General features: G+C 73.4%; 50 protein-coding genes (1 of these 50 only partly in view). 19 read left to right on the forward strand and 31 right to left on the reverse strand.

The genetic code is table 11. The features are described 5' to 3' along the window. Positions 1–126 precede the first annotated feature (126 nt). Positions 127–804 carry a macro domain-containing protein gene (gene darG / locus VKA29_RS01830; protein ID WP_324783325.1) on the forward strand — a complete coding sequence of 226 codons (678 nt, stop codon included), beginning with the start codon at positions 127–129 and terminating at the stop codon, positions 802–804. A 371-nt stretch (positions 805–1,175) separates the two neighbouring features. On the opposite strand, the gene VKA29_RS01835 is transcribed toward darG, so the two are convergent. The 6 genes from VKA29_RS01835 to VKA29_RS01860 form a co-directional block, all read right to left on the reverse strand. Next, positions 1,176–2,669 carry an aldehyde dehydrogenase family protein gene (locus tag VKA29_RS01835; protein ID WP_324783326.1) on the reverse strand — a complete coding sequence of 498 codons (1,494 nt, stop codon included), beginning with the start codon at positions 2,667–2,669 and terminating at the stop codon, positions 1,176–1,178. Then, on the reverse strand, positions 2,666–4,426 hold the full coding sequence (locus tag VKA29_RS01840; RefSeq protein WP_324783570.1) for a D-aminoacylase: 1,761 nt from the start codon (positions 4,424–4,426) through the stop codon (positions 2,666–2,668). The genes VKA29_RS01835 and VKA29_RS01840 overlap by 4 nt, the downstream gene beginning before the upstream one ends. Then, positions 4,423–5,541, reverse strand: a complete 1,119-nt coding sequence (locus VKA29_RS01845) for an LLM class flavin-dependent oxidoreductase (RefSeq protein ID WP_324783327.1) — start codon at positions 5,539–5,541, stop codon at positions 4,423–4,425. The genes VKA29_RS01840 and VKA29_RS01845 overlap by 4 nt, the downstream gene beginning before the upstream one ends. Before the next feature lie 117 nt (positions 5,542–5,658). Continuing rightward, positions 5,659–6,429 (reverse strand): SDR family NAD(P)-dependent oxidoreductase, encoded by a 771-nt coding sequence (locus VKA29_RS01850; protein WP_324783328.1) that lies wholly within the window; start codon positions 6,427–6,429, stop codon positions 5,659–5,661. Positions 6,430–6,481: 52 nt separating this feature from the next. Continuing rightward, entirely contained in the window at positions 6,482–7,384 is a 903-nt protein-coding gene (locus tag VKA29_RS01855; RefSeq protein WP_324783329.1) for an LLM class F420-dependent oxidoreductase, read from the reverse strand. Between the two features lie 143 nt (positions 7,385–7,527). Further along, a complete protein-coding gene (locus tag VKA29_RS01860) occupies positions 7,528–8,769 on the reverse strand; it encodes an amidohydrolase family protein (RefSeq protein ID WP_324783330.1) in 1,242 nt (413 codons plus the stop codon). Between the two features lie 307 nt (positions 8,770–9,076). Between VKA29_RS01860 and VKA29_RS01865 the strand changes: the two genes are divergently transcribed. Together VKA29_RS01865 and VKA29_RS01870 are read left to right on the forward strand one after the other, a co-directional pair. Next, positions 9,077–12,010, forward strand: a complete 2,934-nt coding sequence (locus VKA29_RS01865) for an AfsR/SARP family transcriptional regulator (protein ID WP_324783331.1) — start codon at positions 9,077–9,079, stop codon at positions 12,008–12,010. A gap of 204 nt (positions 12,011–12,214) precedes the next feature. Then, complete coding sequence (locus VKA29_RS01870) at positions 12,215–12,400, forward strand: hypothetical protein (protein WP_324783332.1); 186 nt, start codon at positions 12,215–12,217, stop codon at positions 12,398–12,400. Between the two features lie 829 nt (positions 12,401–13,229). On the opposite strand, the gene VKA29_RS01875 is transcribed toward VKA29_RS01870, so the two are convergent. Continuing rightward, positions 13,230–14,834, reverse strand: coding sequence for a FadD3 family acyl-CoA ligase (locus tag VKA29_RS01875; RefSeq protein WP_324783571.1), 1,605 nt, complete (start codon positions 14,832–14,834; stop codon positions 13,230–13,232). Positions 14,835–14,938: 104 nt separating this feature from the next. On the opposite strand from VKA29_RS01875, the gene VKA29_RS01880 reads away from it, so the two are divergent. From VKA29_RS01880 to VKA29_RS01890, 3 genes are all read left to right on the forward strand, one after another. Next, positions 14,939–16,096, forward strand: coding sequence for a lipid-transfer protein (locus VKA29_RS01880; protein ID WP_324783333.1), 1,158 nt, complete (start codon positions 14,939–14,941; stop codon positions 16,094–16,096). Positions 16,097–16,103: 7 nt separating this feature from the next. Then, positions 16,104–16,523 (forward strand): OB-fold domain-containing protein, encoded by a 420-nt coding sequence (locus tag VKA29_RS01885; protein ID WP_324783334.1) that lies wholly within the window; start codon positions 16,104–16,106, stop codon positions 16,521–16,523. Between the two features lie 95 nt (positions 16,524–16,618). Further along, positions 16,619–17,383, forward strand: a complete 765-nt coding sequence (locus tag VKA29_RS01890) for an enoyl-CoA hydratase/isomerase family protein (protein WP_324783572.1) — start codon at positions 16,619–16,621, stop codon at positions 17,381–17,383. 519 nt (positions 17,384–17,902) lie between these two features. Here the strand turns inward: VKA29_RS01890 and VKA29_RS01895 are convergent. Both VKA29_RS01895 and VKA29_RS01900 read right to left on the reverse strand, forming a co-directional pair. Continuing rightward, the gene (locus VKA29_RS01895) at positions 17,903–20,236 is read right to left on the reverse strand and encodes a PQQ-binding-like beta-propeller repeat protein (RefSeq protein ID WP_324783335.1); all 2,334 of its coding nucleotides are present in this window, start codon (positions 20,234–20,236) and stop codon (positions 17,903–17,905) included. 179 nt (positions 20,237–20,415) lie between these two features. Then, positions 20,416–21,138: a VOC family protein gene (locus tag VKA29_RS01900; RefSeq protein WP_324783336.1), complete on the reverse strand. Its 723-nt coding sequence runs from the start codon at positions 21,136–21,138 to the stop codon at positions 20,416–20,418. Positions 21,139–21,272: 134 nt separating this feature from the next. Here VKA29_RS01900 and VKA29_RS01905 point away from each other — a divergent pair, with 134 nt between their 5' ends. Then, entirely contained in the window at positions 21,273–21,908 is a 636-nt protein-coding gene (locus VKA29_RS01905; protein WP_324783573.1) for a TetR family transcriptional regulator, read from the forward strand. A 229-nt stretch (positions 21,909–22,137) separates the two neighbouring features. Here the strand turns inward: VKA29_RS01905 and VKA29_RS01910 are convergent, their stop codons facing one another. Then, complete coding sequence (locus tag VKA29_RS01910) at positions 22,138–22,614, reverse strand: nitroreductase family deazaflavin-dependent oxidoreductase (protein ID WP_324783337.1); 477 nt, start codon at positions 22,612–22,614, stop codon at positions 22,138–22,140. Continuing rightward, complete coding sequence (locus VKA29_RS01915; protein WP_324783338.1) at positions 22,611–23,897, reverse strand: acyl-CoA dehydrogenase family protein; 1,287 nt, start codon at positions 23,895–23,897, stop codon at positions 22,611–22,613. The genes VKA29_RS01910 and VKA29_RS01915 overlap by 4 nt, the downstream gene beginning before the upstream one ends. An 87-nt stretch (positions 23,898–23,984) precedes the next feature. Between VKA29_RS01915 and VKA29_RS01920 the strand changes: the two genes are divergently transcribed. Next, positions 23,985–25,157: a thiolase C-terminal domain-containing protein gene (locus tag VKA29_RS01920; RefSeq protein ID WP_324783339.1), complete on the forward strand. Its 1,173-nt coding sequence runs from the start codon at positions 23,985–23,987 to the stop codon at positions 25,155–25,157. A gap of 140 nt (positions 25,158–25,297) precedes the next feature. On the opposite strand, the gene VKA29_RS01925 is transcribed toward VKA29_RS01920, so the two are convergent. From VKA29_RS01925 to VKA29_RS01935, 3 genes are all read right to left on the reverse strand, one after another. Beyond that, complete coding sequence (locus VKA29_RS01925; protein ID WP_324783340.1) at positions 25,298–27,487, reverse strand: pyridoxal phosphate-dependent decarboxylase family protein; 2,190 nt, start codon at positions 27,485–27,487, stop codon at positions 25,298–25,300. Between the two features lie 42 nt (positions 27,488–27,529). Then, positions 27,530–29,023 (reverse strand): M20/M25/M40 family metallo-hydrolase, encoded by a 1,494-nt coding sequence (locus VKA29_RS01930; protein WP_324783341.1) that lies wholly within the window; start codon positions 29,021–29,023, stop codon positions 27,530–27,532. A 185-nt stretch (positions 29,024–29,208) separates the two neighbouring features. Further along, positions 29,209–30,573: a hypothetical protein gene (locus VKA29_RS01935; RefSeq protein WP_324783342.1), complete on the reverse strand. Its 1,365-nt coding sequence runs from the start codon at positions 30,571–30,573 to the stop codon at positions 29,209–29,211. A gap of 28 nt (positions 30,574–30,601) precedes the next feature. On the opposite strand from VKA29_RS01935, the gene VKA29_RS01940 reads away from it, so the two are divergent. After that, complete coding sequence (locus tag VKA29_RS01940) at positions 30,602–31,267, forward strand: pyridoxal 5'-phosphate synthase (protein WP_324783343.1); 666 nt, start codon at positions 30,602–30,604, stop codon at positions 31,265–31,267. Positions 31,268–31,288: 21 nt separating this feature from the next. Here VKA29_RS01940 and VKA29_RS01945 read toward each other — a convergent pair whose 3' ends face one another. Genes VKA29_RS01945 through VKA29_RS01965 form a run of 5 tightly spaced genes read right to left on the reverse strand, consistent with a single transcriptional unit; the run spans position 31,289 to position 33,478 of the window. Continuing rightward, on the reverse strand, positions 31,289–31,693 hold the full coding sequence (locus VKA29_RS01945; protein ID WP_324783344.1) for a type II toxin-antitoxin system VapC family toxin: 405 nt from the start codon (positions 31,691–31,693) through the stop codon (positions 31,289–31,291). After that, entirely contained in the window at positions 31,686–31,961 is a 276-nt protein-coding gene (locus VKA29_RS01950) for a type II toxin-antitoxin system prevent-host-death family antitoxin (protein WP_324783345.1), read from the reverse strand. The genes VKA29_RS01945 and VKA29_RS01950 overlap by 8 nt, the downstream gene beginning before the upstream one ends. 34 nt (positions 31,962–31,995) lie before the next feature. Further along, positions 31,996–32,610 carry a GNAT family N-acetyltransferase gene (locus VKA29_RS01955; RefSeq protein WP_324783346.1) on the reverse strand — a complete coding sequence of 205 codons (615 nt, stop codon included), beginning with the start codon at positions 32,608–32,610 and terminating at the stop codon, positions 31,996–31,998. Next, positions 32,607–33,029 carry a Zn-ribbon domain-containing OB-fold protein gene (locus VKA29_RS01960; RefSeq protein ID WP_324783347.1) on the reverse strand — a complete coding sequence of 141 codons (423 nt, stop codon included), beginning with the start codon at positions 33,027–33,029 and terminating at the stop codon, positions 32,607–32,609. Before VKA29_RS01960 ends, VKA29_RS01955 begins: the two co-directional genes overlap by 4 nt. Beyond that, positions 33,026–33,478 carry a DoxX family protein gene (locus VKA29_RS01965; RefSeq protein ID WP_324783348.1) on the reverse strand — a complete coding sequence of 151 codons (453 nt, stop codon included), beginning with the start codon at positions 33,476–33,478 and terminating at the stop codon, positions 33,026–33,028. The genes VKA29_RS01960 and VKA29_RS01965 overlap by 4 nt, the downstream gene beginning before the upstream one ends. Positions 33,479–33,678: 200 nt before the next feature. On the opposite strand from VKA29_RS01965, the gene VKA29_RS01970 reads away from it, so the two are divergent. After that, a complete protein-coding gene (locus tag VKA29_RS01970) occupies positions 33,679–34,866 on the forward strand; it encodes an NAD(P)/FAD-dependent oxidoreductase (protein WP_324783349.1) in 1,188 nt (395 codons plus the stop codon). Here the strand turns inward: VKA29_RS01970 and VKA29_RS01975 are convergent. After that, positions 34,805–35,077: a type II toxin-antitoxin system RelE family toxin gene (locus tag VKA29_RS01975; protein ID WP_324783350.1), complete on the reverse strand. Its 273-nt coding sequence runs from the start codon at positions 35,075–35,077 to the stop codon at positions 34,805–34,807. The two genes, VKA29_RS01970 and VKA29_RS01975, sit on opposite strands and share 62 nt — an antisense overlap. Before the next feature lie 111 nt (positions 35,078–35,188). After that, positions 35,189–35,458, reverse strand: a complete 270-nt coding sequence (locus VKA29_RS01980; RefSeq protein ID WP_324783351.1) for a type II toxin-antitoxin system Phd/YefM family antitoxin — start codon at positions 35,456–35,458, stop codon at positions 35,189–35,191. 185 nt (positions 35,459–35,643) lie between these two features. Between VKA29_RS01980 and VKA29_RS01985 the strand changes: the two genes are divergently transcribed. The 6 genes from VKA29_RS01985 to VKA29_RS02010 all read left to right on the forward strand — a co-directional run bounded on the left by VKA29_RS01985 (position 35,644) and on the right by VKA29_RS02010 (position 42,898). After that, on the forward strand, positions 35,644–37,173 hold the full coding sequence (locus VKA29_RS01985; protein WP_324783352.1) for an NAD(P)/FAD-dependent oxidoreductase: 1,530 nt from the start codon (positions 35,644–35,646) through the stop codon (positions 37,171–37,173). 254 nt (positions 37,174–37,427) lie between these two features. Then, positions 37,428–39,653 carry an acetate--CoA ligase family protein gene (locus tag VKA29_RS01990; protein ID WP_324783353.1) on the forward strand — a complete coding sequence of 742 codons (2,226 nt, stop codon included), beginning with the start codon at positions 37,428–37,430 and terminating at the stop codon, positions 39,651–39,653. Continuing rightward, the gene (locus VKA29_RS01995; RefSeq protein WP_324783354.1) at positions 39,644–40,438 is read left to right on the forward strand and encodes an enoyl-CoA hydratase/isomerase family protein; all 795 of its coding nucleotides are present in this window, start codon (positions 39,644–39,646) and stop codon (positions 40,436–40,438) included. The genes VKA29_RS01990 and VKA29_RS01995 overlap by 10 nt, the downstream gene beginning before the upstream one ends. A 63-nt stretch (positions 40,439–40,501) precedes the next feature. Continuing rightward, on the forward strand, positions 40,502–41,152 hold the full coding sequence (locus tag VKA29_RS02000; protein WP_324783355.1) for a flavin reductase family protein: 651 nt from the start codon (positions 40,502–40,504) through the stop codon (positions 41,150–41,152). Positions 41,153–41,871: 719 nt separating this feature from the next. Continuing rightward, a complete protein-coding gene (locus VKA29_RS02005) occupies positions 41,872–42,255 on the forward strand; it encodes a roadblock/LC7 domain-containing protein (protein WP_324783356.1) in 384 nt (127 codons plus the stop codon). Positions 42,256–42,481: 226 nt separating this feature from the next. Next, complete coding sequence (locus VKA29_RS02010) at positions 42,482–42,898, forward strand: hypothetical protein (RefSeq protein ID WP_324783357.1); 417 nt, start codon at positions 42,482–42,484, stop codon at positions 42,896–42,898. 187 nt (positions 42,899–43,085) lie between these two features. Here VKA29_RS02010 and VKA29_RS02015 read toward each other — a convergent pair whose 3' ends face one another. Next, positions 43,086–44,390 (reverse strand): MFS transporter, encoded by a 1,305-nt coding sequence (locus VKA29_RS02015; RefSeq protein WP_324783358.1) that lies wholly within the window; start codon positions 44,388–44,390, stop codon positions 43,086–43,088. 71 nt (positions 44,391–44,461) lie between these two features. On the opposite strand from VKA29_RS02015, the gene VKA29_RS02020 reads away from it, so the two are divergent. Further along, positions 44,462–45,457, forward strand: coding sequence for a GlxA family transcriptional regulator (locus VKA29_RS02020; RefSeq protein ID WP_324783359.1), 996 nt, complete (start codon positions 44,462–44,464; stop codon positions 45,455–45,457). Between the two features lie 50 nt (positions 45,458–45,507). Here VKA29_RS02020 and VKA29_RS02025 read toward each other — a convergent pair whose 3' ends face one another. Genes VKA29_RS02025 through VKA29_RS02035 form a run of 3 tightly spaced genes read right to left on the reverse strand, consistent with a single transcriptional unit; the run spans position 45,508 to position 48,650 of the window. Next, positions 45,508–46,557, reverse strand: a complete 1,050-nt coding sequence (locus tag VKA29_RS02025) for a Zn-dependent alcohol dehydrogenase (protein ID WP_324783360.1) — start codon at positions 46,555–46,557, stop codon at positions 45,508–45,510. Further along, on the reverse strand, positions 46,557–47,708 hold the full coding sequence (locus tag VKA29_RS02030) for an acyl-CoA dehydrogenase family protein (protein ID WP_324783361.1): 1,152 nt from the start codon (positions 47,706–47,708) through the stop codon (positions 46,557–46,559). Before VKA29_RS02030 ends, VKA29_RS02025 begins: the two co-directional genes overlap by 1 nt. A 30-nt stretch (positions 47,709–47,738) precedes the next feature. Further along, entirely contained in the window at positions 47,739–48,650 is a 912-nt protein-coding gene (locus tag VKA29_RS02035; protein ID WP_324783362.1) for an SDR family NAD(P)-dependent oxidoreductase, read from the reverse strand. Between the two features lie 83 nt (positions 48,651–48,733). Between VKA29_RS02035 and VKA29_RS02040 the strand changes: the two genes are divergently transcribed. Further along, positions 48,734–49,660 carry a cyclase family protein gene (locus VKA29_RS02040; RefSeq protein ID WP_324783363.1) on the forward strand — a complete coding sequence of 309 codons (927 nt, stop codon included), beginning with the start codon at positions 48,734–48,736 and terminating at the stop codon, positions 49,658–49,660. A 498-nt stretch (positions 49,661–50,158) separates the two neighbouring features. Here VKA29_RS02040 and VKA29_RS02045 read toward each other — a convergent pair whose 3' ends face one another. From VKA29_RS02045 to VKA29_RS02060, 4 genes are all read right to left on the reverse strand, one after another. Beyond that, positions 50,159–50,635, reverse strand: coding sequence for an ATP-binding protein (locus VKA29_RS02045; RefSeq protein WP_324783364.1), 477 nt, complete (start codon positions 50,633–50,635; stop codon positions 50,159–50,161). Positions 50,636–51,107: 472 nt separating this feature from the next. Then, positions 51,108–51,980 (reverse strand): acyl-CoA dehydrogenase family protein, encoded by an 873-nt coding sequence (locus VKA29_RS02050; protein WP_324783365.1) that lies wholly within the window; start codon positions 51,978–51,980, stop codon positions 51,108–51,110. A 77-nt stretch (positions 51,981–52,057) separates the two neighbouring features. After that, entirely contained in the window at positions 52,058–53,191 is a 1,134-nt protein-coding gene (locus tag VKA29_RS02055; protein WP_324783366.1) for an acyl-CoA dehydrogenase family protein, read from the reverse strand. Beyond that, positions 53,191–54,393 (reverse strand): amidohydrolase family protein, encoded by a 1,203-nt coding sequence (locus VKA29_RS02060; protein ID WP_324783367.1) that lies wholly within the window; start codon positions 54,391–54,393, stop codon positions 53,191–53,193. Before VKA29_RS02060 ends, VKA29_RS02055 begins: the two co-directional genes overlap by 1 nt. A gap of 169 nt (positions 54,394–54,562) precedes the next feature. Here VKA29_RS02060 and VKA29_RS02065 point away from each other — a divergent pair, with 169 nt between their 5' ends. Then, positions 54,563–56,071: an AMP-binding protein gene (locus VKA29_RS02065; RefSeq protein WP_324783368.1), complete on the forward strand. Its 1,509-nt coding sequence runs from the start codon at positions 54,563–54,565 to the stop codon at positions 56,069–56,071. Here VKA29_RS02065 and VKA29_RS02070 read toward each other — a convergent pair. Beyond that, entirely contained in the window at positions 56,050–56,562 is a 513-nt protein-coding gene (locus tag VKA29_RS02070; protein ID WP_324783369.1) for an EF-hand domain-containing protein, read from the reverse strand. The genes VKA29_RS02065 and VKA29_RS02070 overlap by 22 nt on opposite strands. A gap of 172 nt (positions 56,563–56,734) precedes the next feature. After that, on the reverse strand, positions 56,735–57,171 hold the 3' end of the coding sequence (locus VKA29_RS02075; RefSeq protein ID WP_324783370.1) for a multicopper oxidase family protein. The gene runs 1,075 nt beyond the window's last position; only the last 437 of its 1,512 coding nucleotides appear in the window; its start codon lies beyond the right edge, outside the window — the gene reads right to left on this strand; it ends in the stop codon at positions 56,735–56,737.

Raw genomic sequence — 57,171 nt, forward strand, 5'->3', positions numbered from 1 at the left:
GCCGAGGGCCGGGGATCGTCGGCGGCTCACTGGAGATCACGGCTGGCAGGGGCGGAGCCTCCTGTGAGTGTCAGACCTGACTGCTACTACTGACCCGGCGGCAACGGACGATCCGGAAGGACAGCGATGATCACGCGCGGCACCGGCAACCTGCTTCTGGCAGATGTCGATGCCCTTGTTAACACGGTCAATACCGTGGGCGTCATGGGCAAGGGCATCGCCTTGCAGTTCAAGCGGGCCTATCCGGAGAACTTCAAGGACTACAAGACGTCCTGCGATCGTGGCGACGTCATGGTCGGCCGGATGCACGTACACGAGGTCGAGCAAGTGGGCGGCCCAAGGTTCATCGTCAACTTCCCGACCAAGCGCCACTGGCGCGCGCCGTCACGGATCGAAGACATCGCCTCCGGGCTGGTGGCACTGCGGGACGAAATCGTTGAGCGTGGGATCAAGTCCATCGCAGTGCCGCCCCTGGGTTGCGGCAATGGCGGACTTTCCTGGCGTGACGTCGAGCCAATGATCCGTCAAACTCTGGGGACTATTCCCGGGGTCGAAGTCCGCATTTACGAGCCATCCGGAGCGCCTAACGCTTCATCGATGCCGAACGCCACTCAGGCGCCCGTGATGACACGTGAACGTGCAGCTTTTCTCGCCGCGCTCGATCGGTACATCAGAATTCGAGAAGGGCATTTACGGCCCGTATTCGCAGCCTCTGGACAGGGCAGTCTCCGCGATGGAAGGTCACTTCGTCACGGGTTTCGGCGACGGCACCAGCGGAGCCCAGGCAGTTCTGGAGCTGAATAAAGACTCCGTCAACGAAGCTGAGCAGTTCTTGAAACAGCACCCAGAGTTCGAAGAAATCGCGACCAGGTTCGCAACTCTGACAGCGGGTTTCGAAGACGCTTTCGGCATGGAGCTCTTGAGTACCGTTCTCTTCGCTGCGGAAGAACTGGTGACGCCTCCGCCAAGCCCCGAATCGGTAACGGCATGCATCAGGGCGTGGAATCACCGAAAGGAGCGTCTTTTCACGGAGACCCACGTCCGGACCGCTTGGCAACGACTGTCCGAGGCCGGACTGGTGTAAGGGCTTGGGGGCATGACCACGCCCTTGCCCGGGAGGCGTACCGGATCGGTGTCCGGCGGGGCGGTGACTCGCACGCGGCTGCGGGGCCCGTTCAGCCCGGCCAGACGATCGTCTGTACCTCCCCGTAGGCGTGCAGGGCGTAGCGGCCGACGTCGCGGCCCACGCCGCTCTGCTTGAAGCCGCCGAAGGGGGCCTCCATGTTGCGGGCGACGGTGTTCACGCCGACGCCGCCCGCGCGCAGGCGTGCGGCCACCCGGAAGGCCCTCGCGACGTCGCCGGACCAGACGTAGTCGATCAGGCCGTAGTCGCTGTCGTCGGCGAGGGCGATGCCCTCCTCCTCGTCGTCGAAGGGGACGACCACGACGACCGGGCCGAAGATCTCCTCGCGGGCCACCCGCATGTCGTTGGTGCAGTCGGCCAGCAGGGTGGGGGCTACGTAGAAACCCCGGTCGAGAGGGGGGCGTCGGCCGCCGGTCAGGAGTGCCGCGCCCTCCCTGCGGCCGAGTTCGACGTAGGACTCCACCCGGTCCCGGTGGGCCGCGGAGATGACCGGGCCGACGACCGTGTCCGGCTGCCTCGGGTCGCCGACCTTCAAACGGCCTGCATAGGCGGCGAGTTGCTCGACCAGTCGGTCGTGGATGCCGCGCTGGGCCAGTACTCGCGTCGGGGCCGTGCAGATCTGGCCTGCGTAGAAGGAGAACGTGGTGCCGATGCCGGCGACGGCCGAGCGGAGGTCGGCGTCGTCGAAGACGAGCGCCGCGCCCTTGCCGCCCAGTTCCATCAACTGGCGTTTCATGCCACGGCCGCACACCTCGGCGATGCGCCGGCCGACGGCCGTGGAGCCGGTGAAGCTCACCATGTCGACGTCGGCCGAATCCACCGCCGCCTCACCGACCGAGACCGACCGGCCGGAGACCACGTTCACCACCCCGCGCGGCACACCCGCCGCCTGAAGCGCCTCCGCCATCCGGAACACCGACAGCGGGTCCTGCGGGGCCGGTTTCACCACCACCGTGTTGCCCATGGCGAGGGCCGGGGCGACCTTGCCGGCCGGGTTGGCCCAGGGGTTGTTGTACGAGGTGATGCAGGTGACGACGCCGACCGGCCGGCGTGCCGCGAGCGCGCCGGTGACGCCCGCCCTGCCCAGCGGGCCGGCCTCGTCGATCTGCGGTGGGATCGCCCACTCGTGGGGCTCCACGCGCGCGTACCGGCGGAAGCGGGCGGCGGCGACGCCGACCTGCATGGCCCGCGCCGTCGCGGTCGTCGCGCCGGTCTCCGCCTGCGCCAGCCGCGCGTACGGCTCCCGGTGGGCGCGGATGGCGTCCGCCGCCCGCGCGAGCACCGCCGCCCGTTCCCCGGGCGGGGTGCGCGACCACGGCCCGAAGGCCTCGCGGGCCGCGGCGCAGGCCGCGCGCACCTGGTCCCGCGAGGCCTCGGGGGCCCAGCCGACGGTCTCCTCGGTCGCCGGGTCGACGACGGCGTAGTGTCCGCCGTCCGGCTCCACCCACTCGCCGCCGACGAACAGCCGCTGCCCCTCGCTCGCCCGGCGCTCGCCGTCGTCCGCCCGGCGTTCACCGTCGCTCACCTGGTGCTCACCGTCCTGGTGTCCCGCCCGGACCGCAGCACCCGGCCGGGCACCGCGCCGCTGACCTCGTCGTCCCGGATCACCTCGACGCCGTTGACCCAGACCGCCCGCACGCCGATGGCGCGGGAGTCCAGCCGCGGACTGTCGCCCGGCAGGTCGTGCACCAGGGTGGCCGGGGCCGCGTCGATCCGGTCGGGGTCGAACAGCACCAGGTCGGCGTGGAAGCCCTCCTGGACGCGGCCCCGCTCGCGCAGCCCGAACAGCTGTGCCGGGTCGTCCGTCAGCATCTTCACCGCCTGCTCCAGGCCGGTCAGCTTCCGCCCGCGCAGGCAGTCCCCGAGGAAGCGGGTGGTGTACGGCGCCCCGCACATGCGGTCCAGGTGCGCGCCCGCGTCGGACCCGCCGAGCAGCACGTCCTCGTGGCGCCAGGTCTCGGCGCGCAGCGCCCAGGATGCGGGGTCGTTGTCGGTGGGCATCGGCCACAGGACCGTGCGGAGGTCGTCGGCCGCGCAGATCTCGACCAGGCAGTGGAAGGGGTCCTGGCCGCGTTCCGCCGCGATGTCCTTCACCACCCGGCCGGTCAGGCCCTCGTTCCGCGGGCTGTAGGTGTCCCCGACGACGTACCGGCCGAAGTTCGCGAGCCGTCTGAAGACGCCCGCCTCCCTGGACTCGGCGCGCCGCAGCAGCTCGGCGCGGACGCCGGGGTCGCGCAGCTTCTCGATCCGCTCGGGCACGGGCAGGCCCAGGACCGGGCCCCAGCCGGGGATCAGGTTGAGCGCGCAGAACGTGCCGAGCGACATGTTCATCGGGGTGAGGATCGGCATGGTGAGAGCCACGACCCGGCCGCCCGCCTCGCGGGCCCGCTCGCTCGCCAGCAACTGCCGGGGCACGCGCTCCGGGACGGCGGCGTCGACGGTCAGGACGTTCCAGTTCAGGGGGCGTCCCGCGGTCGCGCTCAGCTCGACGAAGAGGTCGATCTCCGCGTCGCTGAACCGGTCCAGACAGCCGGCGACGATCGCCTCGATCTGGGTGCCCTCGTGCTCGCCGACGGCGCCGGCCAGGGCCAGCAGCTCGGCGGGCTCCGCGTGCCGGGAGGCGACCGGCCGGCCGTCGCCGTCGGAGTGCGTGGACGACTGGGTGGTGGACAGGCCCCAGGCGCCCGCGTCCATGGCCTCGTGCAGCAGCCGGACCATGGCGCCCTGCTGCTCCGGGGTGGGCCGCCCGCCGACCGCGTCGGGGCCCATCACGTACCGGCGCAGTGCGCAGTGGCCCGCCATGAACCCCGCGTTGACGGCGATCCGCCCCTCCAGCGCGTCCAGGTACTCGCCGAAGGAGTGCCAGTTCCAGGGCGCCCCCTCCTCCAGGGCGACCAGCGACATGCCCTCGACCTTGGACATCATGCGGCGCGTGTAGTCGGCGTCGCCGGGGCGGGCGGGGTTCAGCGGGGCCAGCGTGAAGCCGCAGTTGCCGGCGGCGACGGTGGTCACCCCGTGGTTGAGGGACGGGGTGGCGTAGGGGTCCCAGAACAGCTGGGCGTCGTAGTGGGTGTGGGGGTCGACGAAGCCGGGGGCGAGGACCAGGCCGGTGGCGTCCTCGCGGGTGCGCGACTCGTCGGTGACCCGGCCGACGACGGCGATACGGCCGTCCCGGATGCCGAGGTCGGCGGTGCGGGCGGGCGCGCCGGTGCCGTCGACGACGGTCGCGCCCGTGATGACGTGATCGAGCATGGGGCTCCCCTCCCGGGTCCGGGTGCTCAGGCCCCCTGACGGAACCGCGTGGTCCGGTGCACGGGATCCGTGTCGATCTTCGGGATGACGTGCTCCCCGATCAGCCGGATCGTCTGCAGCGTCTCCTCCTTGGGCACCCCCACCGGCAGGCCGAAGGACAGCTGGTCCGCGCCCGCCTGCTCCCAGCGCTTGCACTGCCTGAGCACCTCGTCCGGGTCGCCGCAGATCAGCAGCTCCTCCTCGATGAGGACCTCGACGAACTCGGGGGTGTACGGCGGCAGCGTCTCGGGCCACACCGGGAAGCCCTCGGGCCGCGGGAAGGTGTCGTGGTAGCGGAATACCAGCGAGGGCAGGTAGTGCAGGCCGCCGCCCACCGCGATCTCGATCGCCTCCGCGTGGGTGGGCGCGCAGATCGCCGTGGTGGTCACCATCACGTTGTCGTTGACGAAGTCGCCGACCGGCTCGGCGTTCACGACCGCCGTCTTGTACTGCTCCAGCACCCACTCCATGTCGGACACCTTCTGGATGCTGAAGCCCAGCACCCCGAGCCCCTTGCGGGCGGCCATCGCGTACGACGGCGGCGACCCGGCGGCGTACCACATCGCGGGGTGGGACCTGCCGTACGGCTTGGGCAGGACCTTGCGCGGCGGGAGCTGCCAGTGCTTGCCCTGGAAGCCGGCGTACTCGTCCTGGAGCCACATCTTGGGGAACTCGGCGATCGTCTCCTCCCAGATCTCCTTGGTGTGGTTCATGTCGGTGATGCCGGGGAGGAAGCCGAGGATCTCGTGGCTGCCGGCGCCGCGCCCGCTGCCGAACTCGAAGCGGCCCTCGGAGAGGTGGTCGAGCATGGCGACCTTCTCGGCGACCTTCACGGGGTGGTTGACCTGGGCGAGCGGATTGAAGATGCCCGAGCCGAGGTGGATGCGCTCGGTGGCGTGGGCCAGGTAGCCGAGGAAGACGTCGTTGGCGGAGAGGTGCGAGTACTCCTCCAGGAAGTGGTGCTCGGACGCCCAGGCGTACTTGAAGCCCGACCGGTCCGCCTCGATGACGTACTCGGTCTCCTCCATCAGCGCCTTGTGCTCGGCCAGCGGGTCGGTCTCGGCGCGCTTGCCCACGTATCCCTGTACAAAGAGCCCGAATTCCAAGGCGGGTCACCGTCCCTCGTGTACCTGAAGATTTCCTGACGGTTCGTCAGATGATGGGCCGACTCTGACACCGGCGGGGTGCACCGTCAATAGCTGACGTGCCATCAGATCGCTTGGTCAGACAATGCTCACCCCGGCCAGCCAGCCCCCGTCGATCACGAACGGCTGCCCGGTGACGTACGAGGAGTCGTCGCAGGTGAGGAACAGGGCGAGGCGGGCCACCTCCTCCGGCCGCCCGATGCGGCCGAGCGGCACCAGTCCCCGGTACAGCTGGTCCAGGGCCTCGGCGGTCTCCCGCGGATCGGCGTCCGGGTCCAGCCGGGCCGGGTTGGACATCGCCGTGTCGACGGCGCCGGGGCAGACGGCGTTGACGCGGATGCCCCGGCCGGCCAGCTCCAGCGCCGCGACACGGGTCAGTCCGAGGATCGCGTGCTTGGTCGCGGCGTACGCGCCGACGGCCGCCATGCCGGCCAGCGCGGTGTAGGAGGCCGTGTTGACGATCGTGCCGCCGTTCTCCATCACCGGCGCGACCGTCCTGATCCCGAGGAAGCAGCCGACCTGGTTGACCCGGACGACCTGCATGAACTCGTCCAGGGGCGTGTCGACGAGGGAGTTGAAGCGCAGGATGCCGGCGTTGTTGACCAGCCCGTCGACGCGGCCGTACGCCTCCCGCGCGGTGGCCACGGCCGACCGCCACTGCTCCTCCTCACCCACGTCCAGGTGGACGTACCGGGCGCCGATCTCCTTCGCGAGGGCCTCACCCTGGTCGTCGAGGACGTCGGCGAGGACCACCTCGGCGCCCTCCGCCCGGAACAGCCGGGCCTCCTGCTCGCCCTGCCCGCGGGCCGCACCGGTGACGATCACGACGCGTCCGTCCAGCTTGCCCATGCCGTTTCTCCTCTGCAGATGGCCGAAGGTGGCTGAAGGTGGCTGAAGGTGGCTACAGATGGGGGGCGATGCCGGCGCCGAACGCCGCCATCTGGTCGGTGAGTTCGGCGCGGTCCCGGCTGCGGAACCGCACCTGGATCTGGTGCACGCCCATCGCGCGGTAGGCGCGCAGCGACTCGGCGAGCGCCTCCGCGGACCCGGTGAGGGTGCGCCGCCCGACGTCCCAGGCGGGCGTGCCGACGTACAGGGGCTCGGTGAGGGCGCCGACGGTGAACGGCCCCTCGACGCCCCCCTCGTCGCGCAGCCGCCGCAGCTCGGCGATCCGCGCGGGCAGCCGCTCGCGCGGGTCGCCCTGGGGCAGCCAGCCGTCGCCCCGGAGCGCGGCCCGGCGCACCGCGGCGGGCGAGGAGCCGCCGACCCAGAGCGGGATGCGGTCCTGGACCGGGCGGGGACGCTGGCCGAGGCCCTCGAAGTCGTAGCGCTTGCCGTGGTGTTCGGGGAACTCCTGCGGTCCGAGGGCGGCGCGCAGGGCGTCCACGCACTCGTCGAGGACGGCGCCGCGCCGCGCGAAGTCCACGCCGAGCGCCTCGAACTCCTCCCGCACGTGCCCGGCCCCGACCCCGAGGATCAGCCGGCCGCCGCTGAGCCGGTCGAGGGTGGCGTACTGCTTGGCGGTCAGCAGGGGGTGCCGCAGGCCGACGACGGCGACGTGGCTGAGCAGCCGCACGCGCTCGGTCACGCCCGCCAGGAAGGCGAGGGTGGCGACGGGGTCGTACCAGGTCGTGCCCATGGCGTCGGCCAGCCGGCGCGGGACGGCGACGTGGTCGCAGCAGGCGAGGTAGGCGAAGCCGGTCCGGTCGGCGACGCGGGCGATCTCGACGAGGTCCCCGGGACCGGCGTCCGCCTCCCACGGCTCGGCGTAGAGCGTGCTCAGCGACTGGACGGGCAGTTGCATGCCGTACGCCAGGGCGGGGGCCGGTGCGGGGCCGGGCGCGGGGGCGGGTGCCGGTGCGGGGCCGGGCGCGGGGGCGGGTGCCGGTGCGGGGCCGGGGACAGGGCCGGGGGCGGGCGCGGGGACAGAGCCGGGGGCGGGGGCGTTCACCGCCAGAGTCCCTCGGGGGTGAGGCCCAGCAGTTCGATCGCGTTGCGCCGGACGATCCGCTCGACGACGTCGGCGTCCAGGTGCCCCATCTGCGCCTCGCCCACCTCCCGCGACTTCGGCCAGGTGGAGTCGGAGTGCGGGTAGTCGGTCTCGTACAGGACGTTGCCGACGCCGATGGAGTCGAGGTTGCGCAGGCCGAAGGCGTCGTCGAAGAAGCAGCCGTACACGTGCCCGGCGAACAGCTCGGACGGCGGCCGGCGCACCTTGTCGGCGACGCCGCCCCAGCCGCGGTTCTCCTCCCACACCACGTCGGCGCGTTCGAGGATGTACGGGATCCAGCCGATCTGCCCCTCGGCGTACATGACCTTCAGGTCGGGGAACCGCTCGAACTTGCCGCTCATCAGCCAGTCGACCATCGAGAAGCAGCAGTTGGCGAAGGTGATGGTGGACCCGACGGCGGGCGGCGCGTCCTTCGAGGTGGACGGCATGCGGCTGCTGGAGCCGATGTGCATGGCGACGACGGTGCCGGTCTCGTCGCAGGCGGCGAGGAAGGGGTCCCAGTCGTCGGTGTGCACGGACGGCAGGCCCAGGTGCGGCGGTATCTCGGAGAACGCGACGGCGCGCACCCCGCGTCCGGCGTTGCGCCGGACCTCTTGGGCGGCGAGCTCGGCGTCCCACAGCGGGACGATGGTGAGCGGGATCAGCCGGCCGTGCGCCTCGGGCCCGCACCACTCCTCCACCATCCAGTCGTTGTAGGCGCGCACGCACAGCAGCGCGAGTTCCCGGTCCGCCGCCTCGGTGAAGGTCTGGCCGCAGAAGCGGGGGAAGGTGGGGAAGCAGAGGGCGGACTGGACGTGGTTGACGTCCATGTCCGCCAGGCGCCGCGGCACGTCGTAGGAGCCGGGCCGCATCTGCTCGTAGGTGATGACCTCGAGCCTGATCTCGTCCCGGTCGTAGCCGACCGCGGTGTCCAGCCGGGTCAGCGGGCGGTGCAGGTCCTCGTAGACCCACCAGTCGCCGAGCGGGCCGTCGTCGCCCGGCGCGCCCATCACCGGTTTGAACCGGCCGCCCAGGAAGGTCATGTCCTTCAGCGGCGCCCGCACGATCCGCGGCCCGGTGTCCCGGTACTTCGCCGGCAGGCGGTCCCGCCAGACGTCCGGCGGCTCCACGGTGTGGTCGTCGACGGAGATGATCAGGGGGAATTCGGCTTGGGTGTCCCTGGCGGTCTGGGTGTCCATGGCGGTCACCGTAGCGCTGATCTGACGGTCCGTCAGCTATACCGGCACCGGGTTCTCACGCTCGGACGCCCGGCCCCGTGCGGAAGCGCGCGTGGCGACTGTGAGAGGTTTGTGATGTCCGTGCGGTCGTCTGTGACGGGCCTCTCCTCGGCTGCCACATCCGGCGTCAACAAGGCAAACTGGCTGGGTTGTCAACATGTCGAGGGGGACGGCGATGGACGGTGTACCGGGGGCACCGGGGGTGCCGGAGCAGGGGCGTCCGGGCCCCACGGCGAAGCCCGCGGCACCCGCGGAGCCCGCGGCGCCCATGCAGCCCGTGCGGTCCGCGGCGCCCGCAGTGCCCGCGGAGCTGTGTTTCGGCGTGCTCGGCCCGGTGCGCGCCCGGCGGGGCGGGGAACCGGTCGGCACCGGCTCCCCGCAGCAACGCGCGCTGCTCGCCGCCCTGTTGCTGCGTGAGGGGCGGACGGCCACCGCGGCCGAGCTGATCGACGCGCTGTGGGGCGAGGAGCCGCCGTCGCAGGCGCTGGCGGCGGTGCGGACGTACGCCTCACGGCTGCGCAAGGCGTTCGGGCCCGGCGTGCTGGTCAGCGAGTCGGGCGGGTACGCGGTGCGCGGTCTCGGCGAGGGCGCGCTGGACCTGGCGGTGGCACAGGACCTGGCGGGCGAGGCGGAGAAGGCCCGCGCCGCCGGAGACCTGGGCCGGGCCCGCGAGGGGCTGAACCGGGCGCTCGCCCTGTGGGAGGGGGAGGCCCTGGCGGGCGTACCGGGGCCGTACGCGGAGGCGCAGCGGGTCCGCCTGGAGGAGTGGCGGCTGCAACTCCTCGAAACCCGGCTGGACATGGACCTGGAGCAGGGCTGCCACGCGGAGGCGGTCTCGGAGCTGACCGCGCTGACCGCGGCGCACCCGCTGCGCGAACGGCTGCGGGAGCTGCTGATGCTGGCCCTGTACCGCAGCGGACGCCAGGCGGAGGCGCTGGCGGTGTACGCGGACACCCGTCGGCTGCTGGCCGACGAACTCGGCGTCGATCCGCGCCCCGGCCTGCGCGCGCTCCAGCAGCGCATCCTGCGCGCCGACCCGGGCCTGGCGGAGTCTCCGGCCCCCGCCGCCGAGCCCGCCGCCGCGCCGGTCCGCCCGGCGCAACTGCCCGCCACGGTGCCCGATTTCACCGGCCGGGCCGCCTTCGTGAAGGAACTCGGCGAGGTACTGGCCTCGGACGGCGGCCGGGTGATGGCGGTGTCGGCGCTGGCCGGCATCGGCGGCGTGGGCAAGACGACGCTCGCGGTGCACGTGGCGCACCAGGCGCGGACCGCGTTCCCCGACGGCCAGCTCTACGTCGACCTCCAGGGCGCGGGCCAGCGGGCCGCCGACCCGGAGACGGTGCTGGGTTCCTTCCTCAAGGCGCTCGGCACGGCCGACTCGGCGATCCCGGACTCCCTCGACGAGCGGGCGGCCCTGTACCGCTCCGTGCTGGACGGCCGCCGGGTGCTGGTGCTGCTGGACAACGCGCGGGACGCGGCGCAGGTACGGCCCCTGCTGCCCGGCACCGAGGGCTGCGCGGCCCTGGTCACCTCGCGGGTGCGGATGGTCGACCTGGCCGGGGCGCACCTGGTGGACCTGGACGTGATGGCGCCGGACGAGGCGCTGCAGCTGTTCACCAGGATCGTCGGCGAGGAACGGGTGGCGTCCGAGCGCGAGGCGGCGCTGGACGTGGTGGCGGCGTGCGGCTTCCTGCCGCTGGCGATCCGGATCGCCGCGTCGCGGCTGGCGGCGCGCCGGACGTGGACGGTGTCCGTGCTGGCGGCCAAGCTGGCCGACGAGCGGCGCCGGCTGGACGAGCTCCAGGCGGGCGACCTGGCGGTCAAGGCGACCTTCGAACTCGGCTACGGCCAGCTGGAGCCGGCCCAGGCCCGCGCGTTCCGGCTGCTGGGCCTGGCGGACGGCCCGGACATCTCGCTGGCGGCCGCCGCGGCCGTCCTGGACCTGCCGCCGCGGGAGACGGAGGACCTGCTGGAGTCGCTGGTCGACACGTCCCTGCTGGAGTCGGCGGCGCCCGGCCGCTACCGCTACCACGACCTCGTACGCCTCTACGCGCGCGCGTGCGCGGAACGCGACGAACAGCCGTCGGCCGTAGGGGACGGGGCGCTGTCCCGGCTGCTGGACTTCTACCTGGCGACGGCGGCCGCGGTGTACCTGATCGAGCGGCCCGGTGACCGGCTGGTGGACCACCTGGAACGGGCCGGCCGGCCGGGGCTGTCCTTCGCGGACCGGCGCGCGGCGCAGGACTGGCTGTACGCGGAGGCGGTGTCGCTGCTGGCCTGCGTACGGCAGTCGGCGCGGCCGGAGACGGTCCGGCGCGCCGTGGACGTGCTGTGGGCGGCCTGCGACCTGGCGGAGTCGGGCACCAACTCCCGGGAGTACGAGGCGGTCGCCGCCAGGCTGCGGGACGTGGCGCAGGAGGCCGGGGACCGGCGCGCGGAGGGGCGGGCGTACATGGCACTGGCCTTCGTGCACCACATCTCCGGGACCCGGTTCGACGAGGCGGGCCGGGAGGCGGACCGGGCGACCGAGCTCGCCGAGGCGGCGGGCGATCCGCTCACCAGCTGCTGGTCGTCGAACGCCAGCGGCGCGATCGCGATGTACCAGAGCCGGTACGCGGACAGCGAGCGGCACTTCACCCGCGCGCTGGACAACTTCCGCGCCGTGGGCGACCGTCCGGGTGAGGCGAGCGCCCTGTGCAACCTCTCGCGCACCCACCTGGCCACCGGCCGCACCGACAGCGCGGTGGCGCTGGCCCGGCAGGGCACGGCGATGTACGACGACATGGGGCACGCGCTGAAAGGGGCGAACGGCCGGTACGCCCTGGGTCTGGCGCTCACCAGCAGCGGGCGGCTGGCGGAGGCGACCGAGTGCCTCGAACAGGCCCTGCGGGTGTTCCGGGACAGCCGGCAGCGCCTGTGGGAGGGCATGACCGTCTTCCGCCTCGCGGAGCTGGACCTCACGGCCCGCCGTCCGGCGCGGGCGGCGGTGCACGCCGAGACGGCGCTGACGCTGCTGCGCTGCGTCGGCGGGGAATGGCGGCGCGGCAACGTCCTGACGGTGCTGGGCCGCGCCCTCAGCGGCATCAGCCAGCGCGACCGGGCCCAGGTGTGCTGGCAGGAGGCCCTGGAGATCTTCGACGCCCTCCAGGCGCCGGAGGCGGACGAGGTCCGGGGTCTGCTGCGGCCGACTCCGGTCGTGTGAACGGGCGTTCATCGTTCGTTTATCGCGATCAGGCAGTCTCGCCTGTGTCGGGCCGTCGCGTCGGGGGGCAGGCGGAACGGCAACCGGCCGGTCCCTCTAGGGTGAGCCGGCCGACGGGGTCCGTCCGGCAGTCCGTGGGGGAGCTGCCTGACGGATCCCGTCCCTTCACCGAACCGAACCGCTCTGCCAGGAAAGAGGGTTGCCATGAGCGACCAGAACAGCACGGACAACATCCACGTCACCGACGAGCCGCTGACCACCAGCACCAAGGACACGGGCACGGCCGGCACGGACAACATCCACGTCACCGACGAGCCGCTGACCACGGCCACGAAGGACACGGGCACGGCCACCACCGACAACATCCACGTCACCGACGAACCGGCCTGACCCGTTCCCCCCGCACGGCAACCACCCGCGGCAGCACGGAGGGGAGCCGCGAGCGGCCCGCCGGGCGGGGGGCACGGACCGGCATCGCCGGTACGACGGCAGGGCGGACACGGGTCGGCACGGGGGCACGGGTCGGCACGGGGGTCACGGGGGGTATGGGGGTCACGGGGGGGTATGGGCGGGGTACCGCCGGTACTGGCCGCGGCCACTCCAGGCCGGCCGGGGCGGCCGGTAGCACCGGTGGGGGCCGGTGCGAGCCCCTGTGCGGGCAGCCGCGACCGGCACGGCCGGTGCCACCCGCACAGGCCGGCCGACAAGCCGGGGGCCGTGTGGCCGGGCTGGGTTGGCAGGCCACCCGTGCCGCCCGCGCCACGGGTGGCCTGCCAACCCGACCGGGGGGACGAACCGGCACCGCCGCTGCGGCGGTACGGGCAGAGCGCCGCTGCCGCCGACACGGCCGGAGCCGCCAGCGCGAACGGCGCGGGGGACGCCCGCGCCCGACACGGCCGGAGGCACCTGCGCGGGCGGACCGGCGCGACCGGCGGGGTTCGACGGGCCAGTACGCGCCGACAGGCCAAGTACAGGCCGACCCGGCCGAGACGGGCCAACAGGCCGGGGGCGACAGTCGGAGGCGGGCCGACCCGGCCGAGGCAGGCCGACAGGCCGAGACGGGCCGACAGGCCGAGACGGGCCGACAGGCCGAGACGGGCCGACAAGCCGAGACGGGCCGACAAGCCCAGGCAGGCCGACAGGCCGAGACGGGCCGACGCGTCGGTCGGCCGGTCGGAGCGGTGGGGGCGGTGGGGGCGGACGGGGGGCCGGGGCGGGGTCAGGCGTCCCGGTCGCGCAGCTCTCTCTTGAGCACCTTGCCGCTCGCGTTGCGGGGGAGGCGGGGGACGAAGCGGATCTGGCGGGGGACCTTGTAGTTGGCCATTTCGCGGCGGGCCCAGGCGATCAGGTCGTCGGCGGTCAGCGGGGAGCCGGGGCTGCGGACCACGTAGGCCCGGCCGACCTCGCCGAGGCGGGCGTCGGGGACGCCGATCACCGCGGCGTCGGCCACCTCCGGGTGCAGGCACAGCCGTTGCTCGATCTCCGCCGGGTAGGCGTTGAAGCCGCCGACGACGAACATGTCCTTGACGCGGTCGGTGATGCGCAGGTTGCCGTCCTCGTCCAGCACTCCCACGTCGCCGGTGCGCAGCCAGCCGTCCGGCGTGAACGCCTCGGCGGTCGCCGCCTCGTCCTCGAAGTAGCCGCGCATCACGTTGAACCCGCGGACCAGGACCTCGCCGGGCCGGCCGGCCGGCAGGGGCGCGCCGTCCGCGTCCGCCACCCGCACCGAGGTGCCGGGGATCGCCCGTCCCGACGTCGACGCGATCACCGGCGGCGGATCGCCGCGGCGGCACATGGTGACGATGCCGCTCGCCTCCGACAGGCCGTAGGCGGTGAGGACCGTGCCGACGCCCAGTTCGTCCCGCAGCCGCTCCACCAGCCGCAGCGGCACCACCGCAGCCCCGGTGACCACCAGCCGCAGGCTGGACAGGTCGTGGGCGTCCCGCGCCGGGTGGTCCAGGAGCGACTGGTGCAGGGTCGGCGGGCCCGGCAGCACCGACACCCGCTCCGCGGCGATGTTCGCCAGCACCGTGCCGGCGTCGAACACCGGCTGCGGGATCATCGTCGCGCCCCGCATCAGGCACGCGATCACGCCCGCCTTGTAGCCGAAGGTGTGGAAGAAGGGGTTCACGATCAGGTAGCGGTCGCCGCGGCGCAGGCCCGCCAGGTCCGCCCACACCTCGTAGGCCCGCAGCGTCTGCGCGTGGGTGATCACCGCGCCCTTGGGGCGGCCGGTGGTGCCCGAGGTGAAGACGATGTCCGACGGCAGGTCGCCGCCGACCCGCGCGGCACGGGCCCGCACCTCGCCCTCCCCCACCCCCTCCCCGCAGGCCAGGAAGTCCTTCCAGGTCATGAAGGAGGCCGGCGCGTCGTCCGCGAAGACCACCACCCGCTCCAGCGACGGCAGTCCGGGCAGCGGACCGGTCCCGTCGCCCTCCCCCGCCGCCCGCCGCAGCGACGCCACGTACGAGGTCCCCAGGAAGGTGCCGGTCACCAGCAGCAGCCGCGCCCGCGACCGCGCCAGCACGCAGGCCGCCTCCGCGCCCTTGAAGCGGGTGTTCAGCGGCACCAGCACCGCGCCCGCCGACACCGCGCCCAGCGCGGCCACCATCCACTCCAGCGAGTTCGGCGCCCAGACGGCCACCCGGTCGCCGGGCGAGACCCCGGCCGCCATGCAGGCCGCCGCGGCACGCTCCACGCGGGCGCCGAGGTCGGCGTACGACACCCGGGTGCGGCCGTCGACGACCGCCTCGGTGTCCGCGTACCGCTCGGCCGCCGAGCGGACCAGACCCGGGACGGAGCCCCACTCCACGTCACCGCGCACGACCGGCCTCCAGCTCACTCCCACCCGATAGCTGACTGTCCGTCAGATTAGCGCTAACCTGACGGACTGTCAGCCGACCTCGGCACGGGGAGGTACGTCCACGCATGGCCGGACTCCGGGAGTTCAAGGACGCCACCGCGATCGTCGGCATCGGGCAGACGGCGTTCGCGAAACGCCTCGCCGAGGACGAGCGCACGCTCGCCTGCCGGGCCGTCCTCGCCGCCCTCGACGACGCCGGCATCGAGCCAGGCGAGGTCGACGCGCTCGCCTCCTACACGATGGAGGAGACCGACGAGGTGGAGCTGGCGAAGTCCGTCGGCTTCGGCGACCTCACCTTCTTCAGCAAGGTCGGCTACGGCGGCGGCGGATCCTGCGCCACCGTGGCGCACCTCGCGGCCGCGATCGCCGCCGGGCAGGCCACCGTCGGGGTCGCCTGGCGCTCGCGCAAGCGCGGCAGCGGCCCGCGGCCGTGGACCGACACCGTCCGCCAGCTGCCCACGCCCGCCCAGTGGACCCGCCCCTTCGGGCTGCTGCGTCCGGTGGACGAGATCGCCGTGCTGGCGCGCCGCTACATGCACGAGTACGGCGCCACCCGCGACCACCTCTTCAACGTCGCCCTCGCCTGCCGCAACCGGGCCAACCAGAACCCGGCCGCGGTCATGTACGACCGGCCCCTGACCCGCGAGATGTACATGACGTCGAGGTGGATCAGCGAGCCGCTGTGCCTGTTCGACAACTGCCTGGAGACGGACGGGGCGCTGGCCTGCGTCGTCACCTCCGCCGAGCGCGCCCGCGACTGCCGCCGGCGGCCGGTGTACGTGCACGCCGCCGCCCAGGGCCTGCCCGCCCAGCACCACGGCATGGTCAACTACTGGACCGACGACCCCCTCACCGGCCCCGCCTGGACCGCCGCCCGGCACCTGTTCACCCACGCCGACCTCACCCCGCAGGACGTGGACGTCGCCCAGATCTACGACGCGTTCACGGTGCTGATCCCGCTCTCCCTGGAGGGCTACGGCTTCTGCGGCCGCGGCGAGGGCGGCGCGTTCACCGAGCAGGGCGCGCTGGAGATCGGCGGGCGGCTGCCGCTGAACACGTCGGGCGGCGGGCTGTCCGAGGCGTACGTCCACGGGTTCAACCTCATCACCGAGGGCGTCAAGCAGCTGCGCGGGACGAGCACCGCGCAGGTGCCGGGCGCCGCGACCTGTCTGGTCACCGCCGGTGAAGGGGTCCCCACCTCCGCCCTGCTGCTGAGGAGTTGAGCGCCGGATGACGCTGACCCCGGTCCCCGACGCCGACGGCGCCCCCTTCTGGGAGTACGCCCGCCGCGGCGAACTGCGCGTGCAGACCTGCGCCGACTGCGGCGAGCCGCGCTTCCCGCCCCGCCCCTGCTGCCCGCACTGCCGGTCGTTCGCCGCCGAGTGGCGCCCGACGGACGGCCGCGGGCGCGTCTGGTCCTACGTGGTCCCCCACCCGCCCCTGCTGCCCGCCTACGCCGAGCAGGCCCCGTACACCGTGGTCGTCGTCGAACTCGACGACGCCCCCCGCGTCCGGCTGGTCGGCAACCTGGTCGCCGCGGCCGGGGCACGGCTCGACTCGGTGCCGCGCGAGCGGATCCGGATCGGGGCGCGGGTGCGGGCCGTCTTCACGGAGGCCGGTCTGCCGCAGTGGGTCCTGGAGCGCCCGTGACGACACCGACCACACCGACCACACCCACCGCACCGACCACACCCACCGCACCCACCGCACCCACCGCACCCACCGCACCCACCGCACCCACCACGGTGACCGTGTCGGTCGACGCGGACACCGGTGTCGCGGTCGTCACGCTCGACCGGCCCGGCCGGCTCAACGCCATCGACCTGCGGATGCGGGACGAACTGCGCTCGGTCTGGCACCGGCTGCGCTTCGACGACGCCGTGCGTGCCGTCGTCCTCACCGGCGCCGGCGAGCGCGCCTTCTGCACCGGGCTGGACCGGGACGCCGTGGTGCCGCAGCCGGACTCGCCCTACATGACGGACGATCCGCTGCTGCGCGTCGGGCCCAAGTCCAACGACCTGTGGAAGCCGGTCGTCGCCGCCGTGCGGGGCATGGCGTGCGGCGGCGCCTTCTACCTCCTGGGCGAGGCGGACTTCGTCGTCGCCGATCCGACGGCCACGTTCTTCGACCCGCACACGACGTACGGGATGGTCAGCGCCTACGAGTCGGTGCTGCTGGCGCAGCGGATGCCGTACGGGGAGGTCGCGCGGATGATGCTCATGGGGACGGCGGAGCGGATCGGCGCCCGCCGCGCCCACGAGATCGGCCTGGTCTCCGAGGTCACCGAGCCCGGCGGTGCGTCGGCGGCGGCCATCGCGTGCGCGACGGTGATCGCCGGGTATCCCGCCGCGGCCGTGCAGGGCACCGTACGGGCCCTGTGGGCAGCCCGCGAGGCCGCACTCGCCGCCGGATTCGCCCAGGCCCCCCATCTGATCGCCCTGGGCAACCTCCCGCCCGGGCAGCAGGCGGAACTGTTCGCCGCGCGCCACCGCGACCACCGCGTGCGCTGACCCGCCCCGGGGCCCTCCCGGCGACCGGGCCCCGTCACCGGGCGAACCGGGCACCCGGTCAGGGGGGCCGGCGGGGCGGCTCCCGTGGCGTCAGTCGGCTGCCGCGGCCGGCGGGGCTTACGGGGCCTGCGCGGCCCTGCGGGGTGCGAGGGTCTCCGGTGGCGGGGGGTGTGCACCGGGCGTAGCGTCCGGGTCGTGAGCGGTGACGACGCCATCGCGGGTCCGCTCCCGGCAGCGACGGCCGCCGTCCGGAATTCCTTCCGTGCGCCCGGCACGACGGCCGTCCCCGGGCACCGCGGTCACCACCCGGCACCGCGTCACGGGGTCCGCGCCGGTCCCTTCCCCGGGCGCCGCCCGGCACCGCCTCACGCGGGCCGCACGCCCGTCGCCGCCACTCCCCGCCCGGCCCCGCACCGCGTCACACGGTCCGCGCCGGTCCCTTCCCCGGGCGCCGCCCGGCACCGCCTCACGCGGTCCGCACGCCCGTCGCCGCCACTCCCCGCCCGGCCCCGCACCGCGTCACGTGGTCCGCGCCGTGCCCGTGCCCTTCTCCGCGTCCAGGGCGTACACGCACCGGTCCTTGCTGCACGCGTACACCACCCCGTCCTTGACGACCGGGGAGCCGGTGATCTCGCCGCCGGTGGCCAGCTTCCAGCGCAGCCGCCCGTCGTCGGCCTTCAGGGTGTACAGCAGGTGGTCCGTCGAACCGAAGTGGATGCGTCCCTCGGCCACCGCCGGGGCGCCGACGATGTCGCCGCCCGCCTGGAAGCGCCACTTGGGCGTGCCGGTGACGGCGTCCAGCGTGTAGAGCCCCTTGCCGCTGCCGACGTGCACGTGTCCGGCGGCCACCAGGACCGGCTCGGTCGACGTGCGGGACTCGGTGGCGATGCGCCAGCGGTCGCGCCCGTCGGTGGCGTCCAGGGCGTACACGGTGCCGAGGTAGTCGGCGAGGTAGATGCCGCCGCCGGTCACCGCGGGGCCCGGCGCGAAGGCGGGCGGGCACAGGAAGACCGCCGGCGCCTCGAAGTGCCAGCGGACGTGCCCGCCCGCCACGTCCAGGGCCAGCACGCGGGTGCCGGCCGACACGTACACGTAGCCGTCCGGCGCGTGCGTCAGCCGCAGCGGGACGCCGCCGCAGGAGGCCGCGTCGCCGATCGGGTACGACCAGCGCTCGTCGCCGGTGCGCGCGTCGAGGGCGCGCAGCCGGGCGTCCTGCCAGACGTACACCGTGCCCTCGTGCACCGCGGGGCCGGCCTCCGGGGTCTCGAAGTCGGTCTGCGCCCCGGTGAGCTCCCACAGCTTCTGCCCGGTGGAGGCCTCCCACGCCTGGACGCCGCCGCCCCGGGTGCCGGTGACGACGGTGCCGCGGTCGGCGTGCAGGGAGTACACCCAGGCGTCCGTGTTCAGCCGCCACAGATCGGCGCCCTCCCGGCACTCCAGGGCGAACAGGGTCGGCCCGTCGGAGGCGTGGATACGGCCGTCCGCGACCGCCATCGACCAGGCGACGTCCCGCGTCTTGAAGCGGCGGCGGCCGGTGGCCACGTCGAGGGCGTGCACCTCGAAGGAGGTGACGTAGACGAGGTCGCCGAAGACGGACGGGGTGCCCCACACGTCGTTCGACATGCGGAAACGCCAGGGGCGCCAGCCGGCCGAGGTCTCCGGCGGCGCGGGCGGCGGCGCCGGCACGGCGGGGTCGGCGCCGCCCACGCCGGGGCGGGCCTTGGTCCAGGTGGCGGCCAGGGCGGCCTCCGGGGGCGGCGCCTGCACGGCGGCGGCCCGCACGTCGGACACCCGCGGTCCGGGCCCGATCGGCACCGGGGCGCCGGCCAGCCGTACGGGGCCGGTGTCCGGGGCGCCCACCGGCGCGGGCACCACCGGGTCGTGCGGGGGCGGGGGCGGTACCGGGGCGACCCGTGCGCCGCCGCGTCCGGCGGGCGGTCCGGGCTTCGCCGCCGGGCGGCCGTTGCGGCGGGCCTCGATCAGGCCGACCGCCCGCTCGGGCAGCCACGCGGACGCGGTGCCGCTGTCGTCGGACCCGGAGCCGAAGAGGTGGGGCGCGAGCTGGGCCTGGAGGTCGGCCGGGTTGGGCCGGGCGGTGGCGTCCATCTGCATGCAGGACTCGATGAGCGGGCGCAGCTCGTCCGGGAGGCCCTCCAGGTCCGGGCCCTCACGCAGCAGCATGAACACCGTCTCGACCGGGTTGGCGCCGTGGTAGGGCGGGTGCCCGGTGGCGGCGAACACCAGCATCGAGCCGAGCGAGAACACGTCGCTCGCGCCGGTCACGCTGCGGGAGTCCTTGGCCTGCTCCGGGGACATGTAGGCGGGCGTGCCGACGGCGACGTTCGTCATCGTCAAACGGGTGTTCGAGACACCGGAGGCGATGCCGAAGTCGATCACCCGCGGGCCGTCCTCGACGACCAGGACGTTCGAGGGCTTCAGGTCGCGGTGGACGAGGCCGGCGCCGTGGATCGACTGGAGCGCCTCGGCGACGCCCGCGGCCAGCCAGCGCACCGCCTGGGCCGGGAGCGGCCCGCACTCGTTGACTATCTCCTCCAGGGAGGGCGCGGGGACGTACGCGGTGGCCAGCCACGGCACGGCCGCCCGGGGGTCGGCGTCGACGACGGCCGCCGTGTAGAAGCCGGAGACCGCCCGCGCGGCCTCCACCTCGCGCGTGAAGCGCACCCTGAACAGCTGGTCCTCGGCGAGTTCCGTGCGCACCGTCTTGATCGCCACGCGCCGGCCGGACGCCGAGCGCGCGAGATAGACCAGCCCCATGCCGCCGGCGCCCAGCCGCCCCAGCACCTCGAAAGGCCCGATCCTCCGCGGATCGTGCTGCGTCAGCTGATCCACCACTTGCCTGCCACCTCCCCGTACGAGCCGCGCCACCCACATGTTCACGCGACCGAAGTGCAGCGTCTCACCACCGCACCGCCGTGGCGGCACGCACCCCGATTCTTCCTGCCCGGGGCACTGGTTGCGAACCCGGGGTCGAAGCGGGGTGTCTCGGTCGATACCGGACGGCAATCCGCCGGTCAGCGCTGCAGCAGCGCGAACGACGCCCCCTGATTGTCGGTGACGACGGCGACCAGCCCGTACGAGGTGGAGAACGGCGGCGCCTGCACCCGTCCGCCGAGCCGGTGCACCGCCTCCAGCGCGTCCGCGCAGTCCTCGACCGCGAAGTGGACGAGGAAGTGGGGCGGCATCTCGGCGGGGAAGACGTCGGAGACGGCGGCGCGGCCGAAGTCGGGCCGGGCGCCGGGGCCGAACAGGGCGTCGTGGAAGAGGCCGCCGTAGAAGGCGTTGGCGCGCTCGGGGTCGCGGGCGTACAGCTCCGCCCAGGCGAAGGTGCCCGGCTCGTGCCGCCTGCCGAAACCGGCGTGGCGGGCCGCCTGCCACAGGCCGAACACGGCCCCCTCGGCGTCGGTGACCAGCGCGGTCGTGCCCAGGTCGCCGACCGGTACGGGCACGATGACGACCTGCCCGCCGGCGTCCCGGACGCGGCGGGCGAGGGCTTCCGCGTCGGGGGTGGCGAAGTGCACCGTCCAGACGGTGGGCATGCGCCCGTCCGTCTTGGGCGCGAGCGCGGCGACGGGGGCACCGTCCTTCAGCGCCCAGGTGGACGCCCCGTAGGACTCCTCGAAGGTCCACCCGAAGAGTTCCCCGTAGAACCGCTTGCCCGCCTCGACGTCGGGAAGCTGGGCGTCCACCCAGCACGGGACGCCCTCTGCGTATCCGGATGCCCTGTTTTCGGCCATGCGGCAAACGTAGCGGCGACGCACGCACCGCGCAGACCAGGCGCACCCGTCTCTTATCACCCGGGCACCCCATTTGCAGTCGGCCGAATCGCGCTCCCATCACCCCTCGGTAAGCTGACGACATGACAGGACAAGTGCGTACCGTCGACGGCCGCGTGGCCGGCCGGCGTGGGCAGGCGACCCGGCAGAAGCTGCTCGACTGCCTCAGCGAGATGCTCAGCTCCTCCCCCTACCGGGACGTCAAGGTCATCGATGTCGCCCGGAAGGCCGGTACGTCGCCCGCGACCTTTTACCAGTACTTCCCGGACGTCGAGGGCGCCGTCCTGGAGATCGCCGAGCAAATGGCCGCCGAGGGAGCCGGGTTGACCGAGCTGCTGGAGGGCCGTTCATGGACCGGCAAGGCGGGCTGGCAGACGGCCCAGGAGCTCGTCGACGGTTTTCTTGAGTTCTGGCGCAAGCACGACGCGATCCTGCGCGTCGTCGACCTCGGGGCGGCCGAGGGCGACAAGCGGTTCTACAAGATCCGCATGAAGATCCTGAACTCGGTGAACAACTCCCTCGCGGACGCCGTCACCGCGCTGCAGGCCAAGGGCCGCGTCGACAAGGACGTGAACCCGGCCGCCGTGGCGGGTTCGCTGGTGGCGATGCTGGCGGCCGTCGCCTCGCACCAGAAGGGGTTCACTTCCTGGGGCGTCAAGCAGGCCGAACTCAAGCCGAACCTGGCGCTGTTGGTGCACCTGGGCGTGACGGGCCGGAAGCCCACGCGGTAGACCGCGGCATTCTCGCGGCTTCCACAATTTCCCGCGGTTCCCGCATTTCTCGTATTTCCCGCATCCCTACAGTCCCCACAGTCCCACAGTCCCCATATTCACCATATTCGCCATATTCGGCACAGTTCCCATAGCGACCATCATTCCCATAGCCCCTATAAGTCCTGTCCGGCAGGCGGCGGTTCACCGTGAGTGAGCCGCCGCCTGCCTCGCTGTGCGGGCGGCCGCGCTACGCGTCGCGCCTGGCCAGCCGGAACAGCCGGATCTCCCGCTCCACCCGCTCCTGGTAGGCCGCGTACGGCGGCCACAGGGCCAGCGCCGCCCGCCAGGCCGCCGCCCGCTCCTCCCCCTCCAGCAGCCGTGCCGTCACCGGGATGTCCCGGCCCCGGAAGCTGATCTCGGCGTCCGGGTGGGCGAGGAGGTTGTGCGTCCATGCCGGGTGGCCGGGGCGGCCGAAGTTGGAGCCGACGAGGAGCCAGCCGCGTCCGCCGCCCTCCGGCACGCAGGCGAGCGGAATACGGCGGGGCAGACCGCTGCGCGCGCCCCTCGCGGTCAGCACGACGCCCGGCAGCATCAGCGCGCTGAGCAGCACCCGGCCGCGGGTGAGCCGGTGGACGGCCCGGTCCAGCCGCGGGACGACGTGCGGGGCCACCCGGGCGAAGCCCCGGGTGGCGGACACCCTCTGCACGATCCGCTCGACGCTCACGCCGTCACCCGCCCCTGCCCCTGCTCGTGCCCGTGTCCCTGCTCGTGCCCGTGCTCGAAGAGGTGCGCCGTGTCGGCGGCGGGCGCCCGCAGCCGGTGCACCGGCCCGAACAGCAGTTCGTCGCCCCAGGCCCGCTTGAAGTAGAGGTGCGCGTCGTCCTCCCAGGTGAAGCCGATCCCGCCGTGCAGCTGGATCCCCTCGGCGGCCGCGGCGCGCAGGGCCTCCAGCCCCTGCGCGAGGGCGAGAGCGCCGGCCCGCTCGCCGTGCGCGGCGGCCCAGGCCGCGTAGTACGCCGCCGAGCGCGCCGCCTGCACCCGGACGTACACGTCGGCCAGCCGGTGCTTGACCGCCTGGAAGGAGCCGATGGCCCGGCCGAACGGCTCGCGCCGCTTCACGTACTCCACGGTCCGCTCCAGCGCCCGGTCGGCGGCCCCGACGGCCTCGCAGGCCAGGACGGCCGCGGCGGTGTCGCCGACGGCGGCCAGGGCGGCGAGGACCGCGTCGCCCGCGTCCGCCGCGCCCTCGCTGCCCTCGCTGCCCTCGCTGCCCTCGCCGTCCTCGCTGCCCTCGCCGTCCTCGCCCAGCAGCTCCGCCGCCACGTCCCGCAGTTCCAGGCGGGCCTGCGGCCGGGTCGCGTCCAGGGCGGTCTGCCGTACCCGGACGAGTCCGGCGGCGTCCCCGCGCACCAGGAACAGCAGGATCCGCGACCGGGCGAAGCCGCCGGTGTGCGCGGCGGCCAGCAGCAGGCCCGCGCTGTGCCCGTCGAGCACCTGCTCGGCCTGCCCGTACAGCCGCCAGCCCTCCCCCGTCCGCCTGGCCTGCACGCCCCCGGCCCGTCCGCCGCCGGCCCAGTCGCCGCCGTTGCCGCCGGTCAGCGCGAGCGCGGTGGCGAGGCGCGGGCCGGGCACCGCGAGGGCGGCGGTGAGCTCGCCGGAGGCGATGCGGGGCAGCAGCCGGGCGCGCTGAGCGGCGGTGCCGAGGGCGAGCAGGAGCGGCGCGGCGAGGACGGCGGTGGCCGTCAGCGGCGAGGGCGCGAGCGCCCGGCCGGTCTCCTCGCAGGCCAGGGCGAGGTCGGTGACCGCGCGGCCGGCCCCGCCGTAGGCCTCGGGGAGCGCGAGGCCGGGCAGGCCGAGCCGGCCGGCGAGGGCGGTCCACAGCAGCGGATCGTGGCCCGCGGGGGTGTCCAGGGCCGCGCGCAGATCCTCCGGCCGGCACCGCTTGCGGAGCAGTTCGCGCAGGGTGCGGCGGATGTCGTCCTGTTCCGCGGTGAAGCGTGCGTCCACGGCTCTCCCCTCCCTCTTCCCCTCGCATCTGACGGTCCGTCATATTAGGAGGGCCGGACCGAGATGCCCAGGGGGAGGAGACCGCTGATGGCCCGCGGCAGCCGGAACGTCGCCGTGGTGGGCGTGGCCCTCGCCGACTGCGGGCGGCTCGACGCCACCACCCCCTACGCCCTGCACGCGCAGGCGGCCCGCCGCGCGCTGGCGGACGCCGGGCTGGAGCGCCGCCATGTCGACGGGTTCGCCTCGGCGGGCCTGGGCACGCTCGCCCCCGTCGAGGTCGCCGAGTACCTGGGCCTGCGCCCGAACTGGGTCGACTCCACCTCCGTCGGCGGTTCCACCTGGGAGGTCATGGCCGCCCACGCGGCGGACGCGATCGCCGCGGGCCACGCCAACGCCGTCCTGCTGGCCTACGGCTCGACCGCCCGCGCCGACGTCCGGGCGGGCCGCCGGACCGGCGACCTGTCCTTCGGCTCACGCGGCCCGCTGCAGTTCGAGGTCCCCTACGGCCACACGCTCATCGCCAAGTACGCCATGGCGGCCCGCCGCCACATGATCGAATACGGCACGACCGTCGAGCAGCTGGCGTCGGTCGCGGTACAGGCGAGGGCCAACGCGGCCCTGAACCCGGAGGCGATGTTCCGGGACCCGATCACGCCGGACGACGTGCTGTCCGGCCCGGTGATCGCCGACCCGTTCACCAAGCTGCACTGCTGCCTCCGCTCCGACGGGGGCGCGGCGGTGCTGCTCGCGGCCGAGGAGTACGTACGGGACTGCCGCGGCGCCCCGGTGTGGGTGCTGGGCACCGGGGAGCACGTCTCGCACGCCGCGATGTCCGAGTGGCCCGACTTCACGGTCTCCCCGGCGGCGGTGAGCGGCCGGCTGGCGTTCGGGCGGGCGGGGGTGCGGCCGCGGGAGATGGACTTCGCGGAGATCTACGACGCGTTCACGTACATGACGCTGGTGACCCTGGAGGACCTCGGCTTCTGCGCGAAGGGCGAGGGCGGGGCGTTCGTCGGGAAGGGGCGGCTCCGGGTGGAGGGCGGGGAGCTGCCGGTGAACACGGACGGGGGCGGTCTGTCGGCCCAGCACCCCGGCATGCGCGGCCTGTTCCTCCTGGTCGAGGCGGTACGGCAGCTCAGGGGCGAGGCCGGCGCCCGGCAGGTGCGCGCCCGCGACGGCGGCACGCCCCGCCTGGGGGTGGCCTCCGGCACCGGGGGCTGGTTCTGCTCGTCGGGGACGGTGGTGCTGGGCCGGGACTGAGCGGGTCACGTCGCGCTCGTGCCGCCCGCTCTCCCGTACCCGGCCGGACGGGCGTGGCCGGAGCGCTGAGGGGCCGGAGCCGCCGGAAACGGCCGGAGCCGCCGGGGGTGGCCGGCGGCTCCTGTTCGACGGGACGGGGGTCAGAGAACCCGCTGCATGTCGTCGACGCACCGCACGACCGTCTTGCGCAGTGCGTCGACGAGGTGGGGGATGAAGTCGCCGGTGGCGGTGTCCGTCATCCAGGGGTCCATGGTGGTGGAGATCAGGTACTTGACCGGCAGGTCCCGGTCGGCGGCCTCGGTCCCGGTGGGGACGCCGAGCCTGGTGCGGAGGCAGTCGACGAAGGGCCTGCCGTAGACGGCGGGGTCGAACTCGGAGCCGGTGAGGATGAGGGGCGGCATCTCGTCCGGCAGCGGGATCCGGGGTTCGACGGTGCTCGGCAGGATGCTGAGCCGCTGGTTGATGCGGTGGTTGAGTTCGTTGGCCACCGTCAGGTCGGTGTTGGGCCGGCCGTCGACGACGGGGTTGAAGGCGTAACCGATGATGATCTGGTCCGAGCCGAGTTCGCTCAGCAGCTCCATGGCCTGCGGGTCCTGGAGCAGTTCCTCGTTGCTCCTGGGCACGATGTGGTCGCGGATGTAGGCGATCTGCCGGTCGATGTCCTGCGGGGAGGCCCCGGCGCGTTCGGCGGGCAGGCGCTGGACGGCGGTGACGGTGAAGGGGTCGTCGGGGCGGGCCATGGTGCGGATGGCGGCGTAGAGGCGCTTGCTGTTGAACAGCGCCTGGCCGAGGATGCGCCCGTAGCCTGCGGCGTCGTTGCTGATGACCCGGTGGCTGAGGTAGACGCCGGTCGCCGCGGCGCCCGGTTTGGAGCCCTCGATGCCGAAGAAGCCCACGCTGGCGTCGAACCCGCCCTGGTCGAGGTAGGCGGCGCCGAGTGCGACCTGGTCCCGTTGCCGCTTGTCGCGGTAGCACAGGCCACCGGCCGGATACGGGATGTAGCCGGCCTTGTGGGGGTCGATGCTGATGGAGTCGGCCCGGTGCAGCGCGTCGTACTGCTCGTTGACGTAGTCGCTCATGGCCAGGTCCGGGGTGATCCGTGCCCTGGTCCAGCCGGCGGGCGCGAGCTGGGGCGGCCGCTTGACGGCGGCGAAGTAGCCGCCCCAGGCCGCGTCGGCGTGGACCGGATAGCACAGGCCCTTCCTGCCGTACTCCTCGCGCAGTTCGAGGATGGCGGCCAGCGGGTCGACGGCGCTGAGCTCGGTGCTGCCCATCACGGCGACGTCCAGCAGCACCGGCCGATGGTTGCGCAGGCAGTCGTCCAGCAGTTCGCGGCGCGCCTGCGTGGTGGCCCGCGCGTCGAGGTCCACGTCGACGGTCCGCACGTTGCCGCGGCCGATACCGAGCACGGCGGCCGCCTTGGGCCAGGAGTAGTGCATGGTGGCCGGTGCCAGGATCACCCCGGGCGCGACGTCGTCCTTGAGATAGGCGCGGAAGGTGTCGTAGCCGAGCTGCTGGATCGTGTGCTTGTTGACGAGGGCCAGCTGGGCGTCGGTGAGCTGGTAGGCGACGCGCATCTTGGCCGGCAGGTCCAGCACCGTCTGCGGCGGCAGGTTGACCAGCTGCCAGGGGGTGAGGTCGAGGAGCCGGTGCTCGCTGCCGTCGGGCAGGAGCACGGTCAGGTTCCGGGCGACGGCGAGGTCGGGCTCCCGGCGGATCGCCTCGGCGACGGCCACCGGGTGGTAGGTGAGGTTGCGGGCCGACCACGCGGCTTCGAGGTTGGCCACGGTGCCGTCGCAGGTGATGTGTCCCCAGGAGCTGTCGACCGGGTAGCCCAGCAGCCGGCACAGGTCCTGGCCGACCGCCTTCTCCAGCAGCGTGGTGACCGGTGACGCCTCGGCGGCCACGTTGTTGGGATTGCTCAGCATGGCGGCGAAGTAGCCGACGATGCCGGGGATGGTCAGGTCCCAGTTCATGTGCCCCTGGAAGCGGTAGCTGTAGGCGGGGACCGAGCCGCGCAGGGACTTCAGCAGGGTGTCGAACTCGGCGCGCAGGTGCTTGACGTCCTGCTCGTAGGCGTCCGTCGCCTTCATCTCGTCGGTGACGTAGGCGGGGTCGTCCGGGTAGAGCTCGCGGCGGTCGGCGGCGTGCGAGCGCACCGCCTCCAGCAGCAGGTCCTCCAGCAGCCACTGGTTCTCGGCCTTGGGACCGAGGAACCATGCGGCCAGGGTCGCGGTGCCGGAGGCGTCGGAGAGGTCGAAGTCGGACCGGTAGCGCTCCAGGGCTTCGGCGTAGCGCAGGCGGGGGGTCGTGGTGCTCTGGTCGGTCATGGTGCGGCTCCTGGCGGGGTGGGTGGGCGGAGCTGGCGGCGGTCAGGAGTAGGACGAGGTGGCCACCGGCACGCGGGTGTCGTCGGTGCCGCTTCCGACCGGTGTCCCCAGCGTGCCGAGCAGGTCCAGCAGGTAGCTCTGGGCGAGCGTCATGCGCTCCAGCTCGTCCAGGCTGACGCTTTCGTGCAGGGCGTGGATGAGGCACTGCGGCTCCTCGCAGCCGAGCACCAGCACCGCCGCCTCGGGGTTGTTCGCCTGCAGGAGGCTGACCAGCGGGATGGAGGCGCCCTGCCCGGCGTACTGCGTCGCCTTGCCGGGGTACGCCTTGTCCAGGGCCTCCTTGGCGACCTGGTAGTTCGGCACGTCCTCGTCGGCGGTGAAACCCCGGCCGAGGTCGGCGTCGTACGAGACGTCCACCCGTGCCCGCCAGGGGTTCACGTCGACGCGCTCCAGGAACTCCCGCAGCCGCTGCGCGGCGATCTTCGGGTCCTCCCTGGGCGCGATCCGCATGCCGATCCGGGCCGTGACCGTGTCGATCAGCTGGTTGACCGGCTTGTCGTGCGGCGGGAGCTCGGAGGTCAGACCGACCACGTTGATCGACGGCTTGGTGTAGAGCCGGCTGCCGAGCGTGCCGGTGCCGATCAGCTTGGTCTCCTTCAGCACCCCGGCGTCGGCGCGGAATTCCTCCTCGGACGGCTGCAGTCCGCCCCACACGTCGGTCACCAGACCGGGGACGGCGACGTTGCCGTCGTTGTCGTGCAAACGGGCCAGCATGCGCACCAGCGCCATGAAGGCGTCCGGCGCCGGGCCGCCGAACATGCCGCTGTGCTTGGTGCCGTGCTCCAGCGTGGTGACCGTCACGTTCATCGCCACGAAGCCCCGCAGCGAGGTGGTGAGGGTGGGCTCGCCCAGCCGGTGGTTCCCGCCGTCCGCGATGACGATCACATCCGCCTTGAACCTCTCGGGGTGGGCCTGGATGTACGCCTCCAGCGACCCCCGCCCGGACTCCTCCTCGCCCTCCAGCACCACCGTCAGGTTCACCGGAGGCTTGCCGTCGAAGGCCCGCAACGTGCCGACGTGCATCATCACGCCCGACTTGTCGTCGGCCGCGCCGCGCCCCTTCAGCCGGTTGGTGTCCGGGTCCTTCTCCGGCTTGAACGCCTCCGGCCACTGGGTCTCGTCGGTGGGTACCACGTCGTAGTGCGCGTACAGCAGCACCGTGGGCGCCTTGGCCGCCGCTTCCGGGCGCCGGTAGCTGCCGTACACCAGCGGCGCGTCCTTGGCCGCCTGCCCGTCCGAGGCCGCCGCGTCGGCCGTCGTGCCGCTGATGTCCAGCAGCTCGACCTTGGTCAGGCCCGCGCCCGCCAGCAGCTTCGCCGCGCGGTCGGCGGCTTCCCGCACGTCCGTCATGCGGTCCGGTTCGTAGACCGACCGGACGCTCACCAGGTCCATCAAGTCGGCGGTGAGCCCGCCCATCAAGCCCTTGACCTTCTCGGGCAGCCCCTGCCCGTCGCCGCTTGCCACGGTCGAGTCCATGACCCGCTCCTCTGACTCCGCCGGAAACGACGCACCGGTATGCGTCGCGCGAGCCATGGATAGATCACGGATCACGGTCCGCGGCCCCGCGACATGCATGCGGTCTGACGAATCACTCGACCGCGGCACGGCTTGACCCGTCTCCCCCGTTCACGGTTCCCGGGCGCCAGGTCGGCCCAGCCGGGTCACCCGGTGACGGTGACCGTGGCCCGGTCGTCGGACGGGTCGGGGTCGTGGCGGCCGGTCCGCGGACTGGCGTCCGTCAGGCGCACGCTGCCGGTGCCCGGCTCGCCGAGGCGCACGGTGAACTCGAAGGTGCGGGACGAGCCGGGTTCCAGGGCGCCCACGTCGCAGACGTAGTCGTAGTCGCCGTGGCGGCAGTGCGGCGCGTACACGTCCTCGTCGATCGGCTCCATGGGCTCCTTCAGCACGGTCGTGCCCGGCGGCGGGGTGAACACCAGCCGGGCGGCGTGGCCCGGGTCGCCGGGTCCGTCGTTGCGGACGGTGAGGCGCAGTGTGCGCCGGTCGCCGGGGGCGCCGTGCAGGCGGGCGCCGGTGACCGCGTAGTCGGCTCGGGTGTCGAGGGAGACGGAGACCCAGTCCTGGTCCACGGCGAAGGCGCCCTTCACCGCGTCGGTCCGCGCGGCGCGCAGGGCCGGGCCGTCGCCGTGGTCGCCGCCCGCGGAGAAGTTCTGGTACTGCCCCGGGCCCGCGTCCGTCGGCCACACCTGCCGGCGGAACGACCCGTACATCCGCGTCGTCGACGCCCGCAGCCGCAGCCCCGGCCGGACGGCGACCGTCTCGCCGGGCGGGACGACCAGGTCCGGGAACCGGCACACCGCCTGGCGGCCGTGCCGCAGGCCGGGATACCGGCAGTTGGCGTAGCGCCGCGCGAACTCCAGGTCCCCGGAGTCGACGACGAGGGTGAGCCCCCGCGCCGGGACGTCACCGGTGTTGCGGACGACGACGGGCGAGGTGATCCCGGCGCCCGGACGGACCCGCTCGACCGGCGCGGCCGTGAGCAGTCTCAGCTCCGGTTCCCCGACGACCACCCGGGTGCGGGCGGTGAGCTTCCTGCCGTCCTCCGTCGCGTACGAGAAGCGGAGGTAGCCGGTGTCGCCGGGCCTGCCGCCCTTCGCGGCGAGCGGCACGAACCCCCGGGTGCCCGCCGCGCCGAGGTCGGTGCCCGCGACGTCGCAGGTGACGTGGGTGGCGTCGCCCGCGCAGTCCGGGCCGCTCCCGTCCAGCCGGACGACGTCCTCGGACCCCGGTGCGACGTCCACGGTCAGCCGCCGGGTGCCGGGACGGGCGTACGGGCTGCCGCCGCCGTCGACCGAGAGCGGGAAGACCTTCTGGCCGCCGTGCGCGCGGAGGTAGAAGACCTCGGGCGCGGAGAGCGCGGTCGGCCCGTCGCCGGAGCATGCGGTGAGGGTCCCCAGCAGAAGGACCCCGGCGAGCAGATGCCCCCACGCCGCCCGGCCGGTCCGGTGTCGCAGCTCCCCCGCCCCCTCTCGGCGCCCCGGAGACCAACGTACCGCCGACGGGAGCACCGGGGGTGCGCCGGGCGATACTCGGCGTATGGCATCGGATCTTCACGGGCTGCTGAGGTCGTTGCGGGTGTGGGACCCGCGGGTGACCGAGTTGCGGCCGTTCGACCCGGCGGCCGCGCCCGCGGAGCCGCTGACGCTGTTCACGGAGTGGTTCGCGGAAGCGGTGGCGGCCGGGCAGGCGGAGCCGCACACGATGTCGCTGGCGACGTCGGACGCGGAGGGCCGCCCGGACGTGCGGATCGTGATGCTGCACCGCGCGGACGCGGACGGCTGGTCGTTCGCGACGCACGCGACCAGCCACAAGGGCGGACAGCTCGCGGCCCGGCCGTACGCGGCGCTCGCCTTCTACTGGCCGGTGCTGGGCCGCCAGGTGCGGGTGCGCGGCCCGGTCACCGCCGCGCCGGCCGAGGAGTCCCAGGGCGACCTGCACGCCCGCTCGACGGGCGCCCTGGCCGCCGCCCTCACCGGCCGCCAGAGCGAAGTCCTGGGGTCGGTGGAGGAGTTGGAGCGGGCGTCGGAGGCGGCGTGGGACCGGGCCCGGCGGGAGCCGGACGCCCCGGTGCCGACCTGGACCCTGTACCACCTGCGCCCGGACACCGTGGAGTTCTTCCAGGGCGACGAACACCGCCGCCACGTCCGCCTGAACTACCGTCGAAAACAGGCAGGTTGGGGGCAGGAGCTGCTGTGGCCATGAGCCCGGATCGAGGTTTCCCGGTCAGACGGGCACGACGAGGACCGCGCTGTCCAAGCCCTTGAAGTCTGCTGCGTTGCGCGTGAAGAGCGGCATGCCCCTCACCGAGGCGATCGCAGCGATCATCAAGTCCATGCGGTGCGGACGAGGGTCTCTGTCGGCCGCGAGGGTCAGTGCGACGAGGGTGCCGTACCGGGAGGCAGCGTCACCGTCGAACGGCAGAGGCTCGAAGTCGGCGACCGCGGCACCGAGCTTCTCCATGCGCGCCGCCCGAGCGGCCGGGTCCCTCGCCATGGCCACCCCTTGCTGCAGTTCCGCGAACGTGACGGCGGTCAGTTCGGGCATGAGGGGAAGGCTCTGCGGGCTCAGCAGGTCCAGATCGATGTAGGCGCACGTGTCGAGAACGCCCGCAGGGTGCCGGTCAGCCACGCGGGCGCTCCCACGGATCGTCGTCCACGCGATCCTCGCCGCCGAAGAACTCGTCCGCCTCAGCACGCATCTGCGCGTGGTCCACCCGTGGCAGCCTCTTGTGCTTGGCCACAAGTTCGTCGGCGCTGAGCCGACGTCGGCGAGCCAGCGGACGCAGTTCGGCGACCTCTATGCCATTGCGGGTGATGTGGTAGGTCTCTCCCGCCTCCACCGAATCCATGACCGCGGCGGAGTGATTCCGAAACTCGCGCTGCGTGATCGTCTTCATGGACTCAGTGTAGCCGGGTGTAGTCCGCTGTGTCTCAAGGAGCTACGACCACGGGATCCGTCGCCAGACGCCCGTGCAGGTGCACGTCCCGGAACGCGTCGCGGCGGTTCGCCTCGAACATCGCGCCGCGCAGGGTGCCCTCGTACGGGAAGCCGCAGCGTTCGGCGACGCGGCAGGAGGCGTCGTGGCCGACCGCGTGGCCGAGTTCGAGGCGGTGCAGGCCGAGGCCGGTCAGGGCCCAGCGGGCGGCCACGGTGAGGGCACCGGTGGCGACGCCCCGCCCGCGGGCCTCGGGCAGCACCCAGTAGCCGACGCGGGCGATGGGCATCGCGGGGTGGACGACTTCGACGCTGATGTGGCCCAGCGGCGTACCGGTCTCCGCGTCGGTGACGCAGTACGACGCCGCACTGCCCTCCGCCGCGGCCCGCGTCTTGGCGCGCAGCGACTCACGGGCGCTGTCGAGGTCCGTCACCGTTCTGAGCGGGGTGTTCCAGCGCACGAACTCCGGGTCGGTGAGCCCGCGCAGCCAGGCGGCGACGTCGGTGTCGGAGTCCGGGTCCCACGGGCGCAGCCGGAGACCGTGGCCGTGCAGGACGGGGAACGGCCCGGCGAAGGACCGGTCGGCGTGGGGCTGGTCGGCGTGGGTCATCCGTCCATTGAATCCGCCGCGGCCGCCCCGCGCGGCCGGAATCTCGGTACGCCGTCCCGGAACACGGCCTCCAGGGCCAGGCCGGCCCGCAGTCCGTCCGCGGCGCACTCGACGACCTCGGTCATCATCCGCGGCCCCTCGGCGAGGTCCACGACGGCGGCGACGTAGGGCGTGCGGGCACCGAAGGGGGGCAGGTCGTTGCGGTGGACGACGGACCAGGTGTAGAGCGTCGCGCGGCCGCTCGCGGGTTCCCAGGTCACGTCCTCGCTCCAGCAGTGCGGGCAGAACTCGCGCGGGTAGTGGTGGGCCCGCCCGCACGCGCCGCAACGGCGGATCAGCAGCCGCCCCTCGGCCGCCGCGTCCCAGTACGTCCGCGTGAACGGGTCGGCCTCCGGGACGTCGAAGCGGGCGGCCGTCACCGGAACAGTCCCAGCGCGCTGTCCACCGACCAGGTCTGCCACGCCATGCCGAACAACGCGACGGCCGAGATCAGCGCCATCATGGCGTTCTGCCCCTGCTCGGCCCAGTCGTGGATCATGAGCGTGAAGTAGAGCGCGTTGAGGACCAGGCCGCCGGCCAGCGCGACCGGGGTGAGGAACCCGGCGACCAGCCCGAGCCCCAGGGCCAGTTCCGCGTACACGACGACGTACGCCATGGTCCGCGGCCGTGGGGCGACCACGGCCCGGAAGCCGGACCGTACGGCGTTCCAGCGGTGCCGCCCGGCGATGTCCGCGGCCCAGGCGATGCCGGTGCCGCGCTCGAACCAGCCCTTCCTGTCCTTGTGCCGCCAGCTCTCCAGCCACCACAGGCCGAGTCCGACGCGCAGCACGGCCAGCCACTCGGCGCCGTCGAGCCAGATCGTGTCCATGTATCTGACGGTACGTCAGATCGGGCGATCCGAGAACCCGGCGGCACCGCCTTCGGCGCGCCCCGGATCCCCGGAACGGCCACAATCACGTGAAGCACGCCACACGTCCCACCCACTCCTCCCCCACACGTGATCAATCCGCAACCAATTCCGGTCTTGACCGAGACCCAACAAACTGGTGCGTGGTTACGCTCGCGCTCATGGCCGACTCCACACCGATCGCAAGCCCCGCGGGTCACCCCGTCTACGTCGTCGGGGGCGGGCCCGGCGGGCTCTCCGTCGCGTACGCGCTGCGTGCGCGGGGCATCCGCGCCGTCGTGCTGGAGAAGTCCGACCGGATCGGGGCGTCCTGGCGGCGCCACTACGACCGTCTGCACCTGCACACCACCCGGCGCCTGTCCGCGCTGCCGGGGCTGCCGATGCCGCGCCGGTTCGGGCGCTGGGTGTCCCGCGACGACGTGGTGCGGTACCTGGAGAAGTACGCCGAGCACCACGAGCTGGAGATCGTCACCGGCGTCGAGGTGTCCCGGATCGAGCGCACCCCCGACGGCGCCGGCTGGCTGCTGCACGCCACCGGCGGCCGCGAGCTGACCGGCACGGCGGTGGTCGTCGCCACCGGCTTCAACCACACCCCGCGCATCCCCGACTGGCCCGGCCGCGACATGTACGGCGGTGAGCTGCTGCACGCGTCGCGGTACCGCAACGCCGAGCCGTACGCCGGCCGTGACGTCCTCGTCGTCGGCTCCGGCAACACCGGTGCCGAGATCGCCGTCGACCTGGTGGAGGGCGGTGCCTCGCGGGTGCGGCTGTCCGTGCGGACGGCCCCGCACATCGTGCGCCGCTCGACGGCCGGCTGGCCCGCCCAGTACACCAGCGTGCTGGTACGGCGGCTGCCGACCGGGCTCGTCGACCGGCTGGCGCGGCCGGTGGCGAAGCTGAGCGTGCCGGACCTGACGGCGCACGGGCTGCCGCGCCCGGACACCGGGCTGTACAGCAGGGTCAAGCAGGGGGCCATCCCGGTCCTGGACGTCGGTCTCGTCGACGCCGTGCGCAAGGGCCGTATCGAGGTCGTGGCCGCCGTCGACTCCTTCGAGCGGGACGAGGTCGTCCTCGCCGACGGCAGCCGCGTCTCACCGGACGCCGTGATCGCCGCCACCGGCTACGTCCGCGCCCTGGAGGGCATCGTCGGCCACCTCGGCGTGCTCGACGCGCGCGGCAGGCCGGTGACGCACGGCGGCCGCTGCCCCGAGACCGCGCCCGGCCTGTACTTCACCGGCTTCACCAACCCCATCAGCGGCATGTTCCGCGAGATGGCCCTCGACGCCGTCAAGATCGCCAAGGCCGTCGCCGGGGACACCGCCCGGCAGCCCTCCCGGCTCCCGGTCTGACACCGGCGGCTCGGGCCCCCGCGGCTCCCCGCGGGGCCAACGGGACCTTACGGTAGAGGTCGCGGCGGTTGCCGACGGCCAGGACCCACACGATCAACTGGCCGTCCTCGACGGTGTGGACGACGCGGTGGTCGCCGACCCTGATCCGCCACCGGGCGCTGCGCCCCTGGAGCGCTTCGACGTCCAACGCGGTGGTGTCTCCCGCGTCCATCGCCCTCTGGAGTCCAGTGAGGCGGTACAGGATGCGGAGAGCGCCCTGGCGCGGAATTTGAGCATGTCCCGCTGTGCGTGCGGCGTGAAGCGCGTGACGTGGGTCAGGAGGTCAGTCCTGCTGGGCACGCAGCAAGGCAGCCATCTCCTCGAGGGAGATCGCACCCTCCACACCCTCGGACTCGGCTTCATCCGCCAGCCGGTTGAGCCACGCCTCTTCGGCGTTGTCCGCGACCTCACGCAGGCGCCGGTACTCCTGGATGTCGATCACGACGGCTTCCTGCTTGCCGCGGCGGGTGGTGATCGTCGGGGTTTCCTCCCGGCGAGCGCGATCGATGACGTCAGCGAGGTGCCTGCGGACCACGGCCATGGATTCGACCACCGGCCGCCGCCGTTCCCGTGACCGGCCGGCCGGCCGTCAACTGTCCCGCCCGGGGCTTTACTTACTCCTCAGTCAGATACCGTCCGGGAGCTGTACCACGCCATCGGGCCGGGACAGAATGTGAGAGCTGTTCACCTTTTCGGGTTCCGGCTCCACCCACCTCTCGCTCGTGACGGAGGACGCACGTGGCACGTGAAAGACAGCTTCCCCGACTCTCCCGGCTCTCCCGGCGCTCCCTGCTCGGCGGTGCCGCCGCGGCGGGCGCCGTCACCCTGACCGGCACCGCGGCCGGCACGGCGTCCGCGGCCGTCGGTACGGCGTCCGCGGTCGGCCGGGACGTGGACGTGGACGTGTGCGTCGTCGGCGGCGGGCTCGCCGGGCTGACCGCGGCCCGCGACCTGGTGGCCGGCGGCAGCACCGTCGCCGTGCTGGAGGCCCGCGACCGGGTCGGCGGCCGGATCGTGGGCCTGCCGCTGCCGGGCGGCGGGGTCACGGAGGGCGGCGCGGAGTTCATCGGTCCCACCCAGGACCGGATCAGGGCGCTCGCCGACTCGCTGGGCGTGGCGACCTTCCCCACCTACGACACCGGCAAGAACCTGCTGTACAAGGACGGCACGAAGACGCCCTACGCCACCGACGGGCTGCTCGGCGCGGTCCCGCCCGTGGACGCGGCCGGGCTCGCGAACGCGGCGATCGTGCAGGCCGCACTCGACGACATGGCGAAGAAGGTGCCCGTCGACGCGCCCTGGACCGCGCCCAAGGCCGCCGAGTGGGACCGGCAGACCTTCGAGAGCTGGCTGAACGCCAACGCCGTCGTCCCGTCGGCCAAGTTCCTCCTCGACGTGGCGACCACGTCGATCTTCTCGGCGCAGCCCCGCGAGCTGTCCCTGCTCTACGTCCTGTACTACATCGCCGCCGCCGGCAACGAGTCCACCGCCGGCACCCTGGAGCGCCTCACCGACACCGCGAAGGGCGCCCAGGAGTCCCGTTTCGTCGGCGGCTCCCAGCAGGTGCCGGTGAAGCTGGCCGCCGCGCTCGGCGACCGGGTGGTGCTGAGCGCGCCGGTGCGCTCGATCGCCCGGTCGGGCGCCGGATACGCGGTGACCGCGGACGGGATCACGGTGACCGCGAAGCGGGTCGTCGTCGCGCTGCCGCCGCCGCTGGCCGCCCGCATCGCCTACGACCCGCTGCTGCCGGCCGCCCGGGACCAGCTCACCCAGCGGATGCCGATGGGCTCGATCGGCAAGGCCATCGCCGTCTACGACACCCCCTTCTGGCGCGCGGCCGGTCTCAACGGCCAGGTCGTCAGCGACTCGGGCGTGGTCCGCTCGACGTTCGACAACTCGCCCCCCGACGCCTCCTACGGCGCCCTGATGGGCTTCATCGAGGCCGACGAGATGCGGGCGTACGACGCGGCGAGCGTGGACGAGGTCAAGGCGGCCGTGCTGAAGGACTACGCCGTCTACTTCGGCGACAAGGCCAAGTCACCCACCGCCTTCGTGCTCCAGCGCTGGGACAACGAGGGCTTCTCGCGCGGCGGCCCGGTCGCCTACGCGCCGCCGGGGGTGCTGACGGAGTACGGGGCCGCGCTGCGGAAGCCGGTCGGCGGCATCCACTGGGCGGGGACCGAGACCTCCACGTACTGGACCGGGTTCATGGACGGCGCGGTGCGCTCCGGCGAGCGGGTGGCCGAGGAGGTGCTGGCGGCACTGTGAGGGACGGCCGGGCGGGCTTCGGCCGCAGCCAGCCGCAGTCAGCCGGGCGTCGGCCAGGAACGGCCGGGCGTGGCGCCACAGGCCCGCAGGCCCGCAGGCCGACAGGCCGACAGGCAGCCGGGCGTGAGCCGGAGGCAGCCGGGTGTGAGCCAGGGGCCGCCGGGCTTTGCCTGCACGGCGGTTCCTGACACGGCGTCAGTTCAGTAATCTGACAGAGCGTCAGTTATTGCTGTCACACAGGAGCGGGCGGACAGATGCTTGGATCGACCCACGGCACCCTCACCACCGACTCCCGCCGGGCCCGGGTGATCGCCTGCGGCGAGCAGCCCGGGCCCGCCGTGCACGGCCGGCCGGCCGAGGCGGACGACCTCGACGTCAGCGGCCGGCCCCTGTACGCGGGCGTCCCCGACCTCGACCGCTTCTTCCGCCCCGAGTCCGTCGCCGTGATCGGCGCCTCGGACGCCGAGGGGCGGCCCAACACCGGCATCACCCGGCAACTCGTCGGCTGGGCCGAGCGGGTGGGCGCCCGGCTGCACCCGGTGCATCCGCACCGCCCGTCCGTGTTCGGCATCCCCTGCTCCGCGTCCGTCGCCGACCTGCCCGAACAGGTCGACGTCGCCGTGGTGCTGGTCGCCGACCCGCTCCCCGTGGTGGAGCAGCTCGCCGCGGCCAAGGCCAGGTTCGCGGTCGTCTTCGCCTCCGGGTTCGCCGAGACCGGCGAGCGGGGGGCGGCCGAGCAGGAGCGCCTGGCCGCCGCCGTCGCACGGTCCGGCATGCGGCTGCTGGGACCCAACACCAACCTCAACGCCTTCGAACGGTTCCGGGACGACCTCGACGGCCCCGCCATCGCGCTCATCACCCAGTCCGGGCACCAGGGCCGGCCCGTCTTCGCGCTCCAGGAACTCGGCATCCGCCTCTCCCACTGGGCGCCCACCGGCAACGAGGCCGACCTGGAGACCGCCGACTTCGTCTCCTACTTCGCCGAGCAGCCCGAGGTCGGCGCCATCGCCGCCTACGTCGAGGGACTGAAGGACGGCCGTTCCTTCCTGCTCGCCGCCGACCGGGCCGCCCGGCGCGGGGTGCCGGTGGTCGCCGTCAAGGTGGGCCGCACCGAGGCCGGCGCCCGCACGGCCGCCTCGCACACCGGGAAGCTGACCGGCGCGGACGCGGTGGTGGACGCGGCGATGCGGCAGTTCGGCGTGATCCGGGTGGACGGCCTCGACGAACTCCAGGACACCGCCGCCCTGCTGGCCCGGGCCCGGCCGCCCCGCGCCGACGGCGTCGTCGTCTACTCCATCTCCGGCGGCACGGGCGCGCACGTCGCCGACCTCGCGGCCGGGGCGGGGCTCCGGCTGCCGGTGCTGTCCGAGGCCCGGCAGGCCGAGCTGCACCAGTGGATCCCCGGATACCTGAACGTGGCCAACCCCGTCGACAACGGCGGCCACCCCGTCGGCGACCACCGCGGCCGGAAGATCATCGACGCGATCCTCGCCGACCCCGAGGTGGGCGTGCTGATCTGCCCGGTCACCGGGCCGTTCCCGCCGCTCAGCGACAAGCTGGTGCGGGACCTGGTGGACGCGGCCGAGGAGACGGACAAGCTGGTGTGCGTGGTGTGGGGGTCGCCGGTCGGCACCGAGCCGGCGTACCGCGAGGTGCTGCTCGGGTCCTCCCGGGTGGCGACCTTCCGCACCGTCGCCAACTGCCTCACCGCGGTGCGCGCCTACCTCGGCCACCACCGCTTCGCCGCCGGCTACCGCTCCCCCTTCGACGCGGCCCCGCGCACCCCGTCCCCGTCCTTCCGCAAGGCGCGGGCGCTGCTGCGGCCCGGCGAGCAGCTGAGCGAGCACGCGGCCAAGCAGCTGCTGCGGGCGTACGGCATCCGGGTGCCGCGCGAGCAGCTGGTGACCAGCGCGGCGGCGGCGGTACGGGCGGCCGGGCTGGTCGGCTACCCGGTGGTGATGAAGGCGTCCGGCGCGCGGATCGCCCACAAGACGGAGCTGGGCCTGGTCAAGATCGGCCTCACCTCGGCCAGCCAGGTCCGGGACGCCTACCGCGAGCTGACCGACATCGCCCGCTACGAGGGCGTCGAGCTGGACGGCGTACTGGTGTGCCAGATGGTCGAGCGGGGGGTCGAGATGGTCGTCGGCGTCACGCACGACGAGCTGTTCGGGCCGACCGTGACGGTGGGGCTGGGCGGCGTGCTGGTGGAGGTGTTGCGCGACGCGGCCGTACGGGTGCCGCCGTTCGGGGAGGAGCAGGCCCGGGAGATGCTCGACGAGCTGCGCGGGCGGGCCCTGCTCGACGGGGTGCGCGGACGGCCCCCGGCCGACCTCGACGCGCTCGTGGAGGTGGTCCTGCGGGTGCAGCGCATGGCGCTGGAGCTCGGTGACGACATCGCGGAGCTCGACGTCAACCCGCTGATGGTGCTGGAGCGCGGGCAGGGCGCGGTGGCCCTCGACGCGCTGGTGGTGTGCCGTTGAGCGCCCCGGTACGGCACGAGGTCCACGACCGGGTCGCCCACCTCACCCTGGACCGGCCCGAGGCCCTCAACGCCCTGACGCCCGAGGCCCGCGACCGCGTCGTCGCGCTGCTGGACGACGCCTCCGCCGACCCCGCCGTACGGGCCGTCGTCCTCACCGGCGCCGGGCGCGGCTTCTGCGCGGGGGCGGACCTGCGCGGCGGCGCGGCGGCCGGCGAGCGGCTCCCCGGCGATGTCGCCCGCACCCTGCGCCTGGGCGCGCAGCGCCTGATCGCCGCCGTGCTGGACTGCGAGAAGCCGGTGATCGCCGCCGTCAACGGCACGGCGGCCGGGCTCGGCGCCCAGCTCGCGTTCGCCTGCGACCTGGTGCTGGCCGCGGAGTCGGCCCGGTTCATCGAGGTGTTCGTGCGCCGCGGGCTGGTCCCGGACGGCGGGGGCGCCTACCTGCTGCCCCGGCTGATCGGCCCGCAGCGGGCCAAGGAGCTGATGTTCTTCGGCGACGCGCTCACCGCCGCCGACGCCGCACACCTCGGACTGGTCAACCGGGTCGTCCCCGACGGCGAGCTGGCGGCGACGGCCCGCGCGTGGGCCGCCCGCCTCGCCGCCGGACCGACCCGCGCCCTCGCCCTGACCAAGCAGCTCGTCAACGCCTCCCTGGACACCGACCGCGCCGCCGCCTTCGCCGCCGAGGCCGCCGCGCAGGAGATCAACATGACCACGCGGGACGCCCAGGAGGGCGTACGGGCCTTCGTGGAGCGCAGAAGCCCCGACTACCGGGGGCGCTGACCGGTACCGGGGCTTCTCCGGCCCTTCCCATCTGACGTGACGTCAGCTTCAATGGCCGGTGTGATGGGACACGCAGGGGCGGCCGCGGCCGCCGTCCGCTACCTCCGGTCGGCCGGGGCCCCGGCCCCCGTCGAGGCGCTGCCGCGCCCCGAGCTGCGCAGCGTCCGCGAGGACGAACGCGCGCCCGTCGACCAGGCCGCCTTCCGTCAAGTCCTCGGGCAGTTCGCGACGGGCGTGACCGTGATCACCGCCCCCGCCGCCGACGGCGAGGACGGCCCGGCGGGCTTCGCCTGCCAGTCCTTCTCGTCCCTCTCCCTCGACCCGCCGCTGGTCGCCTTCATGGTCGGCCGCAGGTCGACGACCTGGCCGCGCATCGCCCGTGCGGGCGTCTTCTGCGTCAACGTCCTCGCCGCCGACCAGGCCGAGTTGTGCCGTGGCTTCGCGGTGAGCGGCGGGGAGAAGTTCGCCGGCGTCGATCACGAACCGGCGCCGTTCTCCGGCGCGCCCCGGCTGGCGGGCGCCGTGGCGTGGATCGACTGCGCGATCCACGCCGTGCACACCGGTGGCGACCACCTGATCGTGGTGGGCCGGGTCGGGGCGCTGGGAACCGGCGAGTGCGAGGACACCCCGCCCCTGCTCTTCCACCAGGGCCGCTTCCGCCAGGACGTGCAACGTTCGCCCGTCGAGGAGCGGCGTCGCGGGCCCCGGGAGTGAAGCCTCCCGCGTCACGGCTGACGGACGGCCGAAGCGCTGAGTAAAGGGCCCACAACGGATCGTCACTCATTTGTCACATTTTCGTTAATCAACTCGTGATGCATCAACCCAATCGGGTCTGAGATGATCACACGCCTCGGGGAGCGGGAGTCATCGCATCGACGCGCCCCGAGTCGGCCCGACTCCCTTCCGTGGTGCCCGACCCAGACGTGGCGACCACCGGCGGAGACCGAACAAACGAAAACCGGTGTCCTCCTAGGAGTCATGTTGCAGGCCCTTCCGAGCAGCAGTCACAGCCGCCGCCTCCCCGACCGGGGCACCGTCCGCTGCGGTTTCTTACCCCGCGTGCCGTTCCGCGCGGCCGCCGATCGCGTGACGGCACCCCCACCCGGCCCCGCGGAGGACTGAGCGTCTCCCGGCAGGAGCCGCGGCCGTCACCGGGAGCCCTGGCGGCCCGTACGTCGCCGAGCGCCTCCAAGCGATGCGTGAGCGTGACGAGCGGTAGCCGGAAGCGCGGCGCACCCACCAACGCTCGAGGTGCCCGCACCGAGCGCCGGGCGCCGGTCCGGGCCGTCGTCCCGGCGCGCAGGCTCCCGCGAGGAACCGGTACTCCTCACCGCCACGGGCGGACGGAAGAACAGCCGACGGAAGAACATCGGAAAAGAGGGCGGCGTGTGAACGCGTGGCCGCTTCGATCACGCAAGAAGAAAGGGCAGCGGATGAACCACACCGCGCTGCTGTCAGAGCTGGACGCGCTCCGAAGCCGGGTCGAGGGCATTTCCGACGCGGCGGTGGCCTCCGTGGACGGAATGCTGATCACCGGCAGGAACGAACGTGCCCACCCGGAGACCCTGGCCGCTCTGGCGGCGGCCATGCTGGGCCTGGCCCGCAGTGCGGGCCAGCAGACGGGCAGCGGCGAGTTCTGTGAGACGGTGACCCGCTTCGAGTCGGGTTACATCGCCGTGTACGCGCTCGGCAGCGAGTGCCTGCTGGTGGTCCTCACGGACCGGCACCTCAACCTCGCCCGGCTGCACCTCGAGGCGCGGAACAGCATCCGGAGCATGTCCGCCGCGCTCTTCGGCGAGCGCCGCCCGGTCGTGTGAGAGGGAACCGCTCTACTTTTCGCCGTGCTGTTCACGCTGCTCCACGAACGCCTTCGATCCCCCGTCCGCCCGGCGACGGAACCGGTTCCGCGCTGAAACACGCGGACGCTCCGCCGGAGACGGTGTCGCCCCGCCGGCCGTCGTCCGGCAGCCGCCACCCGGACCATCGAGAACCGCAAGAAAACACCTTGGCGCACTGTCCGCCGAGACCAGAGAGAGAAATCACATGAGCATGCAGAGCTTGTCCGACCGCGTCAATTCCCTGGTCGCGGCGTTCCGTGTGGAGATCCCGGACTACGTCGCTTCCGGCGTCGTCGACATGACGACAGGAATGCTGCTGGCGGTCGACACCGTGGACTCGCACCCGAGGGAGGTCCTCGACGTGCTCGGCGCCGCGACCTTCGACCTCTTCCAGGGCCGCAACGTCGTGGCGATCGAGAACATGTTCAAGGAGCGGCGCGGGAGCCAGAGCACCGCCCACTACTTCCAGGAGATCCTCGTCAACAGCGAGAACCTGGTGCACCTGTTCGTCCGTATGCCGAACAACGACGACGTGATCGCCGTCGTCGTGGCCCGCAAGACGGTCAACATCGGCATGCTCTTCGTCTCGGCCCGGCGTGTCATAAAGAACAACGCGCTCTGACACCGCCGTCCGCCCGCCGTCCGCTCCGCACCCCGGACGGCGGGCTGCCGGGCAGCCCGCCGAGGGGCGGCGCCGGCCGGTCACGGCGGGCCGCTCGCGCGGAGCCGCCGTGGACGCACGTGTCGTCGTGCGCCGGCGCCGCCTCCGCCCGGCTCCGAGGAACCGCCGACCGCCCGCCCCGGCCCGCTCACGCCGGGACCGGTGCGCGCCCCGCCGGCCGGCGGATCACCAGGGCCATCAGGGCCGCCGCCGCGCACAGGGCGCCCGAGGCGTACCAGACCATGTCGTAGGAGCCGAAGACGTCGCGGGCGACGCCGCCGAGGAAGGCCACCAGGGCGGCGCCGACCTGGTGGGAGGCGAGGACCCAGCCGAAGACGATCGCGCTGTCGTCGCCGTAGTGCGCGCGGCACAGGGCGATGGTGGGCGGGACGGTGGCGACCCAGTCGAGGCCGTAGAAGACGATGAAGAACAGCATCGGCGGATGCACCGACGGGGCCAGCAGCATCGGCAGGAACAGCAGCGAGACGCCGCGCAGGGCGTAGTACACCGCGAGCAGGCGGCGCGGCTCGAAGCGGTCGGTGAACCAGCCGGAGGCGATCGTGCCGGCGACGTCGAACACGCCGATCACCGCCAGCAGCGAGGCGGCCGCCGTGACGGGCATGCCGTGGTCGTGGGCGGCGGGCACGAAGTGGGTCTGGATCAGGCCGTTGGTGGACGCGCCGCAGATCGCGAAGGTGCCGGCCAGCAGCCAGAAGGTGCCGGTGCGGACGGCCCTCGACAGCACGGCGACCGCGCGGCGGGCGGCGCCGGGGACCGGCGGCGGCTTGGGCACGAAGGCGGTCGCGCCGTAGGGCGCCAGGCCCACGTCGGCCGGATGGTCGCGCAGCAGCAGCCAGACGAACGGCACCACCGCGAGCGCGGCGAGGGCCACCGTGACGGCCGCCGGGCGCCAGTCGTGCGTCTCGACGATCCAGGACAGCAGCGGCAGGAAGATCAGCTGACCGGACGCCGACGCGGCGGTGAGGATGCCGGTGACCAGGCCGCGGCGCTCGGTGAACCAGCGGTTGGTGACCGTGGCGGCGAACGCCAGCGCCATCGAGCCGGTGCCCAGACCCACCAGCAGGCCCCAGCACAGCAGCAGTTGCCAGGCCGCCGTCATCCACACGGTCAGGCCCGAACCGACCGCGATCACGGTGAGGGCGGCCGCGACCACCCGCCGGATGCCGAAGCGGTCCATCAGCGCCGCCGCGAACGGGGCGGTGAGGCCGTACAGCGCGAGGTTGACGGAGACGGCGGCGCCGATCGTGCCGCGTGACCAGCCGAACTCCTGGTGCAGCGGGTCGATGAGCAGTCCGGGGAGCGAGCGGAAGGCCGCCGCCCCGATGATCGTCACGAAGGTGACGGCGGCGACGAACCACGCACGGTGGACCCGCGGATTCCGGGGCGGGCGGGCTTCCTCTACGGCGGCTGCGGCTTCGGTTGTCTGACTCACGCAACAGAGCATCCGGTACGCGAGCGGCGCGATCGAGTGGCCCGGAGGACAGTGTTCACTAGGATCGGGCCATGAGCCGTGAGCCGGAGTTCCGTCCGCACCGCGTCGTCGTCCTCGCCCTGGACGGCCTGCTCCCCTTCGAGCTGGGCATCCCGCACCGTATCTTCGGCCGCCCCAGGGACAGCCGCGGCCGGCCCCTGTACGAGGTCGTGACCTGCTCGGTCCGGCCGCCCGGCCCGGTGCGGACGGACGCCGACTTCTCCGTCATGGTCGAGCACGGGCCGCAGGCGCTGGCGACCGCGGACACGGTGGTCGTCCCCGCCTCCTACGAACTCGGCCCGGTCTTCGAGCAGGGCGTGCTCACCGAGGAGCTGGCCGCCGCGCTCGCGCACATCCGGCCGGGCACCCGGCTGACCTCCATCTGCACCGGCGTGTTCGTGCTGGCCGCCGCCGGCTTCCTCGACGGCAGGCGCGCCACCACCCACTGGGCGGAGACCGAGCACCTGCAACGCCTCTTCCCGAAGATCGACGTCGACCCGGACGTGCTGTTCGTCGACGACGGCGACGTGCTGACCTCGGCCGGCGTCGCGGCCGGCATCGACCTGTGCCTGCACATCGTGCGCCGCGACCACGGCACCGCCGTCGCCAACGAGGTCGCCCGCCGCACGGTCGTACCGCCGCACCGCGACGGCGGGCAGGCGCAGTACATCCAGCGGCCGGTGCCCGACCCGCAGCAGGCCACCACGACCGCGGCCCGCGCCTGGGTGCTGGGACGGCTGCACGAGCCGATCCAGCTGCGGGACATGGCGGCGCGGGAGTCCATGTCGGTGCGCACCTTCACCCGCCGCTTCCGCGAGGAGGTCGGCGTCAGCCCCGGCCGGTGGCTCGCCCAGCAGCGGGTGGAGCGGGCGCGGCAGCTGCTGGAGAGCACCGACCGGTCGGTGGACCAGATCGCCCGGGACGCCGGCTTCGGCACGGCGCAGTCGATGCGGCAGCACCTGCAGACGGCGCTCGGGGTGACGCCGACGGCGTACCGGCGCACCTTCCGCGCCGGCGCCGGAACGTGACGGCGGCCCCGGGGGGAGGAGCATGACGCGGCCCCGGAGCGAGGAGCGTTTCAGAAGGTGAGGACGGCGCGTGCGACGCGGCCCGCCTCCGCGTCCGCCCGCGCCCGGTCGAAGTCCTCGACCGGGTACGTCGCCGTCACCAGCTCGTCCAGCAGCAGCCGGCCCGCCCGGTACAGCTCGGCGTACAGGGCGATGTCCCGCTGCGGTCGCGAGGAGCCATAACGGCAGCCGAGGATCGACTTGTCCAGGTAGAGGGAGGAGACCTGGAAGGACGCCTCCGCGTTCGCCGGGGGCACGCCGAGCAGGACGGCCTGCCCGTGCCGGTCCAGCAGGTCGACGGCCTGCCGGATCAGCTCCACCCGGCCGACGCACTCGAAGGCGTGGTCCGCGCCGGACGGCAGGATCTCCCGCACGTCGCGCGCCGACGTCAGGAAGTGCGTCGCCCCGAACCGCCGGGCCACCGCCTCCTTCCCCGGGTTCGCGTCGACCGCGACGATCGTCAGCGCGCCCGCGAGCCGGGCGCCCTGGATGACGTTGAGGCCGATGCCGCCCGTGCCGATGACCAGCACGCTCTCCCCGCGGTCCACCCGCGCCCGGTTGAGCACGGCGCCGACCCCGGTGAGGACCCCGCACCCGATCAGCGCGGCGGACGGCATCGGCACGTCCGCCGGGATGCGCACCGCCTGCACGGCCTTCACCACGGTGCGCTCCGCGAACGCCGAGTCCGCGGCGAACTGGTACACCGGCCGCCCGCCCCGCGTGAACGGCCGCCCCGGCCGCCCGATCGCCTGCCGGCACATCGTCGGCCGCCCCCGGTCGCACTCGGCGCAGGTGCCGCAGTTGGCCAGCGTGGACAGGGCCACGTGGTCGCCGGGCGCGACATGGGCGACCCCGGCGCCCACCGCCTCCACCACCCCGGCGCCCTCGTGCCCGAGCACCACCGGGACGGGGAAGGGGATGGTCCCGTCCACCACGGACAGGTCGCTGTGGCACAGTCCGGCCGACTTCACCGCCACCAGCACCTCGCCGGGGCCGGGATCGCGCACCTCCAGGTCGTCCACGACCTCGGTCCGCTTCCCGTCGAACACCACCGCGCGCATCACTCGCCCCCCTCGGGCTCCCTGGGCAGGCCGAGCACCCGCTCGGCGATGATCGTGCGCTGCACCTGGTCCGAGCCGCCGTAGACGGTGTCGGCCCGGGAGAACAGGAACAGGTGCTGTGCCGCGTCGAGTTCGTACGGCGCCGACGGCGACCAGTCGGCCGGTCCGGCGCCCGCCGCGGCCCCGCGCACCCGCACGGCGAGCTCGCCGAGCCGCCGGTGCCAGCCCGCCCACAGCAGCTTGGCCACACTCGGCGCGCCCGGCACGTCCGAACGCCCCAGTGTGCGCAGCGCGTTGCAGCGCATCGCGCGCAACTCCGCCCACTGCGCCACCAGCTCGTCGCGGACGACGGGGTCGCGCACCGCGCCGGAGCGCACGGCCGCCCGGACGACGTCGGCCAGTTCCTCGGCGAAGCCGATCTGCTGGGCCGGCGTGGACACCCCCCGCTCGAACCCGAGCAGGCTCATCGCGACCCGCCAGCCGTCGCCCTCGCCCCCGACGCGGTGCTCCACGCGCGCGCGGGCGCCGTCGAAGAAGACCTCGTTGAAGTCGCTCGTGCCGGTGAGCTGGCGGATGGGCCGCACCTCGATCCGCCCCGGCTGGTCCATGGGCAGCAGCAGGAAGCTCAGGCCGTGGTGGCGGCGGGAGCCGGGCTCGGTGCGGGCCAGCACGAAGCACCAGTCCGCCTCGTGCGCCAGCGACGTCCAGATCTTCTGCCCGGTGACGCGGTAGTCGCCGTCGGCGGAGCGTACGGCCGCGGTGCGCACCCCCGCGAGGTCGGAACCGGCGCCGGGCTCGCTGTAGCCCTGGCACCACAGTTCCTCGCCGGCCGCGATCGGCGGGAGGAAGCGGGCCTTCTGCTCGGGCGTGCCGTGGGCGAGCAGGGTGGGGGCGAGGAGGTTCTCGCCGATGTGCCCGGAACGCGGCGGCGCCGACGAGCGGGCGTACTCCTCGGCCCAGGCGACCTGCCGGGTGAGGTCCGCGGTGCGGTTGCCGTACCCGGACTCGGACCAGCCGAGCCCGATCCAGCCCGCCTTGCCGAGGGTGCGTTCCCAGGCGCGGCGGTCGGCGGTGTCCGAGGCGTGTGCGGCGAGCCAGGCCCGGGCCTCGGCCCGGAACGCCTCGTCCTCGGCGGTGAATCCGAAGTCCACGACGCTCTCCCCTCTCAGGTGTCGGGTCCTTCAGGTGTTGGGCCGGTCCCCGCGCGCCGCCGCCCGCTCCATCTCCTCCAGCTGCCGCAGCATCGGCATCGGGTCCACCCCCACCGTCCCCGGCAGGAACCGCGCGATCGTCTCCGGCGTCCAGCCGCCTTCGGCGTACGCGGCCCGCAGTTCCCTGGGCTGCGCCCACACCGCGATCTTGGGGCCGGCGACCGTGTAGACCTGGCCGGTGACCTGCTGTTCCTTCGCCCTGTCCGACAGCAGGTAGACGACCAGCGCGGCCACGTCCTCCGGCTCCCCGATCTCCGTCAGCTCCATGGGCACCCCGGCCGACATCCGGGTACGGGCGACGGGCGCCACCGCGTTCGCGGTCACCCCGTACTTGTGCAGCCCCAGGGCGGCGCTGCGCACCAGCGAGATGATCCCGCCCTTGGCGGCGCTGTAGTTGGCCTGCGACACCGAGCCCTGGTGGTTGCCGCTGGTGAACCCGATCAGCGTCCCGGCCCGCTGTCGGCGCATCACCGCCGAGGCGGCCCTGAACACGGTGAACGTGCCCTTGAGGTGGGTGGCCACCACCGGGTCCCACTCCTGCTCGGACATGTTGAACAGCATCCGCTCGCGCAGGATCCCGGCGACGCAGACGACACCGTCGAGGCGCCCGTACGACTCCAGCGCCGCGTCCACGATCCGCTGCCCGCCGGTCATGGTGGAGACGTCGTCGGCCACCGCGACCGCCTCGCCGCCCGCGGCCTCGATCTCCTTGACGACCGCCTCGGCGACCGCGCTGCCGGGGGACGCGCCGTCGACCGAGACGCCGTAGTCGTTGACGACGACCTTCGCTCCCTCGGCCGCCGCGGCCAGCGCCACCGCCCGCCCGATGCCCCGTCCGGCGCCCGTCACGGCGACGGCCTTGCCTGCCAAGAAGTTCCCCACTCCGGCCCCTTCCCGCGGTTTCTGACGGACCGTTAGATTTTATGTCCCGCCAGACATCCGGAGACAAGCCCCGGGGAGGGCCGATGTCACTGCCGGCCGAGTTCCACGAGATCGCGAAGCGCGTGAACAACTGGGGGCGCTGGGGGCCGGAGGACGAGGCCGGCACCCTGAACCTGATCACCGACGAGGTGGTCCGGGAGGCCGCCGCCACCGTCCGCACCGGCCGCCGGATCCCGCTCGCGCTGCCGCTGCGGCAGGACGGCGTGCAGACCGGGGTGATCCCGGGGCGGGTCAACCCGCTGCACACGATGGTGCAGATCAACCAGGAACTGTTCGGGCCGGGCACGGTGGCGTGCAGCGACGACGCCGTGACCATGGGGCTGCAGGCCGCCACCCACTGGGACGCGCTGGCCCACGTCTCCCACTCGGGGCGGCTCTACAACGGCCGCCCCGCCGGCACGGTCACCGCGCACGGGGGCGCCGAGTTCGCCGGCATCGACAAGGCGCGGCACGTGGTCTCGCGCGGGGTGCTGCTGGACGTGGCCCGCGCGCGGGGCGTCGACCGGCTGGCGGGCGGGCACGCGGTCACCCCGGAGGACCTGGAGGCCGCGGAGGAACTCGCCGGCACGCGCGTGCGCGCCGGCGACGTGGTACTGGTGCGGACCGGGCAGATGCGGCTCTGTCTCGCCGGGGACCGGGAGGCGTACGGCTATCCGTCGCCGGGGCTGTCGGTGCGCACGCCGGAGTGGTTCCACGCGCGGGACGTCGCCGCCGTGGCGAACGACACCCTCACCTTCGAGATCTTCCCGCCCGAGATCGAGGACCTGTGGCTGGCCGTGCACGCGCTCGACCTCGTGGAGATGGGGATGCTCCAGGGCCAGAACTGGAATCTCGAAGAGTTGTCCACAGCCTGTGGAGAAAGCGGCCGGTACGCGTTCCTGCTGTCGGCGATGCCCGAGCCGTTCGTCGGCGCGACGGGCACCCCGGTGGCACCGGTCGCCGTCCTGTGAGCCGTGGCCGCGGGAGAGGCATGGACACGGGAGAGGCATGGACGCGGGAGAGCCGCGGATGCGGAACAGCCGTGAACACGGGAAGACCGCGGACGCCGGAGACCGTCGGACGGCGAAACCGCCGGACGGCGAAACCGTCGGACGGCGGTGCGCCCCGCCCGCCCCGAGCACGGCGCCGCACACCGCCATCCGACTGCGGCGCACCCGTTCCGGCCCTCCTGACCCCGAGGGAACGGACGCCGCGTCACGACCCACGCTCGCCGAGGGTTCCCGTCACCGGAACCCTCGCCGTCCCCTCGCGGCGAATCGCTGACCTCAAGGGTGATCAAACGGACAGGACACGTCAACAGCCAGTGCGGAATTCCTCACTTATGTCCGACTTGTCATTGACGCGCACGGAAGCACGTCCCGGCGCACCTCCCCGGCGCCGGCCGGGCCTGACAGCGGTTTCTGCGCCCGTGCGCCAGGCCTGACGGACCACCCGCGGACGGGAGCGGGTCAGACCGCCTCGAAGGCCAGCCCGTCGTACGCCGACGCCCCGCTCCCGCAGCCGGCCGCACCCTGCCCGGCGCGCTCGCAGCGGTCGAGTTCGCACCAGATGCGCTTGCCGGAGCCCTCGGGGTTCCAGCCCCAGCGGTCGGCGAGGCCGTCGACCAGGGCGAGCCCCCGCCCGCCGGTGGTGTCGCCGTCCAGACACCGGGGCACCGGGGCCCGGTCGCTGGCGTCGGCCACCTCGACGCGGACGGTGGCGGTTCCGGCCACCGCGCCCGCCAGGGACAGCCGCAGCACGGCCGGACAGCCGGTGTGCACCACGGCGTTGGTGACCAGCTCCGAGACGAGCAGCACCAGCGTCTCGGCGAGCGGTTCGTCCTCCCGTATGCCGGACCCGGCCAGGCGCGACCGCGCCCACCGCCTGGCGCGCCCGACCTCTGCGGGGTCGGGCCGGATCTCCAACTGCACTTGAAGCACCTGCACCGCTCACACCATCCGAACCGGCGGACACCAGACCTCGGGCCGCGCGCACGCCGCGGCGAGGGCCACGATCGTAGCCATTTTCTGCATGGCCAGAACAACGGCCGACGCAGAGCCCAGAGCAAGGGTCACGGAACGTGAATCCCTTACGAGACAGCTTGGTTGACGTACAGTCACCTCAACAAGCGCTTCGGGCATATTCCAGCGCGAAGGAGTACCCGTGCGGCATACTGTGCGACGCTCGCGGCGGCGAGTCGAACAGGCTCGGTACGGCCTTGCCATGGGGGCAAAACCGGGATGACCCGTCCTCGGCACCACTCGCATCCCACAGAAGGTACCGGAGCACGGCGGCGACTCCAGGACGTGACGGATCACTCTTAGGACACAACCGGGTATCAACGCTCCGTGATTCCGGTATGCCACGATCCGCGACATCCGTGTCGGTCGCGCGGGCGACGCCCCAGGACGATGCCGCTCAGGCGGTCAGATCCGCCGCGAGCAGCTCCTCACACTCCGTCACGCCACCGCCACGCAGCGACCGCACCCACGCCCGCTTCAGGTGCAGGTGCACCTCGGACTCCCAGGTGAAGCCCATGCCGCCGTGCACCTGGAGGCAGTCGCGGGCGCCGCGCAGGGCGGCCTCGTCGGCCAGCAGCCGGGCCGCGGCGATGTCGGTCCGGTCGGCGGTGACGGCGGCCGCGTAGACCGCGGTGCGGGCCACCTCGGCGCGCACCAGCAGTTCGGCGCACAGGTGCTGGACGGCCTGGAAGGCACCGATCGGCCTCCCGAACTGCTCACGGGTCCGGGCGTGTTGCGCGGCCAGCTCGCACACGCGTGTGGCGGTGCCCAGTTGTTCGGCCGCGGTGAGCAGAACGCCCACCGGATCGGCCGCCGCCGTCGCCGGGCCGGGCACCCGGTGCAGCGGCGTCAACGGGTCGACCGACCGCAGCGGTACGGCCTTCGCGGCGTCGCCGCGGACGGAGTCCGCCTCGGTGAGCCATTCCACCAGCCCGCCGTCGACGGCCGCGACGACCGTCTCGCCGGTGGCCGCGCCCGGCACCTCCCGCGCCGCGAGGTGGGTGGCCACCAGCGGACCGGGCAGCAGCGCCCGGCCCGCCTCCTCGAACGCCAGCACCGCCTCGGGCAGCCCGAGCCCGACCCCGCCCTCCGCCTCCGGCACCCGCAGTGCGAAGAACCCGGCCGCCCCCAACTCCCGCCACACCGCACGGTCGAGCCGCCCTCCCGCGTCGACGGCCCGCCACAGCGCCTCGCGCCCGAAGCACCGCCCGAGCACCTCCCGCACCCCGTCCCGCAGGGCTCGTTGCTCCTCACTGACCCGGAACCGCACGCCGATCCACCCCCTTCACCGCCACCGCCCGTTCACCGCCCCTTCCACGCCGGAATCACCGCCCCGTCGCCGCTCCGTCACCGCCCCTTCGGAAGTCCCAGGACGCGTTCCGCCACGATGTTGCGCTGGATCTGCGAGGTGCCGGCCGCGATGGTGTACGACAGGGAGGTCAGCCGGTCGAGGACCCACGGCCGGTCCAGGTCCAGCGCGTCCGGGCCCAGCACGTCGGCCGCGGTGTCGTAGAGGTCCTGGCGGGCGTGCGAGTACCGCAGTTTGAAGACCGAGCCGCCGACGCCCGGGACGCCTCCGCGTTCCTCCGCCTCGCTCACGTTCCACTGCGCCAGCCGCCACAGCGCGCGGAACTCGGCGTTCAGCGTGCCGAGCCTGCGCCGCAGCGCCGGATCGTCCCAGCGCCCGTTGCGGCGTGCCTCGGCGGCGAGTTCGCCCAGGACGCGGCGGCAGGCCACCACCTCGCCGGCGAAGGCCGTGCCGCGCTCGAAGGACAGCGTCACCATCGTCACGCGCCAGCCGTCGTTCTCGTCGCCCACCCGGTCGGCCACCGGCACCCGCACCTCGTCGAGGAACACCTCGGCGAACTCCGCCGAGCCTGCCAGGGTGCGCAGCGGCCGTACGGTGACGCCCGGGGCGTCCATCCGCATCGCCAGCCAGGTGATGCCCCGGTGCCTGGGCGCGGTGGCGTCCGTGCGCACCAACAGCTCGCACCAGTCGGCCACTTCGGCGTGCGAGGTCCAGATCTTGGAGCCGCTCACCACATAGGCGTCGCCGTCCCGCCAGGCGCGCGTGCGCAGCGCCGCGAGGTCGGAACCGGCGTCCGGTTCGCTGAAGCCCTGGCACCAGACCTCCTCGCCGCGCAGGATCGGCGGCAGCCAGCGCTCCCGCTGGACGGGGGTGCCCTCGGCGGCGATCGTCGGCCCGGCGTGCAGCAGTCCGACGAAGTTCGCCCCCACGTAGGGCGCGCCCGCCTTCTCGGTCTCCTCCAGGAAGATCAGCCGCACGGTCGGCGAGGCGTCCCAGTGCACGCCGGCGTACCCGGCGTCGTACAGCATCCGCTGCCAGCCGAGGTCGTAGGCGCGGCGGGCCGGCCAGTCCCGCGGCGACGGCCTGGGCGGCAGGGCGGGCAGCGCCTCGGCCAGCCACTCGCGCAGCCGGGCCCGGAAGTCCTCCTCCTCCGGCGTGTACGTCAGGTCCATCAGCGGTCGAGGTCCAGGCCGAGCATGCGGATCGCGTTGCCCCGCATCAGCTTGTGGACCGTCTCCGCGTCGAGGCCCTTGACGTGGTCGAGGGCGACCTCCCTGGTGTGCGGGAAGGTGGAGTCGACGTGCGGGTAGTCGGTCTCGAAGGTGGCGTTGTCGCGGCCCACCACGTCCAGCGAGGCGACCCCGTGCTTGTCGCGGAAGAAGCAGCAGAAGATCTGCCGGTAGTAGTACGCCGACGGCGGCTCCGGGATCAGGTCCCGCACCCCGCCCCAGGCGCGGTGCTCCCGCCAGACGTCGTCGGCGCGCTCCAGGGCGTACGGGATCCAGCCCATCTGCCCTTCGGAGTAGGCGAGTTTGAGGGTGGGGAAGCGCACCAGCACCCCGCTGAAGAGGAAGTCCATCATCGAGGCCATGGCGTTGTTGAAGCTGAGCGACGCCTGGACGGCGGGCGGGGCGTCCGGGGAGGCGGCCGGCATCTGCGACGACGACCCGATGTGCATGTTGACCACCGTCCCCGTCTCCTGGCAGGCCGCGAAGAACGGGTCCCAGTACCCGGAGTGGATGGAGGGCAGGCCGAGGTGGGTGGGGATCTCGGAGAAGGTGACGGCCCGCACCCCGCGTGCGGCGTTGCGCCGGATCTCGGCGACCGCGAGTTCCACGTCCCACAACGGGATCAGGCACAGCGGGACGAGCCGGCCGCCGCTGTCGCCGCACCACTCCTCCACCATCCAGTCGTTGTAGGCGCGCACGCAGGCCAGCGCGACCTCCTTGTCGTGCGCCTCGGCGAAGGTCTGGCCGCAGAAGCGCGGGAAGGTCGGGAAGCAGAGGCTGGCCTCGACGTGGTTGAGGTCCATGTCGGCGAGCCGTTCCTTCGGGTCCCAGCAGCCGCGCCGCATCTCCGCGCGGGTGATGCCCTCCAGCGTCATCTCGTCCCGGTCGAATCCGACGGCGGCGATGTTGCGCTTGTACGGGAACTGCAGGTCCTCGTAGATCCACCAGTCGGTCGGCGGGCCGTCGGGGTCCATCGTGATCCGGTACTTGCCGCCGACGTAGGCGAGTTCACCGATCCCGGCGGTGACGGGCCGGGGGCCGCGGTCGCGGTACCTGCGCGGCAGCCAGGTCTCGAAGAGGTGGGCCGGCTCGATCACGTGGTCGTCGACGCTGATGATGCGGGGCAGTTCGCCCGGGTCGGTCATGATCCCCTCCGGCTGGCACGACGACGTCTTCGCTGTCGTTTCTGATGCTCCGTCAGCTCTGCTTCTGCCCAGCAGGCTAGCCCCGCCCCCCTGGACCGACAAGGCGCCCGGCCCTACGCTCTGCCACGATCTGACGAACCGTCAGCCTTTTGCCGAAGGGGGAGCCGCTGTGAACGACACCGCCCACGCGCTCGGCGCGTCCCGCACCCTGTGGGAACTGGTCACCCGCCGCGCCGCCCGCACCCCCCGCCGCCCGGTCCTCCTCCAGGGCGAGCGCTCCCTGAGCTTCGGGGAACTGCACGACCGCGCCGAGCGCGTCGCGGCCGGCCTGTACGACATGGGCGTGCGCCCCGGCACGGTGGTCGGCTGGCAGCTGCCCACCCGCGTCGAGACGGTCCTGCTCTCCCTGGCGCTGGCCCGGCTCGGCGCCGTGCAGACCCCGCTCATCCCCTTCTACCGGGACCGGGAGGCCGGCTTCGCGCTGCGCGAGTCGAAGGCGGAGTTCTTCGCCGTGCCCGGCGAGTGGCGCGGCTTCGACCACACGGCGATGGCACGGCGGCTGGGCGCGCGGGGCGTCTTCGAGGCGTACGACCGGCTGCCCGACGGCGATCCGTCCGTGCTGCCCGCCCCGCCCGCCGACGGCACCTCGGTGCGCTGGATCTACTGGACCTCGGGGACGACCTCCGCGCCCAAGGGCGTGCTGCACACGGACCGCTCACTGATCGCGGGCGGCTCCTGCCTGGCGCACGCGCTGCGCCTGTCCGCCGCCGACGTGGGGTCGGTCGCCTTCCCCTACGCCCACATCGGCGGACCCGACTACCTGGTGATGCTGCTGCTGTACGGCTTCCCGGCGGTGCTGCTGGAGCACTTCGCGCTGCCGGACGCGCTGACGGAGTACCGCAGGCACGGGGTGACGCTGGCGGGCGGGTCGACGGCGTTCTACTCGATGTTCCTCGCCGAGCAGCGCGCACACCCCGGCGAGAAGGTGGTCCCGACGCTGCGGCTGCTCGCGGGCGGCGGGGCGCCGAAGCCGCCCGAGGTGTACCGCGCCGTGGTGCGCGAGATGGGCGTCCAGCTCACCCACGGATACGGCATGACCGAGGTGCCGATGATCACCATGGGCTCGCCGGACGACACCCCGGAGAACCTGGCGACGACGGAGGGACGGCCGCCGGAGGGCATGGAGATACGGATCGTGGACGGGGAGGTCCGGCTGCGCGGCGAGGCCGTGTGCCAGGGGTACCTGGACCCGGCGCAGACGGCCGAGGCGTTCGACGAGGAGGGGTTCCTGCGCACCGGCGACCTGGGACGGCTGACGCCGAGCGGGCACCTGGTGCTCACCGGGCGGCTGAAGGACGTGATCATCCGCAAGGGCGAGAACATCTCGGCGAAGGAGATCGAGGACCTGCTGGCCGCGCACCCGGCCGTCGCCGACGTGGCGGTGATCGGGCTGCCGGACGCGGAGCGCGGCGAGAGGGTGTGCGCGGTGGTCGAGCGGCCTCCGGGGGCCGCGGAGCTGACCCTGGAGGCGGTGACGTCGTACCTGCGCGCGCAGGGGCTGTCGGTGCACAAGCTGCCGGAGCGGCTGGAGGTGGTGGACGCCCTACCGCGCGGCGAGACCCTGCGCAAGGTGCTCAAGTACGTCCTGCGCGAGCGTTACTCGGGGACGGTGAAGTAGCGGGCGAACGCGGGCACGATCTCCGCCTCGCCCACCTTGCCGTCGCCGTCGGCGTCCAGGGCGGCGGCGAGCGTCCGCGCGACGTCCTGCGGCACGCCGAGGACCCGCAGCACGCGCGCGGCGTCCGCGACGGCGGCCATGCCGTCGCCGTCCGTGTCGGCGACGGCGAGGGCCGCGTGCAGGAAGGGGCGGGCGATCTCGGCGAAGCGCTCCGGCCTGTCGTGCAGGCGCTTGACCGCGATGCCCACGAATTCGTCCCGGGTGATGCGCTGGTCGCCGTCCCGGTCGGCCATGCCGGCCATGCCCTGCCAGAACGCCTCGGCGCCCGCGTACAGGGCCTGCCCCTTGTCCGACCGGGCCGCAGTGCCGAACTCCGCGAGCAGCGCCTTGGCCGCCGTGCTGAAGTCCTCCCGGTCGATGTAGCCGTTGCCGTCCTGGTCGAAGACGGTGAACCGGCCTGCGATCCTGCGCTCGTACTCGCTGCTGACCATGTCTTCCTCGAGCCGCCTCACGTCGTGTCGGGGTGCTTCCGCACGGAGCGTACGACGCGGCGGCCCCGCGGAGCGCGGAAAAGCGTCGCCTGTGCCAAGACCGGGAGAATTCCGGGACAACGGTGTGGCACGACGGCGGTGCTCCGCGACGGCGGGTCCCGGGCGGCACGGCTCACCGGGGGTGGGAGCGGTGTCGGCGGGATTCGCTCCGGGCCGTGGTGGCGGTCCTGCTGACGCGGAAGTTCCCCATCATGCCCATCACCGCGTGATCGAGCATGTGGCAGTGGTAAACGTACGTGCCCTCGTAGCCCGTGAAGGTCGCCTGCAGTCTGACCGTCTCCCCTGGTCTGAGGGTCACGGTGTCCTTCAGCCCGCTCTCCGGTCCGGAGGTGACAGGCTTGCCGTCGCGCTCCAGCACGCGGAACTGCACCAGGTGGATGTGGAAGTTGTGCGGCGTGTAGACGTTGGCGTTGCGGACGGTCCAGATCTCCGTGGCGCCGTACTCGATCTCGGTGTCGATCCGGTTCATGTCGTAGGCCTTGCCGTTGATGAACGCGTCCATGGTCGCGCCGGTCTCGTCCATGCTCAGCACGAAGTCGCGATTGACCG

The sequence above is a fragment of the Streptomyces sp. H51 genome, assembly GCF_035656535.1.
In the GTDB taxonomy this organism is placed as follows: Bacteria; Actinomycetota; Actinomycetes; order Streptomycetales; family Streptomycetaceae; genus Streptomyces.

Coding starts and splice junctions, on each gene's coding strand:
- darG (WP_324783325.1), top strand. CDS start 127: ATGATCACGCGCGGCACCGGCAACCTGCTTCTGGCAGATGTCGATGCC.
- VKA29_RS01850 (WP_324783328.1), bottom strand. CDS start 6,429: ATGGGCAAGCTGGACGGACGCGTCGTGATCGTCACCGGTGCGGCCCGC.
- VKA29_RS01855 (WP_324783329.1), bottom strand. CDS start 7,384: ATGCAACTGCCCGTCCAGTCGCTGAGCACGCTCTACGCCGAGCCGTGG.
- VKA29_RS01860 (WP_324783330.1), bottom strand. CDS start 8,769: ATGGACACCCAGACCGCCAGGGACACCCAAGCCGAATTCCCCCTGATC.
- VKA29_RS01865 (WP_324783331.1), top strand. CDS start 9,077: ATGCAGCCCGTGCGGTCCGCGGCGCCCGCAGTGCCCGCGGAGCTGTGT.
- VKA29_RS01870 (WP_324783332.1), top strand. CDS start 12,215: ATGAGCGACCAGAACAGCACGGACAACATCCACGTCACCGACGAGCCG.
- VKA29_RS01880 (WP_324783333.1), top strand. CDS start 14,939: ATGGCCGGACTCCGGGAGTTCAAGGACGCCACCGCGATCGTCGGCATC.
- VKA29_RS01885 (WP_324783334.1), top strand. CDS start 16,104: ATGACGCTGACCCCGGTCCCCGACGCCGACGGCGCCCCCTTCTGGGAG.
- VKA29_RS01900 (WP_324783336.1), bottom strand. CDS start 21,138: ATGGCCGAAAACAGGGCATCCGGATACGCAGAGGGCGTCCCGTGCTGG.
- VKA29_RS01920 (WP_324783339.1), top strand. CDS start 23,985: ATGGCCCGCGGCAGCCGGAACGTCGCCGTGGTGGGCGTGGCCCTCGCC.
- VKA29_RS01925 (WP_324783340.1), bottom strand. CDS start 27,487: ATGACCGACCAGAGCACCACGACCCCCCGCCTGCGCTACGCCGAAGCC.
- VKA29_RS01930 (WP_324783341.1), bottom strand. CDS start 29,023: ATGGACTCGACCGTGGCAAGCGGCGACGGGCAGGGGCTGCCCGAGAAG.
- VKA29_RS01940 (WP_324783343.1), top strand. CDS start 30,602: ATGGCATCGGATCTTCACGGGCTGCTGAGGTCGTTGCGGGTGTGGGAC.
- VKA29_RS01950 (WP_324783345.1), bottom strand. CDS start 31,961: ATGAAGACGATCACGCAGCGCGAGTTTCGGAATCACTCCGCCGCGGTC.
- VKA29_RS01955 (WP_324783346.1), bottom strand. CDS start 32,610: ATGACCCACGCCGACCAGCCCCACGCCGACCGGTCCTTCGCCGGGCCG.
- VKA29_RS01965 (WP_324783348.1), bottom strand. CDS start 33,478: ATGGACACGATCTGGCTCGACGGCGCCGAGTGGCTGGCCGTGCTGCGC.
- VKA29_RS01970 (WP_324783349.1), top strand. CDS start 33,679: ATGGCCGACTCCACACCGATCGCAAGCCCCGCGGGTCACCCCGTCTAC.
- VKA29_RS01975 (WP_324783350.1), bottom strand. CDS start 35,077: ATGGACGCGGGAGACACCACCGCGTTGGACGTCGAAGCGCTCCAGGGG.
- VKA29_RS01990 (WP_324783353.1), top strand. CDS start 37,428: ATGCTTGGATCGACCCACGGCACCCTCACCACCGACTCCCGCCGGGCC.
- VKA29_RS02000 (WP_324783355.1), top strand. CDS start 40,502: ATGGGACACGCAGGGGCGGCCGCGGCCGCCGTCCGCTACCTCCGGTCG.
- VKA29_RS02005 (WP_324783356.1), top strand. CDS start 41,872: ATGAACCACACCGCGCTGCTGTCAGAGCTGGACGCGCTCCGAAGCCGG.
- VKA29_RS02010 (WP_324783357.1), top strand. CDS start 42,482: ATGAGCATGCAGAGCTTGTCCGACCGCGTCAATTCCCTGGTCGCGGCG.
- VKA29_RS02020 (WP_324783359.1), top strand. CDS start 44,462: ATGAGCCGTGAGCCGGAGTTCCGTCCGCACCGCGTCGTCGTCCTCGCC.
- VKA29_RS02025 (WP_324783360.1), bottom strand. CDS start 46,557: ATGCGCGCGGTGGTGTTCGACGGGAAGCGGACCGAGGTCGTGGACGAC.
- VKA29_RS02040 (WP_324783363.1), top strand. CDS start 48,734: ATGTCACTGCCGGCCGAGTTCCACGAGATCGCGAAGCGCGTGAACAAC.
- VKA29_RS02055 (WP_324783366.1), bottom strand. CDS start 53,191: ATGGACCTGACGTACACGCCGGAGGAGGAGGACTTCCGGGCCCGGCTG.
- VKA29_RS02060 (WP_324783367.1), bottom strand. CDS start 54,393: ATGACCGACCCGGGCGAACTGCCCCGCATCATCAGCGTCGACGACCAC.
- VKA29_RS02070 (WP_324783369.1), bottom strand. CDS start 56,562: ATGGTCAGCAGCGAGTACGAGCGCAGGATCGCAGGCCGGTTCACCGTC.